The sequence below is a fragment of the Acinetobacter sp. NIPH 284 genome, assembly GCF_000369425.1.
Lineage (GTDB): Bacteria > Pseudomonadota > Gammaproteobacteria > Pseudomonadales > Moraxellaceae > Acinetobacter.
On record NZ_KB850011.1, the window covers coordinates 1 to 57,671 of the forward strand.

The 57,671-nt window shown below is 38.3% G+C and carries 52 protein-coding genes, 4 tRNA genes and 5 pseudogenes (1 of these 61 running past the window's edge); 38 read left to right on the top strand and 23 right to left on the bottom strand.

The window, feature by feature from the left end:
• Positions 1–474: pseudogene (locus F908_RS06025) on the top strand (IS30-like element ISAba125 family transposase); the annotation flags it as partial.
• On the opposite strand, the pseudogene F908_RS15455 reads toward F908_RS06025, so the two are convergent.
• Positions 466–678: pseudogene (locus F908_RS15455) on the bottom strand (IS5/IS1182 family transposase); the annotation flags it as partial. The pseudogenes F908_RS06025 and F908_RS15455 sit on opposite strands and share 9 nt — an antisense overlap.
• A 240-nt stretch (positions 679–918) precedes the next feature.
• Here F908_RS15455 and F908_RS06030 point away from each other — a divergent pair.
• Together F908_RS06030 and F908_RS15900 are read left to right on the top strand one after the other, a co-directional pair.
• Entirely contained in the window at positions 919–1,146 is a 228-nt protein-coding gene (locus F908_RS06030) for a hypothetical protein (protein WP_004662973.1), read from the top strand.
• 84 nt (positions 1,147–1,230) lie between these two features.
• A pseudogene (locus F908_RS15900) lies at positions 1,231–1,362 on the top strand (IS30 family transposase); the annotation flags it as partial.
• A gap of 22 nt (positions 1,363–1,384) precedes the next feature.
• On the opposite strand, the gene F908_RS06035 reads toward F908_RS15900, so the two are convergent.
• Positions 1,385–1,615: a hypothetical protein gene (locus tag F908_RS06035; protein ID WP_004662971.1), complete on the bottom strand. Its 231-nt coding sequence runs from the start codon at positions 1,613–1,615 to the stop codon at positions 1,385–1,387.
• Positions 1,616–1,905: 290 nt separating this feature from the next.
• On the opposite strand from F908_RS06035, the gene F908_RS06040 reads away from it, so the two are divergent.
• From F908_RS06040 to F908_RS06075, 8 genes are all read left to right on the top strand, one after another.
• On the top strand, positions 1,906–2,517 hold the full coding sequence (locus tag F908_RS06040; RefSeq protein WP_005159261.1) for a LexA family protein: 612 nt from the start codon (positions 1,906–1,908) through the stop codon (positions 2,515–2,517).
• Between the two features lie 4 nt (positions 2,518–2,521).
• On the top strand, positions 2,522–3,820 hold the full coding sequence (locus F908_RS06045; RefSeq protein ID WP_005159263.1) for a Y-family DNA polymerase: 1,299 nt from the start codon (positions 2,522–2,524) through the stop codon (positions 3,818–3,820).
• A gap of 325 nt (positions 3,821–4,145) precedes the next feature.
• Positions 4,146–4,793: a hypothetical protein gene (locus tag F908_RS06050; RefSeq protein WP_005159265.1), complete on the top strand. Its 648-nt coding sequence runs from the start codon at positions 4,146–4,148 to the stop codon at positions 4,791–4,793.
• A 17-nt stretch (positions 4,794–4,810) separates the two neighbouring features.
• On the top strand, positions 4,811–5,776 hold the full coding sequence (locus F908_RS06055; protein ID WP_005159267.1) for a 2-hydroxyacid dehydrogenase: 966 nt from the start codon (positions 4,811–4,813) through the stop codon (positions 5,774–5,776).
• A 111-nt stretch (positions 5,777–5,887) separates the two neighbouring features.
• Complete coding sequence (locus tag F908_RS06060; protein WP_034602672.1) at positions 5,888–6,475, top strand: 1-acyl-sn-glycerol-3-phosphate acyltransferase; 588 nt, start codon at positions 5,888–5,890, stop codon at positions 6,473–6,475.
• Between the two features lie 124 nt (positions 6,476–6,599).
• On the top strand, positions 6,600–8,042 hold the full coding sequence (locus F908_RS06065; protein WP_005159271.1) for a M48 family metalloprotease: 1,443 nt from the start codon (positions 6,600–6,602) through the stop codon (positions 8,040–8,042).
• Positions 8,043–8,070: 28 nt separating this feature from the next.
• Positions 8,071–8,436 (top strand): GFA family protein, encoded by a 366-nt coding sequence (locus tag F908_RS06070; protein ID WP_005159273.1) that lies wholly within the window; start codon positions 8,071–8,073, stop codon positions 8,434–8,436.
• Between the two features lie 40 nt (positions 8,437–8,476).
• A complete protein-coding gene (locus F908_RS06075; protein ID WP_005159276.1) occupies positions 8,477–8,836 on the top strand; it encodes a hypothetical protein in 360 nt (119 codons plus the stop codon).
• Between the two features lie 81 nt (positions 8,837–8,917).
• Here F908_RS06075 and F908_RS06080 read toward each other — a convergent pair whose 3' ends face one another.
• On the bottom strand, positions 8,918–9,364 hold the full coding sequence (locus tag F908_RS06080; RefSeq protein ID WP_004808327.1) for a GatB/YqeY domain-containing protein: 447 nt from the start codon (positions 9,362–9,364) through the stop codon (positions 8,918–8,920).
• A gap of 29 nt (positions 9,365–9,393) precedes the next feature.
• Positions 9,394–9,609 carry a 30S ribosomal protein S21 gene (rpsU, locus tag F908_RS06085; RefSeq protein ID WP_004652785.1) on the bottom strand — a complete coding sequence of 72 codons (216 nt, stop codon included), beginning with the start codon at positions 9,607–9,609 and terminating at the stop codon, positions 9,394–9,396.
• 145 nt (positions 9,610–9,754) lie between these two features.
• Here rpsU and tsaD point away from each other — a divergent pair, with 145 nt between their 5' ends.
• Both tsaD and F908_RS06095 read left to right on the top strand, forming a co-directional pair.
• Positions 9,755–10,762: a tRNA (adenosine(37)-N6)-threonylcarbamoyltransferase complex transferase subunit TsaD gene (gene tsaD, locus F908_RS06090; RefSeq protein WP_005159278.1), complete on the top strand. Its 1,008-nt coding sequence runs from the start codon at positions 9,755–9,757 to the stop codon at positions 10,760–10,762.
• Between the two features lie 198 nt (positions 10,763–10,960).
• Positions 10,961–11,464, top strand: a pseudogene (locus F908_RS06095) (hypothetical protein).
• Between the two features lie 75 nt (positions 11,465–11,539).
• Here the strand turns inward: F908_RS06095 and F908_RS16445 are convergent.
• Together F908_RS16445 and F908_RS06100 are read right to left on the bottom strand one after the other, a co-directional pair.
• Positions 11,540–11,653: pseudogene (locus tag F908_RS16445) on the bottom strand (DUF6670 family protein); the annotation flags it as partial.
• Positions 11,654–11,753: 100 nt separating this feature from the next.
• Entirely contained in the window at positions 11,754–12,638 is an 885-nt protein-coding gene (locus F908_RS06100; RefSeq protein WP_034602673.1) for an ATP-binding protein, read from the bottom strand.
• A 178-nt stretch (positions 12,639–12,816) separates the two neighbouring features.
• Between F908_RS06100 and F908_RS06105 the strand changes: the two genes are divergently transcribed.
• The 4 genes from F908_RS06105 (at position 12,817) to F908_RS06120 (ending at position 15,448) form a co-directional block, all read left to right on the top strand.
• Entirely contained in the window at positions 12,817–14,325 is a 1,509-nt protein-coding gene (locus F908_RS06105) for a DUF3336 domain-containing protein (RefSeq protein ID WP_005159295.1), read from the top strand.
• On the top strand, positions 14,300–15,121 hold the full coding sequence (locus F908_RS06110; RefSeq protein WP_005159297.1) for a protein kinase domain-containing protein: 822 nt from the start codon (positions 14,300–14,302) through the stop codon (positions 15,119–15,121). Before F908_RS06105 ends, F908_RS06110 begins: the two co-directional genes overlap by 26 nt.
• Positions 15,122–15,227: 106 nt before the next feature.
• A tRNA-Leu gene (locus F908_RS06115) sits at positions 15,228–15,312 on the top strand.
• Between the two features lie 62 nt (positions 15,313–15,374).
• Positions 15,375–15,448 (top strand) — tRNA-Trp (locus F908_RS06120).
• A 177-nt stretch (positions 15,449–15,625) separates the two neighbouring features.
• Here F908_RS06120 and F908_RS06125 read toward each other — a convergent pair.
• Positions 15,626–18,340: a M66 family metalloprotease gene (locus F908_RS06125; protein WP_005159300.1), complete on the bottom strand. Its 2,715-nt coding sequence runs from the start codon at positions 18,338–18,340 to the stop codon at positions 15,626–15,628.
• 590 nt (positions 18,341–18,930) lie between these two features.
• On the opposite strand from F908_RS06125, the gene F908_RS06130 reads away from it, so the two are divergent.
• Together F908_RS06130 and F908_RS06135 are read left to right on the top strand one after the other, a co-directional pair.
• The gene (locus F908_RS06130) at positions 18,931–19,962 is read left to right on the top strand and encodes a two-partner secretion domain-containing protein (RefSeq protein WP_228127620.1); all 1,032 of its coding nucleotides are present in this window, start codon (positions 18,931–18,933) and stop codon (positions 19,960–19,962) included.
• Positions 19,963–19,985: 23 nt separating this feature from the next.
• Positions 19,986–20,267: a hypothetical protein gene (locus F908_RS06135; RefSeq protein ID WP_005159303.1), complete on the top strand. Its 282-nt coding sequence runs from the start codon at positions 19,986–19,988 to the stop codon at positions 20,265–20,267.
• A gap of 118 nt (positions 20,268–20,385) precedes the next feature.
• On the opposite strand, the gene purB is transcribed toward F908_RS06135, so the two are convergent.
• The 9 genes from purB to F908_RS06180 form a co-directional block, all read right to left on the bottom strand.
• Positions 20,386–21,774 carry an adenylosuccinate lyase gene (purB, locus tag F908_RS06140; RefSeq protein ID WP_004953312.1) on the bottom strand — a complete coding sequence of 463 codons (1,389 nt, stop codon included), beginning with the start codon at positions 21,772–21,774 and terminating at the stop codon, positions 20,386–20,388.
• 103 nt (positions 21,775–21,877) lie between these two features.
• Complete coding sequence (hflD, locus tag F908_RS06145; protein WP_005159305.1) at positions 21,878–22,609, bottom strand: high frequency lysogenization protein HflD; 732 nt, start codon at positions 22,607–22,609, stop codon at positions 21,878–21,880.
• 18 nt (positions 22,610–22,627) lie between these two features.
• On the bottom strand, positions 22,628–23,761 hold the full coding sequence (mnmA, locus tag F908_RS06150) for a tRNA 2-thiouridine(34) synthase MnmA (RefSeq protein ID WP_005159307.1): 1,134 nt from the start codon (positions 23,759–23,761) through the stop codon (positions 22,628–22,630).
• Between the two features lie 4 nt (positions 23,762–23,765).
• The gene (locus tag F908_RS06155; RefSeq protein WP_034602674.1) at positions 23,766–24,254 is read right to left on the bottom strand and encodes an NUDIX hydrolase; all 489 of its coding nucleotides are present in this window, start codon (positions 24,252–24,254) and stop codon (positions 23,766–23,768) included.
• A gap of 83 nt (positions 24,255–24,337) precedes the next feature.
• Positions 24,338–25,015 carry a DUF2625 domain-containing protein gene (locus F908_RS06160; protein WP_005159317.1) on the bottom strand — a complete coding sequence of 226 codons (678 nt, stop codon included), beginning with the start codon at positions 25,013–25,015 and terminating at the stop codon, positions 24,338–24,340.
• A 45-nt stretch (positions 25,016–25,060) separates the two neighbouring features.
• Complete coding sequence (locus F908_RS06165; RefSeq protein WP_005159318.1) at positions 25,061–25,597, bottom strand: gamma carbonic anhydrase family protein; 537 nt, start codon at positions 25,595–25,597, stop codon at positions 25,061–25,063.
• A gap of 91 nt (positions 25,598–25,688) precedes the next feature.
• A complete protein-coding gene (gene dacC, locus F908_RS06170) occupies positions 25,689–26,837 on the bottom strand; it encodes a D-alanyl-D-alanine carboxypeptidase PBP5/6 (RefSeq protein ID WP_005159319.1) in 1,149 nt (382 codons plus the stop codon).
• 113 nt (positions 26,838–26,950) lie between these two features.
• Complete coding sequence (locus tag F908_RS06175; RefSeq protein WP_005159320.1) at positions 26,951–27,352, bottom strand: MCR_0457 family protein; 402 nt, start codon at positions 27,350–27,352, stop codon at positions 26,951–26,953.
• A gap of 147 nt (positions 27,353–27,499) precedes the next feature.
• Entirely contained in the window at positions 27,500–27,874 is a 375-nt protein-coding gene (locus tag F908_RS06180; protein WP_005159321.1) for an MCR_0457 family protein, read from the bottom strand.
• A gap of 103 nt (positions 27,875–27,977) precedes the next feature.
• Here F908_RS06180 and surE point away from each other — a divergent pair, with 103 nt between their 5' ends.
• The 3 genes from surE to F908_RS06195 all read left to right on the top strand — a co-directional run bounded on the left by surE (position 27,978) and on the right by F908_RS06195 (position 30,751).
• On the top strand, positions 27,978–28,748 hold the full coding sequence (gene surE / locus F908_RS06185) for a 5'/3'-nucleotidase SurE (protein WP_005159324.1): 771 nt from the start codon (positions 27,978–27,980) through the stop codon (positions 28,746–28,748).
• Positions 28,749–28,859: 111 nt separating this feature from the next.
• Positions 28,860–29,690: a peptidoglycan DD-metalloendopeptidase family protein gene (locus F908_RS06190; RefSeq protein ID WP_005159327.1), complete on the top strand. Its 831-nt coding sequence runs from the start codon at positions 28,860–28,862 to the stop codon at positions 29,688–29,690.
• 131 nt (positions 29,691–29,821) lie between these two features.
• A complete protein-coding gene (locus tag F908_RS06195; RefSeq protein ID WP_005159329.1) occupies positions 29,822–30,751 on the top strand; it encodes a LysR family transcriptional regulator in 930 nt (309 codons plus the stop codon).
• A gap of 40 nt (positions 30,752–30,791) precedes the next feature.
• Here F908_RS06195 and F908_RS06200 read toward each other — a convergent pair whose 3' ends face one another.
• On the bottom strand, positions 30,792–33,419 hold the full coding sequence (locus F908_RS06200) for a Lon protease family protein (protein WP_005159332.1): 2,628 nt from the start codon (positions 33,417–33,419) through the stop codon (positions 30,792–30,794).
• A 186-nt stretch (positions 33,420–33,605) separates the two neighbouring features.
• Here F908_RS06200 and F908_RS06205 point away from each other — a divergent pair, with 186 nt between their 5' ends.
• From F908_RS06205 to rpmE, 4 genes are all read left to right on the top strand, one after another.
• Positions 33,606–35,780 carry an AmpG family muropeptide MFS transporter gene (locus F908_RS06205; protein ID WP_005159334.1) on the top strand — a complete coding sequence of 725 codons (2,175 nt, stop codon included), beginning with the start codon at positions 33,606–33,608 and terminating at the stop codon, positions 35,778–35,780.
• A 2-nt stretch (positions 35,781–35,782) separates the two neighbouring features.
• Complete coding sequence (gene gloA / locus F908_RS06210) at positions 35,783–36,184, top strand: lactoylglutathione lyase (RefSeq protein WP_005159336.1); 402 nt, start codon at positions 35,783–35,785, stop codon at positions 36,182–36,184.
• Positions 36,185–36,318: 134 nt separating this feature from the next.
• On the top strand, positions 36,319–37,287 hold the full coding sequence (locus F908_RS06215; RefSeq protein ID WP_005159338.1) for a bile acid:sodium symporter family protein: 969 nt from the start codon (positions 36,319–36,321) through the stop codon (positions 37,285–37,287).
• 196 nt (positions 37,288–37,483) lie between these two features.
• On the top strand, positions 37,484–37,708 hold the full coding sequence (gene rpmE / locus F908_RS06220) for a 50S ribosomal protein L31 (RefSeq protein ID WP_004662919.1): 225 nt from the start codon (positions 37,484–37,486) through the stop codon (positions 37,706–37,708).
• 92 nt (positions 37,709–37,800) lie between these two features.
• On the opposite strand, the gene F908_RS06225 is transcribed toward rpmE, so the two are convergent.
• From F908_RS06225 to epmB, 3 genes are read right to left on the bottom strand one after another with little or no spacing between them, the layout of a single operon-like run.
• Entirely contained in the window at positions 37,801–39,900 is a 2,100-nt protein-coding gene (locus F908_RS06225) for an EAL domain-containing protein (RefSeq protein WP_034602675.1), read from the bottom strand.
• Positions 39,882–41,636 carry a hypothetical protein gene (locus F908_RS06230; RefSeq protein ID WP_005159344.1) on the bottom strand — a complete coding sequence of 585 codons (1,755 nt, stop codon included), beginning with the start codon at positions 41,634–41,636 and terminating at the stop codon, positions 39,882–39,884. Before F908_RS06230 ends, F908_RS06225 begins: the two co-directional genes overlap by 19 nt.
• 11 nt (positions 41,637–41,647) lie before the next feature.
• On the bottom strand, positions 41,648–42,664 hold the full coding sequence (gene epmB / locus F908_RS06235; protein ID WP_005159348.1) for an EF-P beta-lysylation protein EpmB: 1,017 nt from the start codon (positions 42,662–42,664) through the stop codon (positions 41,648–41,650).
• An 86-nt stretch (positions 42,665–42,750) separates the two neighbouring features.
• Between epmB and efp the strand changes: the two genes are divergently transcribed.
• The 8 genes from efp to F908_RS16250 all read left to right on the top strand — a co-directional run bounded on the left by efp (position 42,751) and on the right by F908_RS16250 (position 50,637).
• Complete coding sequence (gene efp, locus F908_RS06240) at positions 42,751–43,320, top strand: elongation factor P (protein ID WP_004913097.1); 570 nt, start codon at positions 42,751–42,753, stop codon at positions 43,318–43,320.
• Positions 43,321–43,512: 192 nt separating this feature from the next.
• Entirely contained in the window at positions 43,513–45,618 is a 2,106-nt protein-coding gene (locus F908_RS06245) for a carbon starvation CstA family protein (RefSeq protein WP_005159350.1), read from the top strand.
• A complete protein-coding gene (locus tag F908_RS06250; protein ID WP_171063555.1) occupies positions 45,615–45,920 on the top strand; it encodes a YbdD/YjiX family protein in 306 nt (101 codons plus the stop codon). Before F908_RS06245 ends, F908_RS06250 begins: the two co-directional genes overlap by 4 nt.
• 78 nt (positions 45,921–45,998) lie before the next feature.
• On the top strand, positions 45,999–46,952 hold the full coding sequence (locus tag F908_RS06255) for an AAA family ATPase (protein WP_005159355.1): 954 nt from the start codon (positions 45,999–46,001) through the stop codon (positions 46,950–46,952).
• A gap of 13 nt (positions 46,953–46,965) precedes the next feature.
• Entirely contained in the window at positions 46,966–47,868 is a 903-nt protein-coding gene (locus tag F908_RS06260; protein WP_005159358.1) for a DUF58 domain-containing protein, read from the top strand.
• Between the two features lie 4 nt (positions 47,869–47,872).
• Positions 47,873–49,861 carry a transglutaminase TgpA family protein gene (locus F908_RS06265; protein ID WP_005159361.1) on the top strand — a complete coding sequence of 663 codons (1,989 nt, stop codon included), beginning with the start codon at positions 47,873–47,875 and terminating at the stop codon, positions 49,859–49,861.
• A 34-nt stretch (positions 49,862–49,895) separates the two neighbouring features.
• Positions 49,896–49,972, top strand: a tRNA-Val gene (locus F908_RS06270).
• A 431-nt stretch (positions 49,973–50,403) separates the two neighbouring features.
• Positions 50,404–50,637 (top strand): hypothetical protein, encoded by a 234-nt coding sequence (locus tag F908_RS16250; RefSeq protein ID WP_005159364.1) that lies wholly within the window; start codon positions 50,404–50,406, stop codon positions 50,635–50,637.
• A gap of 52 nt (positions 50,638–50,689) precedes the next feature.
• Here F908_RS16250 and F908_RS06280 read toward each other — a convergent pair whose 3' ends face one another.
• Together F908_RS06280 and argG are read right to left on the bottom strand one after the other, a co-directional pair.
• Positions 50,690–51,373 carry a pirin family protein gene (locus tag F908_RS06280; RefSeq protein WP_005159368.1) on the bottom strand — a complete coding sequence of 228 codons (684 nt, stop codon included), beginning with the start codon at positions 51,371–51,373 and terminating at the stop codon, positions 50,690–50,692.
• Positions 51,374–51,566: 193 nt separating this feature from the next.
• Positions 51,567–52,910 carry an argininosuccinate synthase gene (gene argG / locus F908_RS06285; protein ID WP_005159370.1) on the bottom strand — a complete coding sequence of 448 codons (1,344 nt, stop codon included), beginning with the start codon at positions 52,908–52,910 and terminating at the stop codon, positions 51,567–51,569.
• A gap of 291 nt (positions 52,911–53,201) precedes the next feature.
• Between argG and F908_RS06290 the strand changes: the two genes are divergently transcribed.
• Together F908_RS06290 and F908_RS06295 are read left to right on the top strand one after the other, a co-directional pair.
• The gene (locus F908_RS06290) at positions 53,202–55,232 is read left to right on the top strand and encodes an FAD-dependent oxidoreductase (RefSeq protein ID WP_005159371.1); all 2,031 of its coding nucleotides are present in this window, start codon (positions 53,202–53,204) and stop codon (positions 55,230–55,232) included.
• Between the two features lie 86 nt (positions 55,233–55,318).
• Positions 55,319–55,408: transfer RNA gene (locus tag F908_RS06295), tRNA-Ser, on the top strand.
• A gap of 211 nt (positions 55,409–55,619) precedes the next feature.
• Here the strand turns inward: F908_RS06295 and F908_RS06300 are convergent.
• The gene (locus tag F908_RS06300) at positions 55,620–56,636 is read right to left on the bottom strand and encodes a hypothetical protein (protein WP_005159372.1); all 1,017 of its coding nucleotides are present in this window, start codon (positions 56,634–56,636) and stop codon (positions 55,620–55,622) included.
• Positions 56,637–56,968: 332 nt separating this feature from the next.
• On the opposite strand from F908_RS06300, the gene F908_RS06305 reads away from it, so the two are divergent.
• Positions 56,969–57,301: a hypothetical protein gene (locus tag F908_RS06305; protein ID WP_005159373.1), complete on the top strand. Its 333-nt coding sequence runs from the start codon at positions 56,969–56,971 to the stop codon at positions 57,299–57,301.
• Positions 57,302–57,590: 289 nt separating this feature from the next.
• Positions 57,591–57,671: the 5' portion of a helix-turn-helix transcriptional regulator gene (locus F908_RS06310; protein ID WP_005159374.1), read on the top strand. Its footprint extends 186 nt past the window's final position; 81 of the gene's 267 nt are visible here — the first part of the coding sequence; its start codon is at positions 57,591–57,593; its stop codon lies beyond the right edge, outside the window.

Here is a 57,671-nt window from a genome sequence, read left to right on the forward strand (position 1 = left end):
GATTTAATTAAAGGTAAAGACAATAAAAGTTCGATAGCAACACTTATTGAACGAAATACACGGCTCTGTATCTTGGCAACATTACCTGATGCAAAGGCAGAATCAGTGCGCAAGGCTTTAACTGAAGCTCTGAAATATTTACCTGCAGAACTGCGTAAAACGTTGACCTATGACCGTGGACGTGAGATGTCAGAACATAAAATACTCGAAGAAGATTTAGGCATAGATGTATATTTCTGTGACCCACATTCACCATGGCAAAAAGGCACATGCGAAAATATGAATGGTTTAATTAGGCAATATTTACCTAAAGGAATTGATTTAAATCAGGCAGATCAGCATTATTTAAATCAAGTTGCCATGTCACTGAATACTCGTCCTAGAAAAGCGTTAGATTGGCTTACACCATTAGAGAAGTTTGCTCAGCTTGTTGATTATCATAAGGCTTTTGAAACTGTCGCACCTCATGTTTGAATTCGCCTGGTAATTTTCCGCCAATTCCAATTGAGTGTTGTAATTACGCAAGTAATTGAGTGTTAATAATTGATCCTCTATAGCTAAAGTATGAGGATGCCCTGATTTCTTTTTGAGTAATTCCAGTTCTTTTAAAACCTTTACCATTTCACCAAAAACTGGTCGAGTTACGCCAACCAAACGTTTGAATTCAGAATCTGAAATGAGGCAGTTTTTACTTTCATAAGAGGTTTAATGTAAAATTTTCTGAAATATTTTTAAATAACATTGTAACTGTATGGTTAGTTTAATATTAAAGAAATTTCTAACCAGTGCTTAATTTCAACCACTTAGTCGTCTAAAAAATAAAAATATAATAGTTATAAGTCTTGTTACAAGCTATTAGTCGACAATCGATAGAAAATTTCTCATAGTCCTATCAACAATATTTTGGGAAGAAGTATTATGGATAAGATTACGGTAATTATTAAAGATCAAGAAGAAAATGAATCGATTGTTGTGGCACAGCTCAATGATTTAGAAGACCAAGATATTCCTTTTTTTAAACGAGTTGAGCATATTGAGGTAGAAGGGAATATCATTTTTCCAAATATCGATTTACTTTTTGAAAGTGATATAGATGGAAAGATTTATAAGTTAGTTGCACCTGTGAATGATAAAAGATTTATCTGACCTCAATCTTCTATTTTCAATACGATAAAAGAGACCCACTTATGAGATTCAAATAAGTGGGCTTTATTTGAGAGCAACAAAAGTGATTTAAATCAAGTTGCCATGTCACTGAATACTCGTCCTAGAAAAGCGTTAGATTGGCTTACACTATTAGAGAAGTTTGCTCAACTTGTTGATTATCATAAGGTTTTTGAAACTGTCGCACCTCAGGTTTGAATTCGCCTAGTGTTATGTGATCTCAATGAATTGGGTTAAGCCCTTTAACAATGTCATTAAACTCAGAGCCATTGAGCCAAAAAGATTTTTTTAGAAAAAGGGTAGTCATAATACTTTCCGCTGCTTCACTATTTTGGTTGTCACAAAATAGTCCATAGCTCTCACCTAATACAGTGTTGTTCTCGATGAGACGAATAAAGAAAGCATGTTGTTCGTCAGCATAACCTAGAATAGCATCACGTCGATTGTTCATTTTTTATGTCTCCACATCAAAAATCTTTTGAGTAAAATCTACTGCTAACAGATCAAATATATTCTTGAATTAGATCAATGATTTAAGTTTTTAAAAATAAATTTACTTTTTAAGTCATTGATTTTAAAAATTAATATCAGCTTGTTTTACATCCTTGTCTTAGTTAAACAAGCCAAAATTTGATCTATTAAATTCATTGTTATGCAAAATTAATTGTACGTCAACTTGAATTTGTAACTTTTTCAAGTTAAATTATTTGTAAGTATTTTAAACTTGGGTAAGGAGGAATTATGTCCAAAAAAAACGAATTTGAGCATGGCGGTGCCCGAAGTAATGCAGGACGTAAAGCACAATTCAGTGAGCCAACCAAAGTCATCCGTGTTCCCGAATCTCAAGTTGATTTCATCAAAAATTGGTTACTGAATAATGTCAAAACCGATACTCGTACAGATTTGACTGCTCAAATGAAAATCCAAAATGTGCAAGCAAAGAATGACCGAATTTATCATATTCCACTAGCAACCGAACGAGTTGCAGCGGGTTTTCCATCACCTGCGCAAGATTATGTTGAGCAATCACTCGATTTAAATGAATTTTTAATTCGTAACGAAAACTCGACTTTCATTGTCAAAGCCAATTCACTGTCGATGTTGGACGCAGGGATTGATATTGATGATCCATTAGTGGTGGATCGTAGTCTTTCAGCGAAGTCTGGGGATATAGTGATTGCTTTGATTGACAATGATTTTACGGTCAAACGTTTGATGATTGATCATCATTTCAGCCCTCCAAAGGTATGGTTAAAAGCTGAAAATCCAGATTACCAAAATATTTATATCACAGACGGACAAGAGTTACAGATCTGGGGTGTGGTGACGTATAACTTGAAGCCAATGAGGTAAGCCAATGAGCCTACCACAACGTATTTTTGCTTTAATTGATGTGAATAACTGTTATGTCAGTTGCGAGCGCGTATTCAATCCAAAGTTAGAAAAGCGTCCTGTGGTGGTTCTATCTAATAACGATGGCTGTGTGGTTTCCCGCTCTTATGAAGCAAAAAAGCTCGGCATTCGTATGGCTGTGCCGTTCTTTCAAATCGAAGATATTATTCGTCAGCATCAAGTGCAGGTCTTTTCCAGTAATTATGCTTTATATGCGGAAATGTCGCGTCGTTTTATGAATCTATTAGGCAACTTTGTAGATCCCTCTGAACAGGAAGTTTATTCGATTGATGAATGCTTTTTGGAGTTGACTGCCTATCAGCATAGTCACGATTTAACTGAATATGCACATCAAATTCTAGATACGGTGAAAAACTGGTTGGGTTTGCCATGTTGCATCGGCATTGGTTATTCCAAGACTCAAGCCAAACTGGCCAATAATCTAGCCAAGACACACGCCTGTTTTGATAGTGTCTGTAATATCGTTGCTGAAGACCCATGCGTGATTGAAGACTTGTTACAGCAGATGCCTGTAGGTGAAGTGTGGGGGGTTGGACGAAAGATTCGTCAGCGCTTGGAAAAAATGAATATCTACTCAGTGATGGATTTGGTTCAAGCTGATCCTAAAATGTTAGGTAAGTATTTTTCTGTGGTCATGGAAAATACGGTTAAAGAATTACAAGGCATGGCTTGCTTAGAAATTGAAGATGTTGTGACAGATCGACGACAGGTGTTAAGTAGCCGTTCCTTTGGTCAGCCGATTGAGGATAAAACTAGCCTGAGTGGCGCTTTAACTGAATTTAGCTTACGTGCTATTGAGCGTTTGCGAAAGCAAAACTTACTGTGCAAAGCTATTGGCGTTAGCATTCGTACCAATCGTTTTGACAAAGATCAATATTATCGACCCTATACAGTGATGTATCTATCCGACTATAGCGATGATCGTTTAGAAATTATCAAAGCTGTGTTACAGGGGCTTGATCGAATTTATCAAGCTGGTCATCGTTATAAAAAAGCAGAAGTGATTTTGTTGGATATTATCCCTCAACATAGCCATGCAGTCGATTTATTCCATGACACCAATAAACTGATTGCTCGAAAAAATCTTTCGATCGCTTTTGATAATATTAATAAAAGATTTGGTCGGGATTGTATGACACTAGGGCGATTGATTACGCCGCATGGGCGGGCGTGGCGTATGAATCAAAACCATAAATCACCGAGTTATTTGACCAAGTGGGATGAGCTTCTGAGGGTTCTCTAAAGTATTAATGGTACAGCTTATATTTTTCAATATTAACCTTGAAACTTATTATTTTTCCTTGAGAACGTTTGAATTTAACAAAGTAAGACCCTAATGATTTATTGAAGTATTGTAATAAAAATGTAGAAAATAGATGAATGAAAAATTATCTATTCTTATTAAATATTTCCCGAAATTAAAGATAAGCGTATCTTTTAAATAATAAATTGAATTTGTATGGATTTGATTGAACAAAAGGAAGCCATTTTGACGAGATCGGTTTATGTTAGACTACTCAACTTACGGTATCGCAAATTACCGTGAATAACCAGAATGAGTAGGTAAGATGATTGGGCAGCAGAGAAACAGGCTAGCAGCTTTGGGAATAGATGTTTGGATTCCTCGGGAAGTTGTATGTCAAAAAAACACTGCACCAAGTCTATGGCGAGATCAATTAATTGATGACGTTTCTAAGTCTACAGAACGTACATTTGAAGTTGCACCGATTTTAGAAGATATTCCAGCAACATCTGCACAAACGCCACCGATCGCCGAAATTGAAGTATCGCAGCAAACGAAAGTTGTTACAGAACCTATTGTTAAAGCAGCGCTTGTTGAAAAAGAACAGATTGTTATTACTGCTCAGGTTCAGTCATTTGAATTGCAAATGTATGTGTTGGAAAACTGTGCCATTTTATTAGAAAGCAGTCAGCTCAGCGATGCTCAAAGCCAACTCTGGCAAAATATTCAAAAGGCCAGATTAGGGCAGTATGATGAATTAAAATGGCCATTTCCTTTGGCTGCTTTTCAGGAAAGTCGGGGACTCTCCTCGTATATTCAAGGTTTTCTCGATGCAACCGCAGCACAAAAAAAGATATTGTGCTTAGGTCAATTGGATTTTATTCAGCATTCTAATATCTTACATTTAGCGAGTTTAGAAGAAATGTTAGCCCAACCTTTATTAAAAAGACGGTTGTGGCAGCTCATGCAATAAAGATCGGAAATCGAATCATGAAGAAAGTTGTTGTATTCAGCCAAATAGATCAAGATGTTTTAGCGCAGTTACAGCAAGATTATCGGGTCGTGCTACTTAATCCTAAACTGGGTGATATCAACGACCAGATTCGAACAGAGGTTGTTGATGCTGATGCCATGATTGGCGCAGGACGACTGTTAAACGAAGGTAATTTGGCACCAGCCCAAAAACTTAAAATCATTTCGACAGTGTCTGTTGGTTATGATAATTACGATGTTAACTATCTTAATCAAAAGAAAATTTGGCTTGCTAATACACCACATGTTTTGACGGAAACAACGGCCGATCTTGCCTTTACTTTGTTGCTGAGTGCTGCACGCAAAGTTCCATACCTTGATGCATGGACCAAACAAGGTCAGTGGAAACGCACGGTATCTACTGAACAATTTGGTATGGATGTTTTTGGTAAAACTCTAGGGATTATTGGCTTAGGGAATATTGGTGCTGCCATTGCCCGTCGTGGATTTTATGGTTTTAATATGAATGTTTTGTACCATAACCGCCGTGAAAAGATTGAGGTGGCTCAAGCATTCAATGCTCAATATCGCGACTTAGACCAGTTATTGCAGCAGTCTGATTTTATTGTAGTTGCTGTTGATTTAAATCATGAATCCCAAGCACTGATTGGCGCAGAACAGTTTGACTTAATGCAAAACCATGCTGTCTTCGTCAATATCGCACGTGGCTCTGTAGTCGATGAAAACGCTTTAATCGAAGCATTAAAACAAAATAAGATCTTTGCTGCTGGATTGGATGTCTATGCCAAAGAACCTCTGCAAAATTCAGCATTATTTGAGTTGCCAAATGCAGTAACCTTGCCGCATATTGGCTCAGCAACGACTGAAACGCGTCAGAAAATGGTGAAACTTGCTTATCAAAATTTAGTGGACGCACTACAAGATAGAACACCTCGTTATCTCGTTAATCCAAAGTTTGAATAATTGCTTACAATGCTGATCAGTCAATTGCTGCATTATTGTGCGGGTCTATCTTTTTAAATTGATTAATATTGGTACACTTGCGCTTTTTGAAATTTTGTCTTCGGGGTGTCTGTGTTTGAGAAATTGGCTGAGAAAAGTTTAAATTTAATGGGGTGGGAACTGGATAATCACTGGGACCTAAATGTGGACCAGTGTGTCATGATTGCCGCCCCACATACCAGCAACTGGGATGCTTTATATGCGCGTCTGGGATTGAAGGCATTGGGTGTCAATGTACGTCTGACCATTAAAGACAGTTACATGAAACTGCCATTTGGCCCTTTTGTTCGTGCAATGGGCGGTATTGGGATCGACCGTAGTGTGAAGCAAGCGGGACAGGAACGTCCAAGCATGGTCCAACTGATGAGTGACTTGTTCAAAACACATCCTAAATTAGTGATGTTAGTGACACCAGAAGGGACGCGTGCCAAACAAGAACAGTGGAAAACTGGTTTTTATCATGTTGCAACCACCGCAGGCGTACCGATTGCATTGGCGTATATGGATTATGCTAAGAAAAAAACAGGTGTAGGAAAAATTGTTTATCCTACGGGAGATTATGAAAAAGATATGGTTGAAATTATGTCTTTTTATGCAGAGATTAATGCAAAGTTTCCAGAGAAATTTAGTGTCGATCAACGTTATATAAACACGAAATAATAGTGTTGATTTCAAAAATATAAACTAAGGCAGGATTTTCCTGCCTTTTATAACACTTCGTTGCAAATATCTTCATTTTCTAATGTTATATTAAATTTCTTTATTAGAATCATAGAGAAACGACTTGAGATCGCTGCTGCTTGCATGTGGTTTATTGGCCACTACTCAATTGAGTCATACTCAGATCTTTTTGCCTACACAGGCAATTGGACAAACAGAAGTACCTGAAATTGGCAGTGGTGTAGGTTTGCTTGATCAACAGAAAGAAAAACTGATTGGTGAAAAAGTTTATCGTGAAGTTCATCGACAGATGCCAACGGTACAAGATGCGTGGTTAGAAGATCAATTTCTACAGGTTTTTTCAGGTATTCTTAGTCAGACTCAGCTTGGTCAACCGATTGGTTTAGTGGTTATAAAAGATCCACAAATTAACGCATTTGCAGTGCCTGGTGGTTTGTTTGCATTAAATACAGGCTTAATTACATCTGCAAAAAATTTGGATGAAATAGCAGGGGTCATGGCACACGAGATCGCCCACGTTGCACAGCGACATTACAGTCGTTCACAAGAAGCATTTAAAGGACAGGGGCTACTTGCTCTTGCAGGTATTCTTGTCGGTGCGGCAATCGCATCTAAAGCAGATGGTGATGTTGGTTCAGCGGTGATGTTAGGCACACAAGCGGCGTTGATGGACAAGCAACTCAGTTATAGCCGTAATCAAGAGCGTGAAGCAGACCGTATTGGTATGCAGTTTATGTATTCTGCTGGATATAACCCACAAAGCATGGCAGATTATTTTGAAACCATGCATCGTGAAACAAGTCGTGTGAGTTTCCTACCTGATTTTTGGCTCACTCATCCACTAACGACAGAGCGTATGAGTGAAGCCCGATTACGAGCAAACCAACTCCCAAAAGTAAAATCAAAAATATATGATCTTGATTTTGAGATTTTAAAGTTATATACGCTCGTAATTTCAAACCAAGCGACAGAAACTCAATTACAAGCTTTTGCAAATCAAAAAAATACAGCTGCACAATTAGCGCTAAGTAAGTTTTATTTAGAACATGGTGATTATACTCAGGCACAAGCAAATTTAGATTTGGTAAAAGCAAAGCTTAAATATCATGTATTGGTTCCACTGATTCAAACAGATATTTACTTAGGGCAAAATAAATTTGATCAGGCTTATAGTAGTATAAATTTTATTCAAAAAACGATGCCTGAAAATAGGGCACTATCTTATAAACTTGCAGAAGTTTTAATTCGGCAAGGGCAGGCTGGTCAAGCTCAAACATTGGTTCAACGGTTTATTCATAAAAACCAAAGAGATATTGAAGGTTGGCAACTGTTGCAGCAGGCAACAAACTTAGATAAAAGTTCGCCACTACAAGCAATTAATGTGCTTTGTTACCGTGCTGAAGCTGAGTATTGGTCAGGATATGAGGAAAATGCGATTAAATCGATGTTGCACGCTCAGCGTTTAGCCAAAGGAAATTTAGCCATGTCAGCAAAAATTGACTCTCGCTTAAAACAAATGCAAGATGATCGCCGTATGAAAATTTAATCTTTATCAAGAATTAAGAGAAATAAAAATGATCAAAGGACAATGTTTGTGTGGTGCTGTGCAGTATCAATATTATGGTGAAATTGAAAACAGTATTTTATGCTATTGTAGTCATTGTCAGCAGGCGCAAGGTTCGATAGTTGGTTGGAATAGCCCACTTGACGAAACACAATTTAAAATTCTGTCAGGACGTGATCAGCTCAAAGAATATTTCCACCCACCGAATAAAGCACGTGTATTTTGTCAAAACTGCGTAAGCCCACTTTACTCATATCGTACCGATTTAGCTAATGTGATTCGTTTACGCCTAGGAACAGTGACAGATGGGGATTTTTCTGCACCAAAAGAAGAATTTTTTACTGAGCACAAACCAAACTTTATGGAATTAAGATAAGATGATCTGCGTAAAAAATCGCTGAGAAGTTAGAACATTTATGAAGAAAATTTTAGTTTTTATTTTTGCGATAAGCAGTGTGGGGATCAGCTCAGCAGCATCAGTTGAGCAATATGTCAATTCGGTTGAGAAAATTCGTAGTGTCTATGCACAGGATATTCGTGGTTTTTTACGTAGTCTTAATCCACAGATTTCACAGTTCACACCTGAGCAGCAAGCTCAGTATTGTGGTATTAATCAGCGTTATATTCAGGATATGTCAGATGCAATTGAAAAAAATCGCTCATCCTTGCCGCCACAATACGCAAATATGACTAAACAGGATGTAATCAAACAAGTCACTGAGTCAAATGAGATGCAAATGCTAGTGAAATATAATGTTCAGTGTGATTTTAAGTAAAAATAATCTATTGGGTTCATTATTTAATGAATCCAATTTTTAAATAGAGTAATTTGTATAAAATAGAGGAAATTAAGCAGATTAGCTTAATTTTGCTTTAATTTTAGCAGATACTTGTGCAGGATCGGCACGCCCGGCTATGATCGGACGTAGAGAATTCATCACCTTACCCATATCTTTCATGCTAGTAGCTTCTTGAGCAGCAATCGTTTGCTCAATGATGGAATCAAGTTCTTCCTCAGTCATAGCGGCTGGTAGAAATTGAGAAATAACCTCAACCTCGGCTTGTTCCTTACTAGCTAAATCATCTCGACCAGCGCCAGAAAAGGCCTTGATCGATTCTTTACGTTGTTTAATTTGCTTTTCAATGACCGCAAGAACCTGAGCATCGTCAAGCTCTATGCGCTCATCGACTTCGATTTGCTTAATTGCTGCTTGTACACCACGAATAACCGTTACTGTTGCCATATCTTTGGCACGCATTGAGTTTTTTAATACGTCAGTAATTTGGTTTTTTAAAGTATTCATAGTCTCTTCAGCAGTCAATCACAAATTAATTAGTAAAGGCGAGTAGTACGTACAGATTCGCGAGTCAATTTCTTTTGATAACGCTTAACTGCTGCAGCTTTTTTACGCTTACGTTCTTGAGTTGGTTTCTCATAGAATTCGCGCTTACGAACGTCAGCTAAAACACCCGCTTTTTCGCATGAACGTTTGAAACGACGGATAGCTACGTCTACTGGTTCGCCTTCTTTCAACTTAACTTGTGGCATGTAAAATCCTCTAAGATTATGGATAAGACCCAATGCACGATTGCACTAGATCGCAAGTGAAGGTCAGTATTTTACTCATTTACAACTCAGATCACAAGTCTATAATAGCGCTGATATTATTTTTGATCGTTGTAAAGGCAGTTTAATGATTGTTTTGGGCTTAGAAACTTCGTGTGATGAAACTGGGTTAGCACTCTATGATAGCGAGCTCGGCTTACGTGGACAGGTTTTATATAGCCAAATCAAACTGCATGCGGAATATGGTGGTGTTGTGCCTGAACTGGCTTCACGTGATCATGTTCGTAAGATGATTCCTTTGATTAATCAATTGCTTGAGCAGAGTGGTGTTAAAAAGCAAGAGATTGATGCTGTTGCCTATACCCGTGGTCCAGGCTTGATGGGAGCACTGATGACTGGGGCTTTATTTGGTCGCAGTTTGGCGTTTGCATTTAATAAGCCTGCGATCGGTGTGCATCATATGGAAGGCCATATGCTTGCGCCATTGCTTTCGGAAACGCCACCGGAATTTCCATTTGTGGCTTTATTGGTTTCGGGTGGACACACTCAACTCATGGCAGCCTATGGCATCGGTCAATACGAATTGCTCGGTGAATCGATTGACGATGCAGCAGGTGAAGCCTTTGATAAAGTCGCAAAAATGATGAAATTGCCTTATCCAGGTGGGCCGAATATTGCGAAATTGGCGTTACAGGGTGATGCCAAGGCATTTGAATTCCCACGACCAATATTACATCAAGGTTTAGATTTTTCTTTTAGCGGTCTTAAAACTGCAGTTTCAGTACAACTGAAAAAGCTAGGTGAAGAGAGTCGTGATGCCGATGTGGCGGCTTCTTTTCAAGAAGCTGTTGTCGATACACTCGCTAAAAAATCCGTGAAAGCTTTAAAGCAAACAGGTTTAAAACGTTTGGTGATTGCAGGTGGTGTGAGCGCCAATCTAAGATTACGTGAGCAATTGGAAACATCACTTAAAAAAATCAAAGCTCAAGTCTATTATGCTGAACCTGCTTTATGTACCGATAATGGTGCAATGATTGCGTTCGCAGGTTATCAACGTTTAAAGGCTGGGCAGCATGATGGTTTGGCTGTCACCACAACACCAAGATGGCCAATGACTGAGTTACAACCGACCTAAAATACAATTCATCTTTCTATTGCTTGTTAGGCAGTGGGTAAATCTAGGTGGTTCTTATATTTACCTGACTATTCTTCTATTTAAAAAATTGAATCATTCATTTTATGCATAGCGAACGCGTACTGCCTACGCTATTGTATTTGAAGTATTGGATAAATTATTTTTTGATGAGCTAAAACTCATTGTGGAGTACAAAAGTTGAAAATTTCTTATATTTTTACATGTGGCCGATTAGAGTCTTTATTTAAGATTCTCTGTCTCACTCAACAAGGTGAGAAAAAGGTCGAGTCAAAAGAAAAGGTCGTTGAACAATATAGAAAAGACATCGCTTTAGGACGTCCTTTTGAAGAAACTTAACTTTATCAAATCATTGAGCAAAGTGAAGAAAAGATTGTTATTAACCGCTTGAGTAATATTCTGCGTGAAAAACCTACTCAGCAGAAGGGTAGCTTTGATGCGGACGAATATAAGACTGGCGCATGGTCTGAGTTTAGTGATTATAAGCTGGCGGTTCGATTCTCAAATGCGAAAACCGAGTTAAGTGAAAAGCACTTTGCGAAAACGGGTGAATACATGACCAGTCGTGGTATTGCAAAATTGACAGGTTTTAATCCAAGCAATATTAAGAATATGCTGCATCATAAAAGAAGTGTGGTGAGAAAAATGCTCACAACCTTAGAGAAGTTAGCAAAAGAGTATTAATATTTAAGCTGTATGTTTGATGCAGAGAAAATTTATTTTCTGCATCAATTCTGAACTAATACAATTTCAAGAGTTTTAATCTTTAAACGCATTTTGATTTTCGACATCAATATATTCAAGATAACCACGACCTTGAACTTTTTGGTTTTGATATTCACCCGTGAAATTGTATGCACTTGCATAACCGATTTCCTACGTTCTTTCCATACGGAAAAACTAGGTTATGAAAAACAATTGCCTTTGCTAAGCGGAAATAAGGACAAAGCCAAAGCTTTTTAGGGCAATCTCCCTAAGCGTTGTTAGACAATTTTTCAAGGTTTTGCGAGCCAATCCAGTGTTTAGAGAACTGGTAAGCTGCACGCCCTGAACGCTGCCCACGAGCTTGGCACCATTTCAAACATTCAGCACGAACAATGTCGTTATATTCCAAATTTGCTTGAACAATATAATGCTCGACAATTTCTAAATACAGTTGTTGATCCATTGGGTAGAAGGAAAGCCACATGCCAAAACGATCAGACAGTGAAATTTTTTCCTCAATCGCTTCCTGTGGATGTAACTCGGTATATTGAGGAACATCCACTTTACGCACAGGCGTATTTTCATGCATAAATTCAGGTAGTAAATGACGGCGGTTACTGGTTGCATAAATAATAAAATTACTTGAACCCGATTGAAGTGAGCCATCCAAGACACTTTTTAAACTACGATAATTTTCATCTTCTGCGTTAAACGCAAGATCGTCACAATAAACAATAAATTTTTCAGGGCGATGTTCTATTAATTTTTGGATTTTAGGTAAATCAGAAAGATCATCTCGTTCAATTTCAATTAAACGCAAACCTTGTGCTGAATACTCTGTAAGCAAGGCGCGAACAATCGATGATTTCCCTGTACCGCGTGAACCTGTGAGTAAAACATCATTGGCAGGTAAACCATTGAGAAACTGTAAAGTATTTTGAATAATCTTGGCTTTCTGGCGTTCAATTCCTTTTAGATCTTCTAAATACAATTTTTTAGGTTGTTGAATTGCAACTAGTTGTTGATTTTCCCATCGAAAAGCAATCGCAGAAAAATCTGTTGGCTGTTTAGGTGCAGGGAGAACTTGTTGTAACTGTGTCAAAACACTAGATAAAGATTGAAGAATAGATTCGGGTAAATCAAGAATAGCCATAAACACAAACCAAACTCAGTGATTAATGATTAGGGATACTATCATTGCTATAGCTGAAATGAAGAAAATATCATTAAAAATGTTGCAAATGGTCAATTTTACCCTTGATTGTTGGTGCTGCTTTTTGCATTGTATAAGTGCGAGATGATAAAAATATAATGAAAAAATAGGAATGCTAATGTTCAATAGAGCTCAAGAAAAAAGAAATACATATCAATTGCATAGAATCGATATGTTAAAAGAGAGCTTGCAACATGCGAGTTCTTATGCGGAATGGAAAGAAATTGCACTAAAACTGGACGAAGAAGCGGGGCATGAAGCATGGAAATATGACAATCAATCGCCTTACTTTGATGCAGAAATTTTGTCTAAACGATACAACTTATTAAAAAAATATCGAATGCAACATCGAACTTTAGATTTAATTTATGTTCTCCGTGAAGGCTTATCTTATGACTTCGCCAATATTGGTCATCCAATGTTATTTGCACAAACCTATATTGGTACGAAAAGAATTATCGAAAACTATGTTGAAGAAATGAGTGAATGTCTTCGCTATTTAGCTTCTAGTGAATGTATTACTTTTCAACTCAAAGAAAAAATTCAATTTTTTAAAGAATGTCAAAGAGCCTATGGACAACCTGCCCTTATGTTTTCTGGTGGTGCAACACTAGGTTTATTTCATACAGGTGTATGTAAGGCTTTGCTCGAACAAGATTTAATGCCTCGAGTCCTGTCTGGTTCAAGTGCAGGGGCGATCATGACGGGCATGTTGGGGGTATCCTCGGCTGATAAAATTCCAGAACTGCTCGAAGGCGAACATTTTTTTAGTGATGCTTTTCAATTCAGGAAAATTTCAGAGCTAATTCGAGGTCATGGTGGTATTGCTGATGTCATGTATTTGAAAAAATTCCTGATGCAAAATTTGGGTGATGTGACATTTGCAGAAGCCTATCAACAGTCAAAGCGACATATTAATATTGTAATTGCCCCATATAACACAGCACAAAACCCACGGATTATGAATGCACTCACCGCGCCGAATGTTTTGGTGTGGAGTGCTGTTTTAGCATCTTGTGCTGTACCTGTATTATTTCCGCCTGTGCACTTAACCAGTAAACGTTACGATGGTCAGCATACACCTTATTTGGCCAATACCAAGTGGGTGGATGGGAGTATGCGTAGTGATTTTCCACAAGAAAAAATGGCTCGTTTGTATAATATAAATTACACCATTGCCAGCCAAGTAAATCCGCATATCGTGCCATTTATGCAAAGTGATACTGAACGGTTTCGTCGCGATGTTCTAAACTGGCCTAAACGAATTATTCGGCATCAAGGCAAATCGCTTGCTCTGGAAGTTATGGATTTAACACGTAATTATATGGGCAGTTTTTTCCCGATTCGCCGTGTTTTAGATCATGGATATGGCATTTTAGGGCAGCGTTATTACGGCGATGTAAATATTATTGCGCGCTATGGTTTAAGACATTATAGCTATATGCTTAAAAATCCACGTCCGAAACTCTTTAAGGTTTTGCAGCAAGAGGGAGAGCGAGCGACATGGCCGAAGATTTCATCTATTGAAATTCATGCACGGATTGGAAAAACGATTGAGCATTGTTTAACATCACTGCGTAAGCAGCAAGAAAAGCAACAGAATGAGTTTTACTACGTTGATCTTTGATTCAAATATTCAACTGGATAATTTGAGTTTAAGTACTAAACCTGAAAGCTATGCTTTTGGGCGGCGTTTATATCGTTGCCAAATTGAGCAACAACAATATTGGCTTAAATTTCATTTAATCAATAGCCATGAGGTTTTAGAGCAAGCGTTTGAGCGAGAACTAAATTTCTATCAACAAAACTCTCAAGTTAGACAGAATTTTTTATTGCCCCATCAAATTATACCACTTTCTCATATTAAAAATGACGATGATCTTCCTCAGTGTGGGGTAGGATTGCTTAGTGTTGCTACAAATGTATTTTTTAGTCCTATTCAGGTAACAGATAGCATCCAAGTTATCTGCCATAAAATTTTAACTGCGCTGCAAGCCATTCAAAGTATGCATCAATTAGGTTGGATTCATGGCGATTTAAAAGCAGAGCATTTTCGATTATATGAAAATTCATGCAGGCTCATTGATTTTGAACAAAGTTATCAATTACAACCAATCCAAAATTTAACCGCAACTCCTCATTATATGGCACCTGAGCTTTTTCATGGGAAGCCAAAAACAATACAAACTGATTTATATGCTTTTGGCATCATTGTTTATGAGTGGTTATCCCAAAGCAAATTAACTGCAAAAAACTACCATGAATGGGCCATCCTACATTGCCAGAAATTAGAAATTAAATTACCTGATGAATTGCGGTGTTTTTTGCCTTTATTAACAGGCTTATTGCAGAAACATCTAAAACAGCGATTTAGCTCAGCAATAGAGGCAAAAAATTGTTTGAATGCAATTGATTTGCTGTAAAAATAAACATAAATGTTTGATTTGAATATTATATGTGCATTTGGTAGAGTTTTTTGTCAGAAAGACTTGTCATAACGAGTGTTTCTCACTAATATGCATACCCATCGGGGGCGTGGCGAAATTGGTAGACGCACTGGATTTAGGTTCCAGCGCCGCAAGGTGTAAGAGTTCGAGTCTCTTCGCCCCCACCAAATTTAAAAGTAAGTTTCTTACTTTTATGATTAGATCAAAAATGAATTAATCATGCAGTTATAGAGGATTGGTGTAATGGTAGCATGACGGTCTCCAAAACCGTTCGTCAAGGTTCGAGTCCTTGATCCTCTGCCAAATAAATAAAAAAGCCCTTGTATTTACAAGGGCTTTTTTATTTTCTCAATTTGATGTTTGAGTAAAAGTATAGAAATATTTGCTCAAAGCATACATAGCCTGTTTTGACTTATATAAAAAGACTAGGGAACACATAGGTTTCCTAATCTTAAGTTGGTGATTTTATATATTGATCGATTATGGTGTTGCTAATACAGTTGCCAAGAGTGGTAAATTTTGCCCTGTAGCAGCAGCTAAAATAAAGTTTTGGCTAGCTGTGGTAATCGTCCATTTTTGATTATTTCCACTGCTACAACCGTATGTGATTAAAGTACCACGACCATCTGCGGCTGGTGCACCGCCACCACTCAAATCAAGGCAGGTATTACCTTGACGGAATTGCTGTGTTGGGCCTGTTACAGGTGTTTCCCAAACCTGATTGTTTACGCTGTTATTACAGCTGGCAAGGGTTGCACCTGATAAACAAAGTTCAGGATATTGTACGCTATGGATTTTACCTACAGCATCATAGACCCATAAACTAGCACTATCACCTGTACAGCCATTTTTGCCACTCATGTATACACTTGGTTTCCCTGTACTACTTGAGATTTCTGTCTTGAGGCACGCTGAATTCATGTTTGGCATAATCAACATAGTGGCGCCAGCCAATGGATTACTATTGGAAAGACCAAGTTGAGCAACAAAGCTTTTTAAAGCAGTATGAGCAGCAGTCACATTCGCTGTTAAGTCACTACGATATACATTGACCCAGCGGTTTAAGCGATATAGCTGTTTTTGTTGGTTGCTAAAACGTTCTAATTCTTGCTGCGCAGTTGTTGAAAGTTCATTTTTAAAATTCTTATAAGAATCATAAAGAATTTTATTACTTGGAGATAAATTAGCGACGAGTTTGCCTTGATTGCTGAGTAAAGCTTGTTCTAATTGTGGAAGTTCAACTTTGCGTAAAGCTTTATAACCTTGTTCCTTACCAATCGTTACGGCAGCAGGTAGAGGTTGGGCATAACTTGGAATAACAATCGATGAAAGTTTATTGGCTTGTTCATTCGCACGTTTACAGTATAAATCAACGCTGAGTGGTGCATCGCTTTGAGCCAAGTTAATGTGCAATTTATTTGCATTTCCATTCATTCGATTTGGTGCGAGCGCAATGTTTTCCTCAGCTTTTAATGCATATTTGACATTAATCCAACAGCTTGCATTTGCAAGACCCAGTTGTGCTTGAGGAAGTGAAAACACGTTCCCCCAATTACCACGTGCTGCAGGATAAAGCAGACCAATTTGGTTGACTGGGTCATAGCCACCTAAAATGGTAAAAACGGGTACACCAAATTGAGTGGGTTTTAAATAATTGCCATCTGGGCGGTTGTACCAAACTTGATTTGAGTTTGGAACTTTAGGTTGAGTGACATCCATTTGGCGAGTTGTCGCGTTCCAGCGTTTATATCCAGTTGGAGAGGTGGAATCCCACACAGCACGATCAAATGCAGGTTGAATTCTTAGTTGTGTGCTATAACCCGTGTAATGAGTAAAACGGGAGAGGGAGCTCGAGTAATTACCTCCTGCCATAGCATCAGTGCCGTAAGTATAGGCATTTTGGAAAATTGGTGTGCCACCTAAGCGATTTTCTAGATTTGTATTATTCCAGTTTAAATTGCCTCGCATACGGTTGCGATAAGCAATATAACCCCATCCACTGTCAGGATGATGGGCTGACCAAAAGTAGTTTTCAGCATTTTGTCCGGGATAATGCCCTAAACCATAGTGATGCCCAATTTCATGACTGAATTCATTACCCACAGAATCGATCAGTGTTAAGATACCATTACCACCACTTAAGCCGTGATTGACATCACCATTTTGGTATTTACCCCAAGCATGGTGAATGACTGCACTTTGAGTCAGTTGAGGTTGCTCTTGGCTTAACATTGATGCACTGGTTACACCCCAGTTTGCAAGGTTGATTCCTGTACTAAATGTTGATTTAGCAGTATTTTCTCGCATATCACCACTGTAAACATCACCTGTTGTTGCACTTTTGTCATTATAAATGACACCACTTGCAACCATGACTTGATTCAGTTGCATGTCATCATACTTTGTGACGATCATTTTTGCCGCAGGAATCGTTTCAAAATAATCAGTACCCGCTTTTTCAGGTTCGTTCAGCATATAGTGACCGCTAGATTGTCGAGGTGCGGTGAGCATGCCTAAACGAATGCTTTGAACCACTAATTCACCCGGCGCTCCAAAATCAATCGATTGTGCATCTAGTCGCCCGTTTTTAAGGCTGACAGGATCTACAATACGAATATTTAAACCCGGTTTGACTTCATCCCAGTTAAGGGCTGCTGTCCATGTGCGTTTAGAGTATTGAACTCTTGGGCGAGCATCGCCGTTAGATTGATCTGAGGCGGGGATTTGAGTGGGTTCTTGTAATGCAACACGACGTATTAAACGACTATTTAAATAGATTTCTGCATTCAGTTGTTGTACCTCACCCATGTCGGTATTTGGGGTGACTAAAAGGAGAGCATCTTTTTCACTGGTAAGACGAGGCATACTTTTCGCCTCGTTACCATTCGGGTCTACGGTATGGTTTTGTGCAAATTGGATCATTGCTGCAAAACTACCGACAAGATCATTACGTAAAGGTCGCGTATTACCCTGTAAGTCGTAATCGTAGAATCCCAAAGTATTTGAATCAAAAACATCTTTACTTGGCTCAGGATAAGCACCTGATGTCGTAAGTGCCTTTGCTTGACTATTTGTCACCGAATCAGTTTTATTATTATCAGTTGTTTCTTGAGAGTTTCCCCCACAACCAGATAATAATAAGAGTGAAATACAAAAGCTTAACGTGCTTATTGAGGGTTTTGTCACATTTTTCATATTTTTAATTAACCGAGTTAATAAAGTGTTAAATAGGGGGTTATTTAAAAATAATATAACTTATATTTAATTGGTGAGTATATATATTTGATATGAGGTATATATGCTATTTTCGTGATATTGTTCTTGTTTTTTTAACCAAGTGTTAATGTTGTTTTGTAAATTTTTAATATAGATGTGGTGTTCTCGAAATATAAGGCTATGTTATTGAATGACATTTATTGACACATTTTGGCAAAAATTATAATTATACATGGTTTGTTAAGCTTATTTTATTGAGCTTTAAATTAATTTATCAATTGGATTTAGTCTTAATTAAAAATGCAGTGGGTTTTAAATTAAATATAATTAATGTATCTTTGTGATTATTTTGTGTGTCTCCTTTATTATTTAAAATTCATATTTTTAAATAATGTGTTTAATTGCCTTTATTGTATTAAAAATGATAGAGGGAACACATAATTCTTATATTTTGATTCCATTTTTTTTAAATGGCAGTTTTAAGTTTAGCGCTGATATTAATTTTGGGGTGGCGTAGAAATGAATAAAGTTTATAGAACTGTATGGAATAAAACTTAGCTTGTTGGCAAGTGACTTCGGAATTAACACGAAGTCATTCGCGAGGCGGTCAGAGTTCAACGGTGACAGGGCATGTTAAAGAGACAAAAACTTGGTTTCAGACCCTACGTTTATCTTTATTAAGTTTAGCACTGCTTCCAATCTCACTTTGGGCAGGAGTATCTGATGTACAACTGCCAACAGGTGGTAATGTCACCGTTGGCTCGGCACAAGTCAGTCAAAATAATAATACGTTAAACGTTCATCAAAATAGTCAAAATGTAGGTATCCAGTGGGATAGTTTTAACATTGGGCAAAATGCGACGGTCAATTTCTATCAGCCGAATACTTCTTCGATTGCAGTAAATCGTGTTTTGGATAGTAACGCCAGTCAAATTATGGGGAAACTGAATGCCAACGGGCAAGTTTTTTTATTGAATCCGAATGGTGTGATTTTCTCTAAAACGGCACAAGTGAATGTCGGTGGGATTGTGGCATCAACATTGAATGTCACCGATAGTGATATTGTCAGTGGGAAATTTAAGCTTCAAAATCAGGGAAATGCTGCCAGTGTTGAGAACTATGGCTCAGTTATTGCCAATGGTGGCGTTGTTGCTTTTATTGCATCAACGGTCATCAATGAAGGGCAGATTCAGGCACATAATGGTGTTATTCACTTAACCGCAGCCGATCAAGTCACTTTAAAATTACAAGATGGTCAACTGACTGAATACAAAGTTGAAATTGGGACATTGCAAGGTCTGATTGATAACCGTGGCGCGATTCTTGCCAATAACGGTGCAATTTATTTAACTGCAAAAGCCAAAGATAGCTTAAGCAAAGCCGTGGTGAATCACAGCGGTATTATTGAAGCCAATCGTTTGAGTCAAAATGCCAAAGGTGAAATTGTTTTGCTTGCCGATGTGCAACAAGGCACAACCAACGTCAGTGGTATTTTAAAATCAGAAGGTCGGAATGGTCAGGCAGGTGGTTTTATTGAAACCAGTGCAGCGCAGGTAAAAGTGGTGCATCGAATATTGCAGGATATAAGAATAGCGCATTAAGTGGTTCAACTGGATATTACATTTTGTCTGAACTTAGACAGAGTTTATATGCTTCTGCACAAAATCAACTTGCAGCGAAGATCTATGTCGATACAGCAACGGTTAAACACCAAGCACGAGAGTGGAGTGGTTTAACAGGCAAAAATATAGAACAGATTAGTAGTGCAGGTTTTGGACTAAACTGGTCAAATGCGATGCAATTGCAAGCAGCATTAACTGTTGGGTTCCCGATAGGCTCACAACCTGATAGCGTTGATAAGCGTAATGATGTCGAAGCTTGGCTTAATTTAAGTAAACGTTTTTAAATAAAAATCGGGTGGTGATCAGTTAAAATCGTTGGGATTTTGATGATTTTAACTAGAAAAATTAAGAAATAAAAAAAGCAAAGCCGAGGCTTTGCTTTTTTATGATTGAATGATCAGCTTAGATTTTGCTAATCAAATCATTGATTTGTTTTGCTTGTTCAGCCGCATTACCTGTATATGTAGCAGGAGTAAGCTCTGCTAAACGAGCACGTTCATCAGCTGGAACTTGAAGAAGTTCATCACCATTAACGAAGTTCACCATCATTTCACGTGTCATTGCTTGACCACGAGTAAGTGCTTTTAGTTTTTCGTAAGGTTTTTCAACATTATAACGACGCATTACTGTTTGGATCGGTTCAGCAAGAACTTCTTGTGCTTGGTCTAAATCTTCATTTAAACGGTTAGCATTGAGTTCAAGTTTACCAATACCTTTTAAGCAAGCATCAAAAGCAATCAAGCTTTGTGCAAAACCAACACCCATGTTACGAAGAACAGTTGAGTCAGTTAAGTCACGCTGCCAACGAGAAACTGGAAGTTTTTCACCTAAGTGACCCAATACCGCATTTGCAATACCTAGGTTACCTTCTGAATTTTCGAAGTCGATAGGGTTTACTTTATGAGGCATTGTTGAAGAACCAACTTCACCGTCTTTTAATTTTTGCTTGAAGTAACCAAGAGAGATATAGCCCCAAACATCACGGTTAAAGTCGATCAAGATCGTGTTATAACGACGTAATGCATCAAACAATTCAGCCATGTAATCATGTGGCTCGATTTGAGTGGTGTATGGGTTGAAGCTTAGACCTAAAGATTCAACAAATGCTTGTGCATGTGCAGCCCAATCAATTTCTGGATAAGCAGAAAGGTGAGCATTGTAGTTACCTACTGCACCATTGATTTTGCCCAATAATTCAACATTTTCAAATTGCTTGATTTGGCGCGCTAAACGATAAGCAACGTTCGCCATTTCTTTACCCAAAGTTGTTGGGCTAGCAGTTTGACCATGAGTACGGGATAACATTGGCTGTTCTGCATGCGTTGTTGCCAAAGCAGAAATTGCGTTCAGAATTTGCTTCATGCTTGAAACAAGAACTTCACGACCATTTTTAAGCATTAATGCATGAGACAAGTTGTTGATGTCTTCAGATGTACATGCAAAGTGAATGAATTCGCCCGCATTTTTTAATTCATCAATATTGGCAATTTTTTCTTTAAGGAAATATTCAACTGCTTTTACATCATGGTTAGTTGTACGTTCAATTTCTTTAATGCGGTTTGCATCTTCTTCAGAAAAATTCGTCACAATCGCATCTAAAGCAGCATTCGTTTCAGCAGAAAATGCAGGTACTTCGATGATTTCTGCACGATTTGCAAGTGCTTGTAACCAACGCACTTCAACAGTGACACGAGCGTGGATTAAACCAAACTCAGACAAAAAAGGGCGTAGAGCATCGCATTTGCTCGCATAACGTCCATCAAGTGGTGAGAGTGCGGTTAAAGCATTCATACAGATTCCTTAAAGTTTGTCTCTCTTGCAGAACTTTATTTATTCCTCAAGAGAGATTTATAGAGGTTGTAAAACGGTATAAAAAATTTGCTCTAGCATCGGTTTAAACGACCTGATACTGCAAACGAGCAAGAGCTTGAATATCTTGTAAAAGCTTACGTTTACTAAAGATCATACTCCATGAGCTACCGCCCAGTTGTCGCCATAAATGCGCAAGTTGTAGACCTGTAAAGAGGCAAGCACGGATTCGATTTGTATGATTCATATCTTTAAAAGCTTCAGCATTACCACGGACAAGGATACGTGGATTAATTTGCCCAGCAGTTTCAACATAGGTCTGAGCTAAATTGGCAATAATACTTGGGTGCAAATAGTTATTATCGAAAAAAGACAACTGTTTTAGGATTTTTTGTTGAGCCGTTTCGATAATTTTGACGTATTCAGGATTGTTATAAACTTTCTTTTCTAATTGCAATAACGCCATTGCATAAGACATTGGGAGTTTAGCTGTCGACATTTTCGGAATACGAGATTTAGGCGCAGTATTAAAAGGTTGGGTTATACAACCTTCTAATGTTTTTAAACCAAGAGAGATATCTGCAAGTTGATTAAAAAAATCTAAAGTTTGAGTGGCATTATTGGTGGCTGGGCGAATATTAAGACTGGCTTTAATCAGTAGTTCAAAATAAAAATTACCGCTATCGCCAATACTTTGCTGACCCGCCATTGCGGTCATATGCGTGAGCTGAGTTGCTTGAAACACAGCAGCCAATGCCAAAGCACGATTTTGTCGAACATTCAACGCTTGGGCGTGCTGAAAGGGTAACTCCACCATGCTTCGCTTCCAATTTCCTTAAATAAAATCTGGTTCAGGTGCATTGGTATGGTGAATCACACCACCACCTAAGCACACTTCTCCGGAGTAGAACACCACGCTTTGTCCAGGAGTTACAGCTCTTTGTGGTTCATCAAACTCAACTCGAATACCATTTTCGGTTTGCTCATCACGATAAATTGTACACGCTTGATCAGGCTGGCGATAACGGGTTTTTGCCGTGCATCGGAATCCTGTACTTGGGATGTCCTGTTCACCTGCGACCCAATCAATCGACTCACTCCAAAGCTGTGTGCTTTGCATGAGTGGGTGCTCATGTCCTTGACCAATCACCAAGCGATTATTGGCAATATCTTTATGGAGTACGAACCATGCACCTTCTTGTACACCTTTCATACCACCGATACCAATACCACCGCGTTGACCGAGCGTATAGTACATCAAGCCATGATGTTCACCAACTTCTTTACCTGACTCTAAAACAATTTTTCCAGCTTGTGCAGGTAAATATTGTTTTAAGAAATCGGTGAAACGACGTTCACCAATAAAGCAGATACCCGTCGAGTCTTTTTTCTTGGCAGTTGCCAGATCTAACTCTTCTGCAATGCGACGAACTTCGGGTTTCTCAATTTCGCCCACAGGGAATAAGGTCTTGTTAATTTCACGACCATGTACCGCATGTAAGAAATAAGTCTGGTCTTTATTATTATCGACACCACGCAGTAATGGGGCATAGGTTTCGCCACGTGAATTCTGCATGCTTGAACCACGACGGGCATAGTGACCTGTTGCAATAAAGTCTGCACCCAAAGTCATCGCATGATCGAGGAATGCACGGAATTTAATTTCTTTATTACACAAGATATCTGGGTTTGGTGTGCGACCTGCAGCATATTCAGCCAAGAAGTGTTCAAACACGCGATCCCAATATTCCATGGCAAAGTTCGCAGTGTGCAGCTTGATACCAATTTTATCTGCAACGGCTTGCGCATCAGCTAAGTCTTCAAGTGCTGTGCAGTATTCCGTACCATCATCTTCCTCCCAGTTTTTCATGAAAAGACCTTCAACTTGATGTCCTTGTTGAAGTAATAATGCGGCAGAAACAGAGGAGTCTACACCACCAGACATACCGACGATGACACGTTGTTGCATCTAATTAAGCGTCCAAATGAGAAGTTAATGAGGGAGAGAAAGGGTGCTCATAAATGAGCGATAAGGGATATTTTTTGCCAGCAAGGGCATCTTCAATTACTTTTACAACCAATGGGCTTCTAGCACGTGCTGATTCTTGTAGCTCATCTAAGTTCATCCATACTGTACCAACAATACCTGTATCCAGTTGCGCATTTTCTTCAACTGAGGTGACATGTGCTAAAAAGCAAAAACGGTAATAGGTACGATCTGGAAACATCGGGGGAGTATAGGTATAAATCCCAAGCAGATGATCAATTTCAACATGATGACCTGTTTCTTCTAAGGTCTCACGAATCGCTGCTTGAATAATGGTCTCATCGCATTCTACATGTCCCGCAGGTTGATTAAACACGGTATGTACAAAGCCTTCGCTGTGTTCTTCAACAAACAGAAAACGTCCGTCTTTTTCGACTACAGTAGCGACTGTGACATGGGGTGTCCAAGCGGTCATAGAAAGCACCATGATTTTAAAAAACGTATTCTACAAAATTTGAGAGTTTTTGGCTATGGTAGTGCTGATGGGGAATTATTGAATTAATCTAAATTTTTAATTTCATTAATAATTGTATCCAGCAACCAGAAATTTTCTTCAATTGAAATAGCCTTTTTGCTTAATTCATCTATATTCTTTCCTTCTAGTGTCCATAGAAAAGGATAAAATGAAAAGACCTGATTCCCAGTAAGTTCTTGAATATCAGTTTTCCAATTATTCCACCTTAAAGAGCCATAAAATTGATCGAGATCGCCATTTAAACACCAATTTAAGAAATCTGAATAACCAATCTCTAAATTCTCCCATCTTAAACAGTCGGGAGCAAGATAATAAATATCACCTAAGTTTTCTCCCAAACCACCACAATTTATCGAAAAATAACCACCCAGAATATCGTCGGCTATAAGTAAATAATCAGGTTGCTTATGTTGTTGGGTGATTGTTTTTCCAATATTCCATTCATGAATTCCACGATCTAACCTTTTGCTGCCAGAACCTAAAACTCTCAACCATCCATGATCAATGAGTAAACCACCAGTTTCATAAATCATAGCTCCCATTGGGGAGCGAGTCGTCACTTGGATTGAAAGTAATTCACTTTCTGCTCTGTTTATATTATTAGGTAGCATTTCAAATTGATTCTTAGCTGTTTCCAACCAGCTTTTAATGAGAATCCAACCTGATTCCTTAGTATCTATTAGTTCATTTATTTGTTTCATTGTTCTTTGAGTTCATTAGTGTGAATTGATTAAATGGATATAAATTTAATTATTCTTATAATTATCCTTCACTTTCACATAATGGAGTGCTGAATAAGGAAGGAATTCCATTTCTTTTTCAGTCAGTGCACGAACTTGTTGTACTGGACTACCGACATAGAGATAACCGCTTTTTAACACTTTACGTGGTGGCACAAGGCTACCTGCTCCAATCATTACATCATCTTCAATAATCACGTCATCTAAAACAACGGTATTAATCCCGATCAGGACACGATCACCAATGGTACAACCATGTAAAGTCACATGATGTCCAACCGTCACATCTTCGCCAATGATGAGAGGCGAACCATTTGGTTTAGCTTGATTTTTATGACTGACATGTAACATACAATGATCTTGTACATTACTGTTTTTGCCAATCTGAATTGAATTGACATCACCACGAATCACGGCAAAAGGCCAAACAGAAACATTCTCTGCTAATTTGACATCACCGATGATGACAGACATGTCATCCACATAACAGCTTGAATCAACATCAGGTTTTTGATCGAGATAGGGACGAATATTCTTAGCCATGAGTATGATCAATATAAAATATAGATGAATTATAAAATAAAAAAGCATTCATGCCCAAGAGCATGAATGCTTAATATCAGCAATTCTAAAATTAGAATAAGTTACTAAAGAACATCTTGATATGGTCAATTAGACGAGCAAAGAAGCCTGCTTCTTCAACAGGTTTTAATGCAACTAGTGGTTTCTCTGCAATCACTTTACCATCAAGGCTTGCAACTAATTTACCCACAACTTGACCTTTGGCTAAAGGCGCATTCAATTTAGGTTGAACTACAAGTTGAGTTTTGATTTTGTCCGCTTGACCTTTAGGCATGGTTACGTTGAAGTTTTCAGCAAGACCAATTTGAACATTATCTTCTTTACCAAACCATACTTTTGCTTTAGCAAGCACTTGGTTAGCAGGTTGTACATTTGCAGTCTCGAAGTTTGCAAAACCCCATGCTAATAATGTCCGAGTCTGTCCAGCACGTTCGTTCATGCTTGGCGTACCGAAGATGACTGAAATCAAACGCATTGGACCACGTTTACTTGATGTGGTTAAGCAGTAACCAGCCTCATCCGTATGACCTGTTTTCAAACCGTCAACGCTTGGGTCTGTATAAAGCAATGCATTACGGTTGCCTTGCTTAATACCATTAAACGTAAATTCTTTTTCTGAATAGATCGGGTAGTATTTAGAGCTATCTTTGATAATGTGTTGAGCAAGAACAGCCATATCTTTTGCTGTTGAGTAATGACCTTCAGCAGGCATCCCTGTTGAGTTGATGAAATGGGTGTTCACCATGCCAATCCGTTTGGCTTCCTGGTTCATCATATGGGCAAATGTACCTTCGTTGCCCGCAATGTGTTCGGCCATTGCTTTAGATGCATCATTGCCTGATTGAATAATAATGCCACGTAACATTTCTAGGACAGTTGCTGTCCCATTTAATGGTACATACATACATGATTCAGCACTGGTACCACGACACCATGCTGATTCATTCATACGGACTTGTTCGTTGTCTGTTAATTCACCCTTTAAAAGTTTTTGTTCTATGATGTAGCTTGTCATCATTTTGGTCATAGACGCGGGTGCGAGTTTTTCATTTTCGTTTTTTGCAGCAAGGATTTGTCCTGTCTCGTAATCCATTAATACATAGGATTTATTATTTAATTCTGGTGGAGACGGTAGGACAGTCGCTGCATATGAAAGGCTTGGCAAAAGTAATAATGCAGCAAGAGCGCTTTTTTGAGTCATTCTAGGTGTTCCAATATCTTGTGTGAAGCAGATGAGCCTAGCATTTTAGGACAAAGCAAAGCCGACTTCTACGGTAGAAGTCGGCTTTTTCATGCAGTATTGTAACTAATCAGTTACTTAGAATAATAATTCCGAACATCATCGCAAATTTGACGATTATCATCTTCAGATGCAGCCTTCGCATCTTTACGCGCTTCAGCAAGAGGAGCTTGGAACTCTTTGGTTTTAGCACGTTTATTGAGGATGTCTACAGCATTTGGTTCATTTGATAAGTATGATTTGACGAGGTTGTCATATGCTTTATTAAATTTTAGATCTTTGCCAATTAAATCTGGGCAGATTTCTGACAATACATAAATTGCAGCAAGTTCTTGAGGAGTCACGCCTTCAGATGTTGGTGTAACTTCAATTTTTTCAGGTTCAGATTTTTTTTCTGCGGCAAATACGGTTGTTGTGAAAAGACTGGAAGTAATGAGAAATGATAAACCTAGTGTTTTGAAAACATTTTTCTTCATAAGAACTCAAACTCAGAAACAAGACTTAAAGAATTTGAATAGCTTATAGCATAAAAATATCAGTAGATTGTATGTTTGCTGTAGGAAATTAAATGGAAGCGTTTTCAAATCTTAAATTTGAAAACGCTTCCAAATTTTAATGGCATATTAGCCTTCAAAATTTAATACATCTTCACATACTGACTTTTGTTCAGCTTTTTCAACTTCTTTCGCTGCTTCACGAGCATCTTTCAATAAAGATTGGAATTCTCCATCTTTTTGTAGACTCTCAAGGGAAGCTGACTTATCAGAATAGGTGCTTAAATAAGAACCCACCATCTTTTTGATGTTTTCGTCAAATTTAGCATTTTTTCCAATTATGCTTGGGCACATTTCAATGAGGACTTGCGCATTGGCAATATCATCTTTGATGAGTGCGTCTGCTTCTTTAGTTGAAACCGTTGTGTTTGCAAAAATTGCGGGTGCTGTTAGAAGTGAAAAACTTACCCCTAAAACACGGATAAAAGTAGATAAATGTCTCATGGCGGCATAAATTTCTAATACTATGAAGTTACAAATATATATAATTCAGTGAATAATTCAATTGAAAAAACTACGTAGTAACATTTGAAGAGACAAGATCAAAGTGAATATTTTAATAGCAAATGATGATGGTGTTTTTGCACCAGGCTTACAGGCTCTAGCACAAGCGTTAAAGCCTTTAGGACGCGTCGTCGTGGTTGCACCTGAAAGTGAGCGTAGCGGTTACTCAAGTGCTTTAACTTTAGATCGTCCTTTACGACCGATCCCAATTGCAGAGGATGTTTGGGCTGTGAATGGAACGCCCGCAGATTGTGTTTATTTATCAATGAATGGTCTATTCGATTTTGAATTTGATCTTGTTGTCAGTGGTATTAATAGTGGCGCAAACCTCGGCGATGATGTTTTATATTCAGGTACGGTTGGTGCTGCATTTGAAGGTCGCCTAATGAAACATCCTGCAATCGCAGTTTCATTAGCAGGTTCAAATGTACGTTCCTATGAACATCCTAAGCATTATGCGAAAGCTGCACAATGGGTTCATGATTTTATTGTGAATGGACTACCAATTTTGCCGCCCCGTCATATTTTTAATATTAATATCCCAGATGTTAAGCAAATTAAAGGGACACAAATCACCTATCAAGGTCGTAGAGCACAATCCAAACCAATTAGTAGCCATGTCGATCCACGTGGTCGCCAAGTCTATTGGATTGGTTTAGCCGGTGAGGCGGTTACAGAACCTCAATCCGCTTCAACTCATATTCAGTCTGATTTCTTTGCTGTCGCGAATGGTTATGTCAGTATCACGCCGATTCAAATGGATGCAACTAATTATGCTGTACTCGATAATTTACATCTTCATGTAAATGGTTAGCAGTGGCTATGTTATAACTTTGTGAATATAGAAAGTGAGAACTCGTTTTTTCTCACTTTTTTGGTACTCTTAGGCGCAAATAAATTAAGGTTTTTTTCGATGAGGGCGAAGATGCATTTAAACCATGTCTCGATTTTTCTATCACGAAAAATGATTAAAACAATCGTGTTGTCTATGGCAGTAACAAGCATTGTCGTCGTTACAGGTTGTGCATCAAAACCACAAGTAAAAGGTGGTAATCGTTATGTACAGCAAGCACCCAATTATTACACAGTACGTTCAGGCGATACGCTGAGTGCAATTGCAAATCGTTATGGATTGAATTATTTAGATGTTGCTGTGCTGAATGATATTGCGCCGCCTTATCGTATTTATGTCAATCAATCATTACGTTTAAAAGGTTCTGTTGCAGAACGAACTACATCTACACAAGCAGTGGTACAAACCGCACCGATTCAACGTCAAACGATTAAATTGCCAACACAACAACCTGTTGTTCCTAAGACACAGCCTGTTATACCCAAAGCTGTTGTTCCAGCAAATCCTGTTACACCATCTTCAACGACGCTTGCTTCGAGTTTACGTTGGGTAAAACCATCAAATGGAGCGATCATTCAAAGTTTCAATTTGGCAAATAACGTCAAAGGAACACGTTACGGTGGTAATGAAGGTGATCCAATTTTTGCTGCTGCAAATGGGCAAGTGGTCTATGCTGCTGATGGTTTAAAAGAATATGGCAATCTAGTCTTGATTAAGCATATTGATGGTTATATTACGGCGTACGCGCATAACAGTAAGATGTTAGTCAAGAGTGGGGATAATGTGACTGCTGGTCAAAAAATTGCAGAAATGGGTTCTTCAGGTGCTTCACGTATCATGCTTGAGTTCCAAGTTCGTTTAGATGGCAAGCCTGTAAATCCAATGACAGTTTTACCAAACTAAAATAGCCGAATTAATAATCTTTTAATAAATTATTAATAATCGCTAGTTTAAGGGTAGACTTCCTTGTATACTTATTGAGATTGCTTTAATTAGAACAATAAGCATATTTTAATAAATTAAGAGAGAAGTCTATGCTAGATCAATTGCGTGCAATGGGGGTCTTTGCTTGCGTTGTTGAAAAAAGTTCTTTTAGTGGTGCAGCACGAGAATTAGGAATTACAACAAGTGCAGTCAGTCAACAAATTCGTTCTTTAGAACATGAAATGGATGTCACTTTACTTCATCGTTCTACTCGAAAACTCAGTCTTACAGAAGCAGGACAAGCATTCTTTCTCAGTTGCCAGGAAATGTTGGCTGCCGCTGAACGTGGCAAAATTCGTATCAATCAACTGCGCGACGATCTTGTTGGAGATTTACGTATTGCGACGACACCTGAATTAGGTGCCTTGCATGTCATTCCAGCACTATCTCATTGGATGTCAGCACATAAAGGTCTAGCGATTCATTTTGAAGCAGACCACCGTTATATTGATTTGATTGAAGAGCGGATTGATATCGCAATACGGATGAGCCTGCGTGTTGATGATCATCAGCTCACCGCAGTACCTTTAGCGAGAGTTGATCAGGTTCTTGTTGCATCGCCAAGTTATCTCAATCAAGCATCAACTATTACTCGCCCAGAAGATTTACGAAATCACGAATTATTACCTGTTACTTTGATGCACAATTATCAACATTTTGCCTTCCGTCATGGTTTGAGTGGTGAAATTGTCAATGTTGATATGAAAACACGCTTAGGCACAAACAATGTTTTTGTTGCTAAATCCTTGTGCCAGCAGGGGCATGGTATTGCACGTATTCTCTATATGGATATTCAAAAAGAACTGATTAATGGTTCTTTGGTTGAAGTTCTACCTGATTGGCAACTTCCTGCTTATACGCTTCATGCATTAACTTCCAAGCGTGAACAATACCCAATGAAAGTGCATCTTTGTATTGATGCATTAAAACAATATTTCGCTCAATTACCTGGTGGACGATCTCTACTGGGTGTAGCCTAAGAAAAAGGCCATGTTTGTTTAAAAACATGGCCTTTTCATTTTATCTATTCTTCTTACGAAGTGATTTTAAGCTTTTAGCTTCAACAGTAGATTCTTCTGAAGATTTTGTCTCAGTTTCATCTTTTTTAGTCTTTTTTCGCTTTTTCTTTTTTTTAGGTTCGTCATCTTCAACAGCTTCGCCGTCCTCAATTGCTTGCCAATACTCAAGTTGTTCCATAACGGCTGCATAGATTGAATTTTTACTATATCGACCTTTCTTATCTAATGTACCTACTGGGCGAGCCATTAGAATTTCTAAGGCTTGATCAATTGTTTCAATCGCATGGACATGGAACTGACCTGCTTGAACCGCTTCAATTACATCTTGACGTAGCATCAAATGTTGCATGTTTTGACGGGGAATAATCACCCCTTGTTTGCCTGTAAAGCCTTGTAATTTACAGGCATCGAAGAAGCCCTCAATTTTGGCATTCACTCCACCAATTGGCTGTACCTGACCCAACTGGTTCATCGAACCTGTAATAGCCCATGATTGGTCAATTGGAATTTGAGAAATGGCAGAAATTAATGCTGAAAGTTCTGCAACAGTGGCACTATCGCCATCCACTTGTCCATAGCTTTGCTCAAACGCCAATGCTGCGGAGAAATGTAAGATTTGTTCACGGCCAAAGTGGGCTTTTAGGAAGCTCGACATGAGCAATACGCCTTTGGCATGCAATGAGCCGCCTAGCTCCACACTGCGTTCAATATCCAGAATATCGCCACCACCTTGATATACAGAAGCTGTTAGACGCGACGGTAATCCAAATTCGACATCAGCATAATGAATCACTGAGAGGGCATTGATTTGACCAAGACGATGCCCAGAAGTTTCAATCAACTGCGTACCGCGAGACAGGTCTTGCCAGTAGAGCTCACGTAAATAGCCTAAGCGATATTGGCGATGGTGCAGGGCCTGGTTGACATGCTGGTCGGTGACAATCTTGTCATCCGCTTTAAAGGCATGGTGATGCGCTTCGCGGATCAGGTCACCAAGGGTTGAGGCATGTAATGATAAAGAGCTTTGATCCTCAGCCTGACGGCTGGAATCAGTAAGCAATGCGGCTAGTGCAGAACGGTCAAACGGAAGTAATTTATCTGCCTGAACATAGTCGGCAATTAACTGCATATAAGCCTGTTCGTTACTGTCATTACGTTGTAATGTATCGGTAAAGTCGGCACGGATTTTAAAGACACTGCCAAGCTCAGGTTCCACTTCCAGAATTTCATAATAAATTTCAGGTTCGGCCAGTAAAACCACTTTAATATCAAGTGGAACGGAAGCGGGTTCAATGGAGATACTGCCTGTGAGGGTGAGCATATGTTCCAGTGAAGAAAGCTTGAGTTGTCCAGATTTTAAGGCACGTTTCAGGCCTTGCCATGCATAAGGTTGCTCCAGCAATTGTTCCGCTTCCAGCATCAAAAAGCCACCATTGGCCCGATGCAGTGAACCAGAACGAATCAGGGTGAAATCAGTGGTGATCGTACCATTGTGAGTCAGTTGCTCCACATGACCCAATAAATTGTAGTGTGTTGGGAAATCTTCAAAAATAACGGGTGCGCCACTATTTGGTTTATTGGCAATAATTACATTAGCTTGATAACGTGATGGAACACGATTAAATAAAGCAGGCGTAAAATCATCTTCTTCTTGTTCTAAAATTAGCTCAACATTATCAATAATATCTTCAGCATAATGTTTTAGGTATAAGTCTAGACCTTTTACTTCTTTATTTTTATTTAAAATTGACTCCATACGTGGTGTAACCACTTGAGTGGCAATTTCACGGTTTAAAATTGATACTTGATCCCGCGCATCATCTTCCAGATCGCCCAGATGTAAACCCAGACGTTCAAGTTTTTTCTCCATATAACGCATATTGGAGTTGATTTCAGCACGTTCCTTGCTAGTTAATGCGTTCAGGTCATTTTGGGTGAGTTCATGATATTCATTGTCTTTCAACTGCATTGGAATAAAGACATGCTTGTCATTACGGGAAATCAATTTTAAATCGAGTTCCTCACCCTCTTTGGTCAGTTCAACCAATGCCTGTTGCTGTACATCACCCGTATCCTGACGAATGCGTTCAATACGGTTGTGATAGGTTTCCGCACTAAAACGGCGTTCCAGCTGCTTTAAGATAATTTGCCATGCCTGCTGCAAGGCATTTTGAAATTTGCTGCCTTGTCCCGCTGGGAAGCGCAGAGCAATCGGTTGTCTTGGGTTCTTGAAATTATTGACATAGACCCAGTCATCAGGGGTAGCCATGGTTTTGGCGTGCTGTTGGAGCAACCGTTTAATCATGGTGCGTTTGCCAAGACCCGCTGTGCCAACTGCAAAAATGTTATAGCCAGAGTATGGTAAGGAAATACCAGCTTCTACTGAAGCACGTGCACGATCTTGCCCAAGAAAGTTATTGAGGGGTTTTATACGTTTAGTTGAACTCGGAATCTCAGCTAGATTTAGAATATGCGTGAGTTGTTCAGGGCTAAGTGCTGTTTTCTTAAGAGTCGTTTGAATATCCGTCTGCTCAAAGGCGCTTGGTAAAGAATTGATTTTCGCTGTAGTCGTGTTTGTTGGGGTTGAAGATAAAGTTGTTGCAGTCATTTGATCAAGTTTTTGGGCCACTGTTGCTATCCAACAAAGAAACGAAAGTTAAGTAATTAAAGGTATACAGTTTTAGGTCTAAAGATCAAGCGAACTTGTGTTTTTTATCGACAAAACAAAACAATGGTTGCATAAAGCAACTTGCAACCAGGCGCAAGACACGATTGAATAGGCACATTCACGCATGTTCATGGAAAATAATAACCAATGACAACTCAAGCCACTGGGTGGGCATCCGCATTTAAAGCTTTTTTAGATCGTCGTGCACTGATTATGCTATTTCTTGGTTTCTCGGCAGGGATACCCATTCTATTGATTTTTTCTAGCTTGTCTTTATGGCTAGGTGAGGCAGGAATTGATAAAAGTGCTGTGACATTTTTTAGTTGGGCGGCATTGGGCTACTCTTTTAAATTTGTTTGGGCACCGTTGATTGATGAATTGCCTGTTCCATTGTTAACGAAAAGTTTAGGTCGCCGCCGTGCTTGGTTGTTGATTGCACAGTCTTTGATTATATGTGCAATTTGTATTATGGCATTTTCCGACCCAGCACTTGGACAAAGCTATTTAATTCAAATGGCAGTTGGTGCTGTTTTATTAGGATTCTCGGCAGCGACTCAAGATATTGTCATCGATGCTTATCGTATTGAACTCGCTGAAAGTGAGATGCAAACGGTTTTAGCTTCAACTTACAACGCAGGTTACCGTATCGGGATGATCGTTGCGGGTGCAGGGGCTTTATTTCTTGCTGCTTATTTAGGTACAGCTAAAGGCAATTATATCTATGAAGCATGGAAATATACTTATCTCACCATGGCAGCAGTCCTGGTGGTTGGTATTATTACAACTTTATGCATTCGTGAACCTCAAGTAAATCGTGTTTATAAACATTATAAAACTACAGATTACTATCGCTTGGTCTTTGTATTTTTTATTGCTGTTGCAACTTTTGTTGTCAGTTATATTTACTCTGGGAATGTAACAGATGCTATCGCTAAAGCCGCAAATATTAAAGACACCGCAGCTTTATTTGGTTTAGAAGCACTGCGCTTTTTAACTGCTACAGCCACAGCTTTATTGGTTGGTTTGGGTTTAGTTAAAACTGGCGTCGTGAATCAACAAATGGCTAAAGAAACTTGGGTTGCCCCAATTTTAGATTTCTTTAAACGCTACGGTATTAAACTTGCCTTAGTTCTTTTACTGCTGATTGGTTTTTTCCGCATCTCAGACATCATTGCAGGCGTGATTTCCAATGTGTTCTATCAAGATCTAAATTTCAGTAAAGAACAAATTGCTGAGGCTGTGAAAATCTATGGTGTGATCTTTAGTTTAGTTGGTGGTTTTCTCGGTGGTTTGTTGGCGCAACGCATGAATATTATGAAACTCATGTTCGTGGGCGCAGTGTTGGCTAGTTCAACCAATTTAATTTTTATCGGCTTGGTCAAATCAGGTAAACCACTTGCTCCAGTTGAGGTTCAGGTCGGAAATAAACATTATCAAGTGCAAACCGATGATGTTGGATATTGGAAATTACAAGTGCCGAATGACGTCTTGGCAAAAACAAATTCGGTACAGGTAAGTACTCAGTACCAAAATCAGAGCGATACCAATGTAACTCTTGCAATACCATATTTAGTAAATGCCCAGCACGCTCAGATTCAATTATTACCAATCAGTGGTGATGATCAATTAACGGAAAAAGAATTGAAGCAAAGTCTAGTCGTTAAAGGGCAATTAGCAGGGCTTAAAAATGAAGATTTAAATCAGGATAAGCCTGTTATTCTTAAATTAGATAATCAAGAGTTTGCTGCGAAACTGGATGATAAAGGAATATTTACTGGTGCTGTAGATGGAAAGCTATTACAAGCATCTCCCACTAAAACGATTAAAGCTTTTGTTCATTTAAAAAATAATAGTGCAAGCCAGTTATTTGCAAAAAGATCATACCGTATCAATACTGCATCACATGTTGAAACCACACTCGATGTCGATATTCAGCCAATTGCTGTGGTCGATCCAAGTCAGTCAGGCACAATAGAACTTTCTGGTAAAGTGATTAAAGGTTATAGCTCATTGTGGCTCTATTTTGCTATTATTGTAGATAATTTAGCTTCAGGTTTGGCAGGTGCTGCATTTATTGCCTTTTTATCTAGCTTAACCAGCGTATCATTTACCGCAGTTCAATATGCAATTTTCAGTTCATTAATGACTTTAACACCCAAATTATTGGGTGGTTATTCAGGAACGATTGTAAGTAATATTGGCTACCCAAATTTCTTTTTAATGACGACTTTAATTGGAATTCCAATTTTGATTCTTGTGGTTTGGGTTGCGAAACTATTGCGTGACCATGAAAACCAAACAACTCAACAGACAGGTGAATAACTATGCGCATGTTACATACGATGTTACGAGTAGGTAATTTAGAGCAATCTTTAAAGTTCTACACTGAGGTGCTTGGTATGAAATTACTACGCCAACGTGATTATGAAGAGGGGCGTTTTACCTTGGCTTTTGTGGGCTATGGTGATGAAGAAAACAATACTGTGCTTGAGCTGACTCATAACTGGGATACAGCTAGCTATGATTTAGGCAATGCCTATGGTCATATCGCTATTGGAGTAGATGATGCTTATAAAGCATGTGAAGAAATCAAAGCAGCTGGTGGAAAAGTAGTACGTGAGGCTGGTCCAATGAAAGGTGGAGTTACGGTGATCGCTTTTGTTGAAGATCCAGATGGCTATAAGGTTGAATTGATTCAACAGGATCAAAATGCACGTAATAATTAATTTCGTATCTTGATCCACAATTTCTAATTTAAAGCCATAGCTTTATTTATACAGCCCAGTATGATGTTTTGATCGAATGGTCAATAATCTCATGTTGGGCTGTATCGTTATTAGCGAACAGATTGGGAAAAGTTATGTTAAAGCTCTTGGCGCTAGATCGTTTCACAATATTATTGATAGCAATGGTAGTACTAGCGACTTTTTTCCCAGTTTCGGGACAGGTTGCGCATTACTTTAATATCCTAACGACAGTTGCGATTGCTATATTATTTTTTTTACATGGCGCCAAGTTGTCACGTGAAGCCGTTATACAGGGAATGCTGCATTGGAAAATGCATGCATTGGTTTTTGCTTTTACTTTTGCGATTTTTCCTGTAATTGGGCTTTTAGCTAAACCTGTTTTGGAGCCGCTTCTTGGGCAACAGTTGTACTGGGGCTTTTTATTTATGTGCTTCTTACCCTCAACAGTACAATCTTCAATTGCATTTACGTCGATTGCAAAAGGGAATGTTGCAGGAGCGGTTTGTAGTGCATCTTTCTCCAATATCATTGGGATGTTTATTACGCCAATCTTAGTGAGTTATTTTATCTTAGGCCAAAGCCAACATGGCTTTGATCCTACGCAATCGATTGTTCAAATTACCTTGTTACTATTGGTTCCCTTTGTTCTAGGTCAGTTACTTCGCCCTCATGTTTTTCCTTATATGATCAAATTACCAAGCTTAGTGAAAGCTTTTGATCAAGGATCAATCTTAATGGTAGTTTACGGTGCCTTTAGCAGTGCTGTAGTTGCAGGTTTATGGCATCAAATCAGTGGATTAGCTTTGCTGTATTTAGTGCTTGCATGCTCAGTTTTGCTTACTATTGTAATGTTGCTTGCTTCGTATTTACCAAAATGGTTAGGGTTTAATCATGCAGATCAAGTTACTATTTTCTTTTGTAGCTCTAAAAAAACGCTAGCGAGTGGCGTGCCAATGGCGCAAATTCTGTTTATTGGTCAGCCTTTAGGTATGATTGTATTGCCGATTATGATTTTTCATCAAATCCAATTAATGGTCTGTGGTGTAATTGCGAATCGTTGGTCAAAATCAAAACAAGAATAGTTCGCAAATTTTGATTTATTGGCGTATAATCTTTGACACTTGTTGGCTTTGCTCTGATCTAAGGGTCTCGGTGAGTCAAAAGAAATGGTCTGTTGTGGTATTGATCTGCGAGTGTTAACACTCTGCTTTCCTCATATTGAGAGTGATCAATTGCGATAACAGCTTAAGCCTTTCTTACTAAATAGGAGCATCGACCATGCGCGCCGATATTCACCCTAAATACGAAAAATTAGTTGCTACATGCTCATGCGGTAACGTAATCGAAACTCGTTCTGCACTTGGTAAAGAAACTCTTTATCTTGACGTATGTTCAGCTTGCCACCCATTCTATACTGGTAAACAAAAGAATGTGGATACTGGTGGTCGTATCGACAAATTCAAACAACGTTTCTCTGGTATGTCACGTTCTATCAAACGTTAATATCAAGAAAACAAAAAAACGGGCGATATGTCCGTTTTTTTTATGCCTTTTGATATTCCCTCCTTTATCAAAGGAGGGTTAGGGAGGAATTTCTATTGGTCTTGTACGTCAGTTAAACGATCAAGTTTCTTTTGGAAGTAGTTACCTTGCAAGAAGCGGGCTTCGACATTCCATGCATTCGCGAACAAACTCATGTCATTGAGTTCGGTGAGTAAAATCTCAACTTGCTTTTCAGCAATAAAATGAAGAATTTTCTCTTGTAGAATTGCCATTTCTTTTTCAGATCCTAGCATCTTCGCTAATTTTCGATGGAAGCTTAAATACTGCGTATCGATCTGTTGAAGAATTGAGTCACTATAAAGAGAATCACCAAAGTTACGAATAGAGATCTCAGCGCCGTGTTGACGAAGTGATGCAATCAGAGATTGAGCCTGTGATAAATTTTGCTGAAGAGCTTGCTCTGAAAACTGCAGAATTAAAGGATGAGCTTGTTTGCTTCCAATAATTGTCAATAATTTAGCGACCAATTCGGATAATTTTCTGTCATTGAATAAAATATGATGATTCAGATTAATAATTAATTTAGCTTTTGGATATTGGGTAATGAAGTTGTGTAATTGTTTACAAGCTTCTACTAATACCCAACGGTCTAACTGAGCCGATAATTCATGATCATCTTTTAGATCACTAAGATCCATCAAGTCTAACCATTGATTATTATGAATAATACCGCCAAATACTTCATAGGTATGAGTGAATTGATCTTGTTTATCATAAAGCTGCTGATATTTTAGATGTATATCACCCTTATCTAATTTGCTTCTGAGCTCTTCTAAAAGATTGACTTCCATCGACATTGAAATTTTATCAGTTGTCAGGCTAATATCACTGTCAATCGATGCATTTTTCAAGACTGGTAGTGCATGCGTAAATGCTCGAGAAATGATTTTCTCAAAATGAGCATCATCTAATATTTGTTGGTCTAGTTCTTGATAGCCCAGTTTTAAATGTAATGGGAAAGTGTGGTTTTCAGTGACCAATAACTGAGGTTTTTGTAAACCATTCAAGCCTATAAGCAAAGAGTTTAAAACTGTTTTTGATTCAGCTTGAATAAGCCCAACATACAAAGCCGTTTCTATTTGATAAATTGGAACATTAACTTGTTCTTTAATGAAATTTGCAATATTTGAAAAATAAGCTTTAGTTCCACGCCAGTCAGTTTGAAAAACTTCGTTTGGACAATTATTCAGGCTAAATAAGATGAGCGCATTTGCATTGGCTGGGTGATTTGCTAAATTTCGATTAATTTGTTGCAGTGCTGAGATGATACCAGAGGCTTTTTCACTTTGCACTGAAGTAGTCGTGGCAGTTGCTGCTGAAACAACAGTTGATGATGATTCACATTCAATATTCAGTTGTATTTCATCATCATTACCAGAGGGTAAGAACTCAACATTTAAAAGATTATTCTTAACCATTGGATTTTGGGTGCGAATTTCAAAGCGTGCTTGTTCGAATAAGCCTTGGGAAATTCTTTTAAAGCGTAATTTAAACTGGCCTAAATCTTTAGGTTGTAAAATATCAAGTATTGGTAAGCCAATGACGTCATCTTCGCTGTCGAAACCAAATAGGTGAGCATATTCAGCATTCGCTTTGATATGAATACCTTCTTGTAGAATTGCAACTGCTTTATGTGTTTCAGCAACAAGTGATTGGGCTTGTGTTTGAGCTGCCTCTAATTCGGTAAGTAAACGGTGCTCTGCTTGTACTAAACGACTGAATGAAAGTGATCTAATAATACTGATATAAAATTCTTCTGGCGCCTTTAAGTTCACAACATCATAAATACCTTTATGAATGTAATTTTGATATAGCGCTGAATTATAGTCATCTGGCTCAAGCAGTAGAATGGGTAAACTTGGTTGTGCGGATGCATGAATAAGAGAAAGCGTTTGTTCGATTTTTAGATCGTAAGCACGTCCAAAAATTACAATATCCCAAGGCAAATTCAATTGTTTTTCAAAAGTTTTTAAATCATCAAGTAAAATAGCCTGTACTTGATGTTCTTGCTGCGCAAATAGCTCTAAAACTTGATTATACCTTAATTGGTTATCATCAATAATGAGTAAGCGCGTTTCAGTTCGTTTCAATTTTTTAGAGAGTAAAGGATTTCTCACTTCAATGCTTCCCATAAATCTTGGTTATTTGTATCCATATTTTTTTGCGCAATAAATTTATTAAGAACGGGTTGTTCTTCTTCATTAAGTAGTTCAAAGTCGAATTGAACAAAACTTTGGGTAATTAGTTGTGCAGTCAACAGATACACTTTTACTTCCTCTTTCCCTAATCTCAAATGAACAGCTTGCTGTTCGCGAAAAATTTGCGAGCCTGGCAAAATTATTGTTGTTTTAGTTTCATCTAAATTTTGATTTTTTAAAATAAGCGCAGGGTAATAATTGCTAATATGACGATCTGCTTGTACGCGAACTGCACAAGGGAAAATTTCTTGTGCTAAAACCTCTAAGCCTAATTCTAAACTTTTTTCACTTGATTGCTTTAACCAACGAATTACACCGCCGCGCCAATGTCCATGAGAGGTTTCTTTTACAAGAATATATTCGCCAGTTCTTAGATTTTTTGGTGCTTCGGCTGACCATTTAATTCGATAACCATTAACACTAATATCTAAAATATCCGCTTGATAAATGGCTTTGTTTTCTCGGCTTAAACGCTGGATTGAGGATTCTTGATTGCCAGAAGAATCTTTTTTATCCCAAGTTGATAAAAATTTTGATTCGCTTTGTAGTCCATACCCGTGCTCTAAGAGTAATGTTTCACCGAAGTTTTTTGCTTTGGATAAATAGAAGTGGGCTGTTAAGAGTCCAAAACAAATATGTAGTTGAGCGGAATATTCATAGCGTTCATGGCGACGTTCTGCCGTAGATCCTAAAATGGTCTGAACGTGGAATTTTAGAGCGGGTGTGAGATAAATCTTTTCATTCTTAGAAATGTATTCAGCATTTTTATGTAATGTTGCTGTCACATGATCAAGTAAACCATTTGTACTAATAAAGATATTAGGATTAAATCCTGAACTTTGTTTTTTGTTGTATATTGGCGGATGATCTTTAGTTGTATCAACAACGTATTTAGTTAAATCAGTCTCTTTAGATAAGAGCTGTAGCATTTTGGCCCAGTCAAAACTGCATTGAAATAGGGCTTGAATTTCTGTTTGACGAATTTGATTGGTATTAAAAATATCCATCAAAATTAATTGAGCATAGGCCTGAGCAATATTATTCAGGCTATTTGGCTTGGTTTGCGCCTGTTCAATAGTCACATGATGATACTTATGTGTCACTGCTGCATCGTATAATTGATGTGCAATGAGCCACTGTCCTGCAACAGGTTCACTATATAACATGTGTTGTTGATAAAGAAGCTGCGTAAGTTGTTGTAATGCTTGGAAAGTTGCAAGTGTTCTAGCAGTATGTAAATTTTTCTTTTGGTTTAGTGCAAAAATAGAAAATTTTCGATTTTCCAATTGTTCGCTACTGCGGCGAACAATATTGATATAAATAGCCGCAAAATAGCAGCGTAACAGCATTGCCAGTTCAATAATGTGCTCATTACGATCTGAACTGATTACACCCTGATTAAAAAAGTTTTTCTCTAGGCTACCTAAAATATTTTCAATCGTTGGATGTAAGGTCTGAATGAGATCAAAGCGTAATGTTTCTGAACAATCTAATTCACAAAGCTCTAATAAAGCTGCAAACAATGCTTTTGAAGTATCACCCAACTGCATAATTGAGAGGGTTGAAATCCATTCTGTTAAACTTTTTGCGTTTGCATCACAAAAACTGAGTTTATCCCGTCTTAAAACAGTGGGAATTTGAAAAATATCCGAAAATGCATTATTCATCATTGTAATCAATCTCAGAACGTTTGAACCCCAAAAAGCGGTGTTTTATTTTTTTCGCCCGCAATTTCCCTGACGAGTTTTGGAACTAAATATCCAGGTAAACTCGCTAATACATCACTGTATATATGATCTATCTCTGAAGATCTTAAGTCAAAATGTTGAGCACCTTTTACTTTATCCAATACATGTAAGTAATAGGGCATAACCCTCGCTTCAAATAGTCGATAACTTAGATGAGTTAAAGATGTTGCAGAGTCATTCACACCTTTAAGTAAAACTGCCTGATTTAACACAGTAATATGATGTAATGATAACTGTAATAACTTTGAACACGTGAAATCATCAAGTTCTGAAGCATGATTTGAGTGTATCACTACTACAATGCGTAGCCTACTGTTTTTTAAAATAGAAATAAGCTCTTCATCGATACGATTGGGAATAACAACTGGAACTCGTGAATGGATTCTCAATATTTTGAGTTGAGGTAAAGATTCTAATCGCTCTATCCAAAGTGCTATTTTTCGATTAGATAAAGTTAAAGGATCGCCCCCACTGAGAATGATTTCATTGATGGCAGGGTTGTCTTCAATATATTGTTTTATATTTAGCCAATCATCATTTTTAGGTAAATTTTCTTGATATGGAAAATGGCGGCGGAAACAATAACGGCAGTGAATTGCGCATGCACCTGTTAAGGTCAGTAAAAAGCGAGACTGGTATTTGTGTAAGACACCAGCCATTTGATTGGCTGCTTCCTCACCTAATGGGTCAGTAACAAATTCAGGATGTTCTTGAAGTTCAAGATGGTGTGGTAAAACCTGTAATAGCAAAGGATCAAATGGATCCCCAATACGCATTTTTCCGACGAATGCACGTGGAACGCGTAATTTAAACTGTTCAGAGGCAAGTATTGCCCCTGATAATAATTGCTTGGTGGATAATTCAAGCAGATTTAACAACTCCAAAGGATCAGTAATTAGATCACTGAGTTGTGATTGCCAGTTTTTCTCTTGATGTAAATAGTTTATCATGCCATACGTTAAAATAGTGATAGCCTAAGCTGTGCGCGTAGTCTAGCACTAATAGATTTGAGTTTTAAGTTTGGAGTGAGCCTTTCATGGCCTATTATTCTACAAATGATTTTAAAGCAGGCCTCAAGGTTATGCTTGATGGCAACCCATGTTCAATCATGGAAAACGAATATGTAAAACCAGGTAAAGGTCAGGCGTTCAACCGTGTGAAACTGCGTAACCTGCGTTCTGGTAAGGTATTGGAAAAAACATTCAAATCAGGTGATTCTTTAGAAGCTGCTGATATCGTAGAAGTAGAAATGGAATACCTCTACAACGATGGCGAAATGTGGAACTTTATGGATCCAGTAACTTTTGAGCAAATCGCTGCTGATAAAACAGCAATGGGCGACGCTGCAAAATGGTTAAAAGATGATTCAAATGAAAAATGTACCATCATGCTCTTCAATGGCGTACCTTTAACAGTGAGTCCACCGAACTTTGTTGTGCTTAAAATTGTTGAGACTGACCCAGGTGTACGTGGTGATACTTCTGGCGGTGGCGGTAAGCCAGCGAAACTTGAAACAGGTGCAGTAGTACGTGTTCCATTATTCGTTCAGCAAGAAGAAAGTGTTCGTGTTGATACGCGTACAGGTGATTACCTAGAGCGCGCATAATCGTAAATAAGTAGTAATGCTACGTAAGCTATACGATTATCGAAGGGATGATTAAACAATCATCCCTTTTTTTATGCCAAAGTATTAGATAAATCATTTTTAATAACAGATAGACTTACAAAGATATTTCTTCTAAAGAAAACATAGGAAGGGAAATCCAAAACTACAGCTTATGTATTTGAGAGGTTCTGAATGGAGACAGTACAAGCAAAGTCGACGCTATCCTCAAAAATTCTGTGGAGTTTAGTTGCCATCATTGGTGCAATTTCATTTGGAATTTTGGCGGTAAGTCGTGGAGAGCATGTCAATGCAGTTTGGCTCGTTCTTGCTGCGGTTTGTGTTTATAGTATTGCATATCGGTTCTACAGTTTATTTATTGCAACAAAAGTCTTTGAATTAAATTCTAAACGCTTAACACCAGCACATCGTTTGAATGATGGTCTGGATTATGTGCCCACTAATAAATACGTTTTATTTGGACATCATTTCGCCGCTATCGCAGGTGCAGGGCCTTTGGTTGGGCCAATTCTTGCAGCGCAAATGGGTTACTTACCAGGAACCATTTGGCTTTTGGTCGGTGTGGTGATTGCAGGCGCGGTACAAGATTTTCTTGTGCTATTTATCTCAACTCGGCGTGATGGTCGGTCTTTGGGTGAAATGGCAAAACAGGAGTTAGGTACTTTCGCAGGTGTTATTGTGATGTTGGGTACGCTCGGTGTCATGATTATCATTCTTGCGGTACTTGCATTGGTTGTCGTAAAAGCTTTGGCGCATAGTCCGTGGGGGGTGTTCAGTATCGCAGCAACCATCCCAATTGCATTATTCATGGGCATATACATGCGTTATCTACGCCCAGGGAAAATTGCTGAGGTTTCGATCATTGGCTTTGTGCTAATGATGGCGGCGATTGTCTTTGGTGGTGATGTAGCAAAAGACCCTTACTGGGGGCAATTGTTCACCTTAACTGGAACTCAACTAACTTGGGCACTCATCATTTATGGCTTTATTGCGTCAGTATTGCCTGTGTGGTTATTGTTAGCGCCTCGTGACTATTTATCAACCTTCCTTAAAATTGGTGTAATTGCAGGTCTGGCGATTGGAATTATCTTTGCAATGCCTGAACTCAAAATGCCTGCGGTGACTCATTTTGTCGATGGTACAGGTCCTGTATTTGCAGGTAGTTTATTTCCATTTCTTTTTATTACCATTGCCTGTGGTGCGATTTCAGGTTTCCATGCGCTAGTTTCTTCAGGAACAACTCCAAAATTGGTCGATAACGAAGTCAATATTCGTATGATCGGTTATGGCGGCATGTTGATGGAATCATTTGTCGGTATCATGGCAATGATCTGCGCAACCGTACTTGATCCAGGGATTTATTTTGCGATTAATGCACCAGCGGCAGTTCTGGGTACAACGGTAGATACTGCTGCGGAAGCGGTGCGTAATCTAGGTTTTATCGTTACACCTGAGATGCTGACTGTGCTTGCTCAGGAGGTTGGTGAAAGTTCAATCCTTTCTCGTACTGGTGGAGCGCCAACTTTTGCGATTGGTATGGCTCATATCATTTCGGAAATTTTCAATAGTCGTGCAATGATGGCATTTTGGTATCACTTTGCCATTTTATTTGAAGCATTATTTATTTTAACTGCAGTGGATGCGGGAACACGTGCTTGTCGCTTCATGGTACAGGATACCGTTGGGATTGTTGTGCCTGCAGTAAAACAATCAGGTTCATTCTTTGGAAATTTGGTTGGGACGTCTGTGGCAGTTGCAGGTTGGGGCTTCTTCGTTTATCAAGGCGTAGTTGACCCACTTGGTGGCATTAATTCTTTATGGCCATTATTTGGAATTGGAAATCAAATTCTCGCTTCAATGGCATTGATCTTGGGTACAGTTATTTTATTCAAGATGAAGAAAGAGAAGTATGTTTGGGTAACGATTGTTCCAACGATTTTCCTATTTATTACTTCTATGACGGCGGGTTGGCAAAAGATTTTCCACGAAAATCCGAAGATTGGCTTCCTTGCTCAAGCGAATCGTTTCTCTGATGCAATTGCACGTGGTGATGTACTTGCACCTGCGAAGTCAGTTGCTGAGATGCAGACGATTGTGTTGTCGAATCAGATTAATGCAGTACTTTGTGGATTCTTTATGATTGTTGCAATTGTTATGATTATTGCATCAATCGGAATTATTCGTCGTGCTTTACAAAGCCCTGTCCCAACAGTAAATGAAGCACCTGTCGTATTTACTGAAACTGCAATGACAGCAGAAACAGTGAAGGGAGAGTCGTGATGGATTTTAAAATTGCTAGGCAAGGAAGTGCTGTGATTGTGAAGATCATTAAGTTTACGATCATGTCGCAAAAACACCTGATCTTTTCGCCCAAAAACTGGTCTCGTATTGCAACTTTATGGCAAAACTTGCAAAAAAGTTTTCGTTTGATGGTGGGTGTGCCTGATTATGAAAATTACGTAAAGCATATGCAAGCGCATCATCCAGATTTAACGCCAATGGATGCTAAGACCTTTTATCGTCATTGTATTGATGTGCGTTATCCATCATCAGGTGGGAATTTGAAAAAATGTCCTTGCTAGAAGTCATTTGATTTCTTTGAAAAAAAACTAAAACAGTGTATGTTGAATCATGCACTGTTTTAGTTTGAGGATTACATTATGTGGGGCATGGAAAAAGCTTCTATTCAAGAAAAAAAAAATCAAGAAGTAGAGCAAAATATTAAAAATTTTACTCAGAAAATCGAACGTTTTTTGGTTGAAGTGAATCAACTTATTTTAGATAAACCACAACAAACTAAATTAGCGCTGACCTGTTTATTGGCAGGTGGCCATGTATTGTTTGAAGATTTACCAGGATTGGGTAAAACGACTCTGGCTAGTGCCTTAGCTCGTCTAGCAGGGCTGCATTTTCAGCGGATTCAATTTACCAATGACATGTTGGCGAGTGATGTCATTGGGATCAATATTTTTAATCAAAAAGAACATTTATTTGAGTTCAAGAAAGGTCCAATTTTTACTCAGATTTTATTGGCAGATGAGATCAATCGTTGTAGTCCAAAAACACAGAGTGCATTACTTGAAGCTATGGAAGAAGGTGCGGTCACTGTTGATGGAACACATTATGACTTACCGCAACCATTTTGGGTGCTGGCAACGCAGAATCCACTATTTCAAAGTGGAACTTATGCTTTGCCTGAGTCACAACTTGACCGTTTCTTGATGCGTTTATCGCTCGGTTATCCGTCTCGTCAAGCTGAAAAACTACTGTTACAACAAAGCTCACGTCAGGTTTTAATTCATCAATTAGAAGCGGTATTTACGCAAGTTGATATTTTGCAATTACGTGAATTAGCAAAACAGGTTTTTCTAAGTGATGCTGTACTCAATTATATTTTAGATTTGGTTGCTGAAACACGTAAACAACGGCATGGCTTATCAACACGTGGAGTATTGGCATTAAAAGCTGCTGCACAAGCTTATGCACTGGTTGAAGGTCGCAGCTTTGTGACTACTGATGATGTGCAAACCATTTTTGTTGCCGTGGTTGCTCATCGTTTAAGTTTAGGCGAAATGGAGGTAAAACAAATTTTGCAATCGGTTGATGTCTTATAGTTGAGATTGGCTTATGCAAAGGATTCAGCAGTGGATTGCGAAACGCTTTCAGGTTAATGGGACTAAAACCCTGTTACAGAAAGATGTTTTGGTTTTTATTTATAAGCAGGGTTTTCTATATCTCATTCTGATTCTAATTACCTTTATTGCAGGGATTAACTATGCAAATAATTTGATTTTAGGTTTTTGTTTTCTAATCAGTGCAATTTTATGGATTAATTTTTATCTCACATTCAAGCAATTGCATGTTTTACAAATTGATCTGATTGCAGCTGAAGTTGGGCAAGTCGATCAGCCTTTCATTTTAAAACTTCGCTTTAATCAGCCATCGGTAATGACCCGATATTTACGTATTCAATGGCTGCAACAAGAACAATTAATTTATTTAGATCAGCAACAACAGACCTTCGAACTGGCTTTTTTTCCGAAGCAGCGTGGTTTATTTGAATTTGGTGCGATGAAAATTTATTCGACCTATCCTTTAGGTTTGGTGCGAGCTTGGACTTATTTATATCCAAAACAAAAAGTGTGGATTGCACCTAAAGCGCATGATTGGCAAAAAGAACATAAAAACCAACCAACCAATGCGAACGATAGTTTAGATGAATTTAAGGAGCTTAGGGCCTTTCAACAAGGTGATTCTTATCAAAATGTGGCATGGAAGCAAGTTGCTCGAGGACAGGGCTTTTTTATCAAAATGTTTGAGGCTCAAGCCAATCATCAACATTTAGAAATTGATTATCAAAAAATCCCTGCACAAAGTCATGAGGAAAAATTAAGCTTTATGATGGGATTAATTGAGCAATGTGAACAACTTGGTCATGATTATGCATTGATACTGCCACATGCAAGATTAGAAAGTGGTCAGGGGCAGATGCAGCTTCTTCAAGCAAAACTTCTACTTGCACAGGCCTAAGATCATGACCAAACAAATCTATTTTTGCATTTTAGCGGTATTGGCATTTGTATTAATTGGGCAAGTGGCTTTTATTCCTGTGACATTGAGCGGGTTGTGGGGCGTTATTTGGCTTACATTGGTATGGCGATATAGAAAACAAAAAATTTCACCATTTCCACGCTTATTTTTAGTTTTTTTCTCTTTATTATCTTTGGGTCTTATTTATTTAAATTATCAAACTTTACTGGGAGTAGAAGCTGGAGTCGCATTTTTAAGTACGTGTTTATTTGCGAAAAGTTTGGAAGCTAAGAATACCCGTGATTTATTGATTGTATTTAACTTTGCCTTATTCGTCAGTGCCAGTTTATTGTTACATAGTCAGGCATTCTGGATGGCTGTCCTGGTTTTTTCAGCATTTGTGATATGTTTGATGGGGTTGTATCGGATTCAAACTGGTCTATTTAACCAGCATCAATTATTATCCAATCAGTTAAAAAATGATGTTAAACAAATTCTAAAGTTTGTTGGGATTGCGACACCGTTCTTTATTATATTATTTATTTTCTTTCCTCGGTTGCCACCTCTTTGGGCAATTCCTATTCAAAAGAATCAAGCCACTACTGGGATTAGTGATCGTATGTCTCCAGGAGACATTGCACAACTATCACAATCATCGGCTTTGGCTTTTCGTGTTGTTGCAGATATGAGACAACTACCAGATAGACAGGAGCTTTACTGGCGTGCTTTGGTTTTGGATGAGTATGATGGTACAACATGGACCAGTAGTTTTTATAATCAACAGATTAAAAGCGTAACTTCAAATTCTCAAGGAGTTGCCTATCAATACTTAGCTGCTGATGAACAGGCAAATTGGATCATGGGGTTAGAATATTCCATTCCACAAGAACGTTATTTACAACTGTATCAAGATGATAGTATACGCCCATCTAAACTTATTAAACGTAATCAACCTATCCAAATGTTTTGGGTGGGGCGTACATCAACATCTTCTACTTTGTTATCATCACGTCAAATTGAATTTAATACTCGATTTGATGAAGATCGCGATGAGAAAGCACAACAATTAGCCCGTCAACTGTTTGAACAAAGTCAGCGACTGCCTGAAAAATATATAAAAACTGTGCTTAATTGGTATAGAAAGAATAACTTCGTTTATACGCTGACCCCAGGAACATTAAGTGGGGATCGTATAGATCAATTTTTATTTTCTAGTCGCAAGGGTTTCTGTGAACATTATGCATCTAGTTTCGTGATGCTGATGCGCTATGCCGGGATCCCTGCCAGAGTTGTGACAGGTTATCAGGGGGGGCAGTTTGCATTAGATGGGGAAAGCTGGGAAGTTCGCCAACTTGATGCTCATGCATGGAGTGAAGTGTATTTAGATGGAAAATGGAAAAGGATCGATCCTACAGCAATGATTGCACCACAACGTATAGATGCAGGAATGCAAAATTATATGGCGGAGGATCAGCAAGTTTGGGGAGATGCGCAAGCACAAGCATGGCGCCTACAGCAATTTAAATTTTTGAAAAATATGCGTGTTTGGAGTGACTATTTAAGTTATCAATGGCAGTCCAAAGTTGTGGGTTACGATGCAGTTAAACAAAAAAATTGGTTATCTAAGCTAGGCTTTAATTCAAGCTATAGCTATGTGCTGATCTTAATTATTGGTATTGCAGGAGTTTTAGTTGTATATGTTAGTTTTTATTGGTGGAGACAAACAAGCCAGCAAGAATTATATCAACGTGTCATTATTCAATTTCAAAAGCAATTGCCTAAACATTTGCATAAAAGATCAGAGGAAACATTTCAAGTTTGGATGCAGCGTTTATCAAGTGTAGATAGTGATCAAAAATCATTTCATCAAGTAGTTGTGTTATATCAAAAAATTGTGTTTTTAGAACAGAATACTCAGCAAAATATTCAAGAGTTTAAGAAACTGCTTAAAGTCTGTGCGATCGCAATTAAACAATCTCAAAAAAACTTGTGAAGCTGATTAAAAATGAATATGATGCTCTCATTCTAGGTGTATAGCTCAGTTGGTTAGAGCGCTACGTTGACATCGTAGAGGTCTCCAGTTCGAGTCTGGATATACCTACCAAGATTTGAATAGAAAAAGCCCTAAATTTCTATAATTTAGGGCTTTTTTATTGATATCACATTTGTTTTTTAAATACTCGCTTAAAAGAATGACTAGGTTGAATTGCAATTTAGAATGAGTTTCTTATACTCATTATGCTTGAGTAATTTTTATCAGATATTAGAATCTTGACTCAGCCTGATATTGGTGCTAATTTAATCAATAAGGAGGTCATATACTATTTGGGATTTAAGAGAAATCTTGCCTAAATGAACAAAGATATGATGACCTGAATACACAGCTAACAACGAACGAAACAATTCTGATTGTTTTTAAAAATGTTCAAGGTTGTAGAAAAGCCCGTTAATCGGGCTTTTTTAATGCCCATTATTTTTAAAGCAAATTTACGCTATAGTTTGTCATAAGGATTAGGATAGCGATAGGGAATTGTGATGCTGATATTTATGATTATAGTGATTGTTATTAGTTTGATTTTATTGTTCTTTTTTGCCAAGAAAACTGATCCTACACAAGATAATTTTGATTATAGCCAGCCATATTCATCAACAACCTCCTCATATGATTCTTCTCAAAATAATGATTTCAGACGTTCTGATGAATGTAGCTCAAATGATGATTCGAGCTCAGACTCAAGTAGTTGTGATAATAGCAGCAATAATGATTAGAAAAAGCTTGTACCCCATGAGGGGCAAGGGGTACAAGATAAACTGAGTTTAATTAAGGTAGATCAAACCAAATCATTTGGCTGTCTTGCAATGCAGTAATGGTTGCAGTTTCATCGAATACTAAAGCATCACCTGCTTTAACCAAATGATCGGCGATCATCACTTCACCTGAAATCACATGCACGTAGTTCACTTTTTTTTGTGCTGTAATTTCTAAATGTTGATCTTTTTCAATGACAGCAGTTTTCACTTCCGCATTTTGACGAATCGACATTGGCGCAGATGTATCACCAGCAATCAAATGCCATTGGTTTGGATGGTCTTTTGGATTCAGCTGAATTTGCTGATAGGTTGGTTCGGCATCTTGCACATTCGGTTGAATCCAAATCTGTAATAGATGCACCGCTTTATCATGCTTGTTCATTTCACTGTGGGTGACCCCAGTTCCAGCACTCATCAATTGCCATTCACCCGCATTGATCTGACCTTCATTGCCCATACTGTCTTTATGGGAAATAGTGCCATCAAGTACGCAGGTTAGGATTTCCATGTTGTCATGGGGATGAGTACCGAAACCATTATGTGCAGCAACTGTATCATCATTGATCACGCGAAGGGCACTGACACCCATATATTTCGGGTTGTACCAGCTACCAAATGAAAAGCTATGGTAGGTGTCTAACCAACCTGCTTTGACATGACCACGATTTTCACTACGATGTAGATAAGCATTCATCTTTCATCTCCCAATTATTATGTTTTGCTTAATGACTATATTATTGATTCATAATGAAGATAAATAGTCTTTAATTGCGACATATTGTTCTATAAATGAAATGATTGAGTATTTAACTTTTTATTTCAAATAATAAAAAAGGCTGAATCAAACATTCAGCCTTTTTAAGTGGGCAAATTAATTTACCCATCTTTTATTTTGATTTATTTTCTAGCTGTGGAATTGCAGAACCTTGGCCAACAGCAAGTAAACCCGTTTTAGTATAGATACCGAGTTTTGCACGGGTATCGGTAATGTCGAGGTTACGCATAGTTAACTGACCGATACGATCCATTGGTGTAAACATCGAATCACCTTTCTCCATGGTCAAACGCTCAGCTTCATAGGTGAGGTTTGGAGATTCAGTGTTCATGATGGTGTAGTCATTACCACGACGTAATTCTAAAGTCACTGTACCTGTAATCGCTTTAGCAACCCAACGTTGTGAAGTTTCACGTAGCATTAATGCTTGTGAATCGAACCAACGACCTTGGTAAAGTAGGCGACCTAAACGTAAACCGTTAATACGGTATTGTTCAATCGTATCTTCGTTATGAATACCAGTCACTAAGCGCTCGTAAGCGATATGTAATAAAGCCATACCTGGTGCTTCATAGATACCACGAGATTTCGCTTCGATGATACGGTTTTCAATTTGGTCAGACATACCAAGACCATGACGACCACCGATACGGTTAGCTTCTAAGATCAGCTCAACAGGATCTTCAATACGCTGGCCATTTAATGCAACAGGGAAACCTTCTTCAAAAGTAATTGATACTTCTTCTGCATCAATTTTTACATCTTCTTTCCAGAAAGCAACGCCCATAATTGGGTCTACGATTTTGATACCTGCATTGAGGTATTCTAAATCCTTAGCTTCGTGAGTAGCACCCAACATATTAGAGTCAGTTGAATACGCTTTTTCCTTTGACATTTTATAGTCAAAACCGTTGTCGATTAAGAATTGTGACATTTCCGCACGACCGCCTAACTCATCAATAAAGGTTTGGTCTAACCACGGCTTATAAATTTTAAGCGCTGGGTTGGTCAATAAACCATAACGATAGAAACGTTCAATATCGTTGCCTTTATAAGTTGAACCATCGCCCCAGATGTTGACGTCGTCTTCTTTCATCGCCGTTACAAGCATCGTACCTGTTACTGCACGACCCAAAGGTGTGGTATTGAAATAAGGAACACCGCCAGTACTAATGTGGAATGCGCCACATTGAATTGCTGCAATACCTTCAAGCGCAAGTTGTAAACGACAATCGATTAATCGAGCTTTGACTGCGCCGTATTGTTCAGCTTTCTTTGGAATTGCATCATAGTCATCTTCATCAGGTTGACCCAAGTTTGCAGTATAAGCATAAGGCTCTGCGCCTTTTTGCTTCATCCACAATAAAGCTGCTGAAGTATCGAGACCACCAGAAAAGGCAATCCCAACTTTTTTGCCTACAGGTACGTGCTGCAAGATAGTTGCATTATCAGTCATTGCTTATCCTAACTTTTATGAGTAAAGACTCCGAATAGGTAGTCTTGAGAATAAAAAATCGGAACTATTGTAACACTTTTCATAGAGCTTGTTTTCCTGAAAGAAAAACTAAGTAGAAAAATTATGTTCTAATATATTTGATTTTGGTTTTTTAGATTGGAAATCAAAATAGTTACATTACTTTTGACTTTAGTGTCAGCATTTTCTTGAAAAGAGTCATAAACACATATAAAAATTCAGTTAAAGTACTATGCAACAAGTTGCAAAGCCAATAAATACAGAAGGAATATCATGACTAGCTATGCAAATATTTTAAAGCCATTACATCTCGGATTTACGACCATTAAAAACCGTGTGGTCATGGGGTCGATGCATTCAGGCTTGGAGGATCGTTTTTTTAATTATCCTAAACTTGCTGCTTATTTTGGTGAACGTGCCAAAGGTGGGGTTGGCTTAATCATCACAGGTGGGATTTCACCCAACCGTCAAGGCTGGTTATTACCTGCGGGCGGTACCATGAACAGTCTGGCAGATATTCCTCATCACCGTCTGGTTACACATGCTGTGCATAAGCATGGCGCAAAAATCCTGATGCAAATCCTGCATTCAGGTCGTTATGGTTATCATCCATTTTCGGTTTCTTCATCCCCAATTCAGGCACCTATTAATCCTTTTAAACCGCGTCAAATGTCGGATGCCCAGATTTTGGCAACTATTGAAGATTATGCCCGTTGTGCAAGTCTGGCAAAAAAGGCAGGCTATGATGGTGTGGAAATTATGGGTTCTGAGGGTTATTTAATCAATCAGTTCCTGAGCAGTCATGTCAACAAGCGTACAGACCGTTGGGGTGGCGATATTGAAAACCGTATGCGTTTTCCCGTGGAAATCGTCAAGGCGATTCGTGCCAAAGTTGGTGAAAAATTCATTATTTGTTTCCGCCTGTCCATGCTTGATTTAGTGCATGATGGCAACACCATGCAGGAAGTGATCGTAGTAGCAAAGGCACTTGAAAAAGCAGGCGTGACTTTATTAAATACAGGGATTGGCTGGCATGAAGCACGTATCCCAACGATTGTCACTTCTGTACCTCGTGCTGCATTTGTGGATTATACCGCCGAAGTTAAACAGCATGTTTCAGTACCAGTGATTGCGTCAAACCGTATCAATATGCCAGATGTTGCTGAAGAGATTGTTGCTTCAGGACAGGCGGATATGGTGCAAATGGCACGACCATTCCTCGCTGATCCATACTGGGTCAATAAAACTGCAACCAACCGTGTGGATGAAATTAATACCTGTATCGCTTGTAATCAGGCGTGTTTGGATCATGCCTTTAAAAATGAGCGTGTCTCTTGTTTAGTCAATCCACAGGCATGTTTTGAAACAGAACTGGTTTATATCAAAACCAAGAAACCAAAACGTGTTGCGGTTGTGGGTGGTGGTGTTGCAGGCATGTCGGCTGCAACAGTGGCGGCAAGTCGTGGTCATGCCGTAACCTTGTTTGAAGCCAATAATGATGTGGGCGGTCAGTTTAATCTAGCAAAAGTTGTTCCTGGAAAAGAAGAATTTCATGAAACCATTCGTTATTTTAAAGTTCAACTCAAACAGACAGGTGTGGATGTTCGCTTAAATACTAAGGTCAATCGTGAACAGTTGGAACGTGAAGGCTTTGATGAAGTGGTGATTGCAACAGGCGTAGTGCCACGCGCCTTAAAAATTCAGGGTAGTGACGCACCACAAGTCTTGTCTTATGCAGAAGTACTAAAAGGCGCTAAGGTTGGTCATAAGGTTGCTGTGATTGGTGCAGGTGGTATTGGTTTTGATGTGTCAGAGTTTTTACTAAAACCACCCCATCAACCACAGCCACAACCATTGGCAGAATGGCAACGCGAATGGGGCGTTGATCCAAACCCTAATTATATTTCTGAAGGCGGTGTACAACGTCCAGAAGTTGAAATGCCTGTACGTCAGATTTATTTATTGCAACGTAAAACAACGCCGTTGGGTATTGGCTTAGGTAAGACTTCAGGCTGGGTACATCGTGCACAATTGAAAAAGCATGCTGTTCGTATGCTTCGTGGTGTGCAATATAAGGCTGTAACTGACGAAGGCTTATGGGTTGAGCATAATGGCCATGACCAGTTATTGCGTGTGGATACCATTGTGGTGTGTGCAGGTCAGGAATCAGTAAAAGATTTAGTACCGTATGAGAATGAAACCACATTGGCAAAATATCATGTGATTGGTGGTGCAAAGTTAGCAGGTGAGCTGGATGCCAAGCGTGCAATCCGCGAAGGGGCAGAATTGGCCGCTAAACTCTAATAATTGATGAAACATTATGCATTTAAATACATTGCAGTTAAATTTCTCTTGAATAAAGAGGGCAAGCTTTGTATTCTTACGCACATGGAAGCGTGGCAGAGCGGTTTAATGCACCGGTCTTGAAAACCGACGAGGGTGTGAGTCCTCCGTGAGTTCGAATCTCACCGCTTCCGCCAAATATCTAAATAAGCCCTTGTTTTTACAAGGGCTTATTTTTTATCTATGTGTTTACCCCTCAACCTACCCCTCATCAAACTTTGGATTGAGTCGAATGATTTAGTACTCCATAGGATACGAACAATGAGTAATGATCTGTACTTTCAGTGTAAGCTTTAAAGATCATAGCGTAATAAAGAAAGCCAAATTTCATACCTATTTTCGGTAATATTAGGATATATAGTTATCAACATCATCTACAGTTTTAGGTTGGAGTGTTGAGACGGGCTTTTTTGGTGGTTGAGATGTTTCATTCTTTTTTGCGATTTTTTTCCTGTTATCTACTGGTCTTTTGTCAAAGTTTCTTTTATTCCATGTACTTTGTATTTTTTCTAAAACCTTATAATATGCTTTTGAATCAATAAAAAACCAAAAGTTTAATTGTAAAAGCACCAGTTCTTTTTTTTCTTCTAATGTTACTGGTGTATAGGGAAACTGTGTTTTTTTATCAAGGTAATTGTATAGCCATTCAACAAAGGTCTTATTTGATATTTTCTTGTTGATAATAGTACGTGATATTTTTTGTATATCATCATAATCTTTTATTAATAATACTATTGCGACTAGTTTAATAGGTTTTAAAAAATCATCTCTATATCTATTATTAAAATCTAAGATAATTTTTTTATTAGCTTGAATAATTGGGTTTTTAAATACTTCCTTACTTGGGAGTGAAGGAAGAATTTTATAAAGATCATGCTCATATTCATGTTTTTCAGAAAGCTCATGGTCATATTCATGTTTTTGGGAAAGAAAAGCACTTATTTCTGACCGAATTTCATTTAAATCATCTCTATTATTTTTAATAGTAGTTAAATAAAAATTAGCAAAATTTTTATCATTATTTATTAGGGTTAATAATCTTTTTAATTCTAGGTTAAATACAATATCAACCTCCAATTTCATATACTCAATCAACTTTTGGAAAAAAAATTCTCGGTCCAATTCGGTTGATATATTTTGATGAATTAACCTTGTGAGGTTTGTTATTGTAATTTGTCTGACTTCTTTAAGAGAGGTTAGATTTTCTAGTTCTATCAGTATTTCTTCAAAATCTCTAATTGAGTAGCGACCTATGATGCGTTCTGCATGGCGGATTAGATGACCATGAATCCAAATGTTCATGACAGGATCATAGCTGTTGAGTTTCTTCTTGAACTGCTCTGAATAAGATGGTTTGGTCGTCATTTTTATATTTCTATACAGTGTCTAAATTGCTAATAGAGTAGTAAGAATTTTTTAAGAAAATGGTATGAAATTGGTTAGAGTAGCGTAACTTTTAAGTAAGAAATGAGTAAGAATTTATCTGATCTAGCACTGGTTAAACATGGGATTTTCCCACTATTTAGATACTTTAAGCTGAAAATTTTTCTATTAACAGTATTTTATAAGCTCTTATGTCAGAAAAGTCAATGTGTGCTTATCTACTATAATTGGTTAAGAGAGATTCCAGATCCATTGGAATACATATCATCTCCATGAACACAATTCAGTGTTCATACTAAATAGGAGAAATGGATATGTCTACTCAATGTCCTTTGTGTCAATCGACACACATCAGTAGTAAAAATTATGGTCGTAAAATAGGAGGTACGGTAGGCACAACTGCTGGAACAGTGGGTGGTGTAACCACAGCTTTATCTACTGCTCAGGTGGGAGCAACGCTTGGTATGTTTGCAGGACCTGTTGGTTCAATCTTTGGTGCGCTTGCAGGTGCTGCAATCGGTGGTTTAGTTGGTGGAGTTGCAGGTTGTACTGCGGGTACAGCATTAGGAGAAATGGTTGATGAAAATATTCTGGATAACTTTCAGTGCCTAACGTGTGGTCATTGTTTCAACCATACAGCGCAATGATTCATATCCTTTATGCAATTCCTAGAGGATTGAACGATACTTCTATCTAATACATGACCAGCCCTTTTAGGGCTGGTCATGTTGTTATAGCCAGTTTTAAGTTTTGGTTTGAAATGCTGCTTTGGAACAAGTCATTTACCTAAGCCTACCAATCCCATGTTAAAAAATGATTCCAACGCTAGTTGTTATAGAGGAGTACGCAGAATAGAGGATTCATAACTTTCCTAATACGAATCCCACTGTTGTAGTCCTTGAAATTGAAGCAATTTAATCTCAATGGAGAACCGCTATGAACAACTTGGCAACCACACATAATATAGAGCCTGTAGCTACAGTGAAGAAGATCATCCGTTTAAAACGAGTGATTGAG

What these genes read in the sequence shown, in the direction of transcription:
- F908_RS06030 (WP_004662973.1), top strand. Translation starts at nt 919, where the DNA reads ATGGATAAGATTACGGTAATTATTAAAGATCAAGAAGAAAATGAATCG.
- F908_RS06035 (WP_004662971.1), bottom strand. Translation starts at nt 1,615, where the DNA reads ATGAACAATCGACGTGATGCTATTCTAGGTTATGCTGACGAACAACAT.
- F908_RS06040 (WP_005159261.1), top strand. Translation starts at nt 1,906, where the DNA reads ATGTCCAAAAAAAACGAATTTGAGCATGGCGGTGCCCGAAGTAATGCA.
- F908_RS06045 (WP_005159263.1), top strand. Translation starts at nt 2,522, where the DNA reads ATGAGCCTACCACAACGTATTTTTGCTTTAATTGATGTGAATAACTGT.
- F908_RS06050 (WP_005159265.1), top strand. Translation starts at nt 4,146, where the DNA reads ATGATTGGGCAGCAGAGAAACAGGCTAGCAGCTTTGGGAATAGATGTT.
- F908_RS06055 (WP_005159267.1), top strand. Translation starts at nt 4,811, where the DNA reads ATGAAGAAAGTTGTTGTATTCAGCCAAATAGATCAAGATGTTTTAGCG.
- F908_RS06070 (WP_005159273.1), top strand. Translation starts at nt 8,071, where the DNA reads ATGATCAAAGGACAATGTTTGTGTGGTGCTGTGCAGTATCAATATTAT.
- F908_RS06075 (WP_005159276.1), top strand. Translation starts at nt 8,477, where the DNA reads ATGAAGAAAATTTTAGTTTTTATTTTTGCGATAAGCAGTGTGGGGATC.
- F908_RS06080 (WP_004808327.1), bottom strand. Translation starts at nt 9,364, where the DNA reads ATGAATACTTTAAAAAACCAAATTACTGACGTATTAAAAAACTCAATG.
- rpsU (WP_004652785.1), bottom strand. Translation starts at nt 9,609, where the DNA reads ATGCCACAAGTTAAGTTGAAAGAAGGCGAACCAGTAGACGTAGCTATC.
- tsaD (WP_005159278.1), top strand. Translation starts at nt 9,755, where the DNA reads ATGATTGTTTTGGGCTTAGAAACTTCGTGTGATGAAACTGGGTTAGCA.
- F908_RS06100 (WP_034602673.1), bottom strand. Translation starts at nt 12,638, where the DNA reads ATGGCTATTCTTGATTTACCCGAATCTATTCTTCAATCTTTATCTAGT.
- F908_RS06105 (WP_005159295.1), top strand. Translation starts at nt 12,817, where the DNA reads ATGTTCAATAGAGCTCAAGAAAAAAGAAATACATATCAATTGCATAGA.
- F908_RS06110 (WP_005159297.1), top strand. Translation starts at nt 14,300, where the DNA reads ATGAGTTTTACTACGTTGATCTTTGATTCAAATATTCAACTGGATAAT.
- F908_RS06125 (WP_005159300.1), bottom strand. Translation starts at nt 18,340, where the DNA reads ATGAAAAATGTGACAAAACCCTCAATAAGCACGTTAAGCTTTTGTATT.
- purB (WP_004953312.1), bottom strand. Translation starts at nt 21,774, where the DNA reads ATGAATGCTTTAACCGCACTCTCACCACTTGATGGACGTTATGCGAGC.
- hflD (WP_005159305.1), bottom strand. Translation starts at nt 22,609, where the DNA reads ATGGTGGAGTTACCCTTTCAGCACGCCCAAGCGTTGAATGTTCGACAA.
- mnmA (WP_005159307.1), bottom strand. Translation starts at nt 23,761, where the DNA reads ATGCAACAACGTGTCATCGTCGGTATGTCTGGTGGTGTAGACTCCTCT.
- F908_RS06155 (WP_034602674.1), bottom strand. Translation starts at nt 24,254, where the DNA reads ATGACCGCTTGGACACCCCATGTCACAGTCGCTACTGTAGTCGAAAAA.
- F908_RS06160 (WP_005159317.1), bottom strand. Translation starts at nt 25,015, where the DNA reads ATGAAACAAATAAATGAACTAATAGATACTAAGGAATCAGGTTGGATT.
- F908_RS06165 (WP_005159318.1), bottom strand. Translation starts at nt 25,597, where the DNA reads ATGGCTAAGAATATTCGTCCCTATCTCGATCAAAAACCTGATGTTGAT.
- dacC (WP_005159319.1), bottom strand. Translation starts at nt 26,837, where the DNA reads ATGACTCAAAAAAGCGCTCTTGCTGCATTATTACTTTTGCCAAGCCTT.
- F908_RS06175 (WP_005159320.1), bottom strand. Translation starts at nt 27,352, where the DNA reads ATGAAGAAAAATGTTTTCAAAACACTAGGTTTATCATTTCTCATTACT.
- F908_RS06180 (WP_005159321.1), bottom strand. Translation starts at nt 27,874, where the DNA reads ATGAGACATTTATCTACTTTTATCCGTGTTTTAGGGGTAAGTTTTTCA.
- F908_RS06190 (WP_005159327.1), top strand. Translation starts at nt 28,860, where the DNA reads ATGCATTTAAACCATGTCTCGATTTTTCTATCACGAAAAATGATTAAA.
- F908_RS06195 (WP_005159329.1), top strand. Translation starts at nt 29,822, where the DNA reads ATGCTAGATCAATTGCGTGCAATGGGGGTCTTTGCTTGCGTTGTTGAA.
- F908_RS06205 (WP_005159334.1), top strand. Translation starts at nt 33,606, where the DNA reads ATGACAACTCAAGCCACTGGGTGGGCATCCGCATTTAAAGCTTTTTTA.
- gloA (WP_005159336.1), top strand. Translation starts at nt 35,783, where the DNA reads ATGCGCATGTTACATACGATGTTACGAGTAGGTAATTTAGAGCAATCT.
- F908_RS06215 (WP_005159338.1), top strand. Translation starts at nt 36,319, where the DNA reads ATGTTAAAGCTCTTGGCGCTAGATCGTTTCACAATATTATTGATAGCA.
- rpmE (WP_004662919.1), top strand. Translation starts at nt 37,484, where the DNA reads ATGCGCGCCGATATTCACCCTAAATACGAAAAATTAGTTGCTACATGC.
- F908_RS06225 (WP_034602675.1), bottom strand. Translation starts at nt 39,900, where the DNA reads ATGGGAAGCATTGAAGTGAGAAATCCTTTACTCTCTAAAAAATTGAAA.
- F908_RS06230 (WP_005159344.1), bottom strand. Translation starts at nt 41,636, where the DNA reads ATGATGAATAATGCATTTTCGGATATTTTTCAAATTCCCACTGTTTTA.
- epmB (WP_005159348.1), bottom strand. Translation starts at nt 42,664, where the DNA reads ATGATAAACTATTTACATCAAGAGAAAAACTGGCAATCACAACTCAGT.
- efp (WP_004913097.1), top strand. Translation starts at nt 42,751, where the DNA reads ATGGCCTATTATTCTACAAATGATTTTAAAGCAGGCCTCAAGGTTATG.
- F908_RS06245 (WP_005159350.1), top strand. Translation starts at nt 43,513, where the DNA reads ATGGAGACAGTACAAGCAAAGTCGACGCTATCCTCAAAAATTCTGTGG.
- F908_RS06255 (WP_005159355.1), top strand. Translation starts at nt 45,999, where the DNA reads ATGTGGGGCATGGAAAAAGCTTCTATTCAAGAAAAAAAAAATCAAGAA.
- F908_RS06260 (WP_005159358.1), top strand. Translation starts at nt 46,966, where the DNA reads ATGCAAAGGATTCAGCAGTGGATTGCGAAACGCTTTCAGGTTAATGGG.
- F908_RS06265 (WP_005159361.1), top strand. Translation starts at nt 47,873, where the DNA reads ATGACCAAACAAATCTATTTTTGCATTTTAGCGGTATTGGCATTTGTA.
- F908_RS16250 (WP_005159364.1), top strand. Translation starts at nt 50,404, where the DNA reads ATGCTGATATTTATGATTATAGTGATTGTTATTAGTTTGATTTTATTG.
- F908_RS06280 (WP_005159368.1), bottom strand. Translation starts at nt 51,373, where the DNA reads ATGAATGCTTATCTACATCGTAGTGAAAATCGTGGTCATGTCAAAGCA.
- argG (WP_005159370.1), bottom strand. Translation starts at nt 52,910, where the DNA reads ATGACTGATAATGCAACTATCTTGCAGCACGTACCTGTAGGCAAAAAA.
- F908_RS06290 (WP_005159371.1), top strand. Translation starts at nt 53,202, where the DNA reads ATGACTAGCTATGCAAATATTTTAAAGCCATTACATCTCGGATTTACG.
- F908_RS06300 (WP_005159372.1), bottom strand. Translation starts at nt 56,636, where the DNA reads ATGACGACCAAACCATCTTATTCAGAGCAGTTCAAGAAGAAACTCAAC.
- F908_RS06305 (WP_005159373.1), top strand. Translation starts at nt 56,969, where the DNA reads ATGTCTACTCAATGTCCTTTGTGTCAATCGACACACATCAGTAGTAAA.